This window comes from Clostridium sp. Marseille-Q7071, assembly GCF_965112025.1.
The window spans coordinates 2,400,616-2,458,286 of the sequence record NZ_CBCOPR010000001.1; the positions used below are offsets into that span (position 1 = coordinate 2,400,616).

The window sequence follows — 57,671 nt, forward strand, 5'->3', positions numbered from 1 at the left end:
ACATATATATTAGCCTTAATTTATATAAGGCATCTTCAAAAAATAAAAAGCCAGTATGTTAGATTATTTTATTTCAGATACCTAAACAAAAATAAGAGGTGATTATTTTGAATAATAAATTACAAAATGCCACAGAGCGCTTAGCTAATAAGTTAGATATTCCTAGAGAAGTAATAATGGACATCCCTAAAATAACAGTAGTATCAAATAATGAAATTACTATAGAAAATCATAAAGGTATTATTTTATTTGAAAAAGAAATGGTTAAGGTAAAATCTTCAATAGCTGTAATTACAATTTTAGGCGGAAACTTTGAAATTATATTTGTAGGAGGAAGTACAATAGTTTTAACTGGAAAGTTTAAATCTATTGAATATGGAGAAAATGAATAATATAAAAAAATATGGTAATGGAATATTAGTTATAGAAGTTCAAAGTTTAAAGCCAGAGAAGTTCATAAATTTTTTGTGGAGAAATGATGTTGTAATTAAAAATGTTAAAAGAAGAAGTTTAACAAACTACACTATGGAAATAAGTTTAAAAGATTATAATGCTGTTTTAGAAGGAGCAGCAAAGACTAATAGTAGAATTAAAGTTTTAAATAGAAAGGGAGTTACTTTTAAACTTTTAAAACTTAAAAGAAGAAAAACTTTAGTAATAACGTTAATATTATTTATAGGTATTTTATATTATCTAAGTAGTTTTATATGGAAGGTAGAGATAATTACAGATAAGTATTTATCACCTTTTGAAATAAGAATGTTACTTAAATCTTATGGAATAGATAAGGGAACATTTAAAAAAGATTTTGATGTATATAAATTAGAAGAAAAAATTATAGAAGACAATGATGAAGTAATGTGGGTTAAAGCCAGGATAGAGGGCTCTAAATTAATGGTACAAGTGGCAGAACGACAAGCCCCACCTAAAATTAGAGAACATAAAACCACAGGAAATATTATAGCTTCTAAAGACGGTGAAGTGGATAGAATATTCTCAACAGCAGGCACGACTATGGTTGAACCAGGTAAAATTGTAAAACAAGGAGATTTATTAATAAAATCGGAGCAAGGCAAAGAAGGAAAAGAATACAATGTTAAAGCGGAAGGTACCGTATATGCTAAGACTTTTTATGAAGAAAGTAAAGAAGTACCTGAATATACATTAAAAAGAGAAAGAACTGGAAAGGTATCGAAAAGTTATTATATAAAATTTAAGGATAAAAAATTTTATATAAGAAATGGCTTAAAGGACTTTGAAAATTATGATAAAATAGACAATAACAAGGGAATTATAAAAACTGAAACTTATTATGAAATAGTGGAAGAGAAAGTACCAACTGATGTAGATGAAGTGGTAAAAGAACTAAATAGAAATATAATTTTAAATCTTGATAAATCCGTAAGTATATTAGAAGTAATACCTGAGATTAAAAAAATGGAAGATAATTATGTAGTGAACTTATTGGTAATAGCAGAAGAAAATATTGCTATTGAAGAAATTGCTGATAAAGAAGAAGTTTTAGAGTAGAATTTTAGAAACTAGAGAAAAGAAAGTTGGGATGTAATGAAATATTCTAAGAAGAATAAAAGAGTTAAGCTACCTAAATTGTCTCAGAGAGGTATCTTTGTTGTTACTACTTTAATAATTTATTTTATACTTAGCACTTCAATGATTACAGAAACTTATGACTTAGAAGTGGGAGATATAGCTAAGAGTGATATAAAAGCACCTAAAGATATTCAAGATCAGATCTCCACGGAAAGGCTTATTGAAGACTCTGTAAAACATATTCAAGATGTATATACCTATGATGTAAACATAAGCAAAGTAGCAGTGAAAAATATTGAAGATTTATTTGAAACTGTAGTTAAAATTAACAAGCAATATTCTCTGAGTACAGTATCGGAAGCTAATAAGGCCAATATGGAAGAAAAAAGGCTTCAAGAGCTAAAAAAATCATCAAAAATTTCTAATTTATCTGACGAAAATTACGCCGCTTTACTTTCTTTAGATGAAAAACAACTGGATGAATTAAAAACTTTTTTAATAAGTACAACTAATAAAATTTTTGATGAAGTAACTATACATGAAAATAGGCCCGAGGATATAGTTTTGGCACAAGGAGTAATAACTACAAAATTTAACAATTCAAGATTTCCTAAGAATGTTAAGGAATTAGGAATGGCCATAGGATATTCGCAAGTCAAGCCAAATTTTTTTATTGACTATGATAAAACAGAAGATTTAAAAGAGGAAGCTAAAAAGGCAGTAAAGCCTGTTATAATAAAAAAAGACCAAATCATTGTAAAAGAGGGTGAACCGGTAACAGGGGCTCAAATTGAAGTGCTAAAAGAATTAGGGTTATTAAATAAAGACAAGTCTTTAAGATTAAATTTTCATATAAGTTTACTTATATTATTGCTTTCTGTAACATTAATACAGTGGTATTATCTAAAATGGAATTGTAAAGAAATTTATAAAAAGTCTAATAAAGTAATGCTTATAAATATTCTTACTTGTATTTCTTTAATACTTGCAAGGACTTTATATATTATATCACCTTATTTAATTCCATTTGCATGTGTACCTATATTATTGTCTATATTAATTGATGATAAGGTATCTATGACAATTAATGTTTTAAATGCAATATTAATAAGTATCATTGTACGATTCAATGTAGAAATAACTATTATTGCGGTTATAAACTCTGTAGCCGCTCCTATTATATTAAAAAAAGTGCAGCAGAGAAATGATATTTTATATTCATGTATTTATATAGCGGCATTAAATTTTATATTTACATTAACTATAGGATATGCGCTAAGCAATCATATATCAGAGATAATAGTAAAAGCAACAATAACTGCAATGTCTAGTATTATTTCAGGAATATTAGCTATAGGAATGTTACCATTTTTAGAAAATATTTTTGACATAGTAACTAACATTAAATTATTAGAACTTGCAAATCCAAATCATCCGCTTCTAAAGAGATTACTTATGGAGGCACCAGGAACATATCACCACAGTGTACTTGTGGCAAATTTAGCTGAAATGGCAGCAGAAGCAGTTGGAGCGAATGCAGTACTAGCTAGGGTATCTGCTTACTATCATGATGTAGGTAAAATTGAAAGACCATACTATTTTAAGGAAAATCAATTTAGTGGAGATAATCCTCATGACAAAATTTCTCCAAGACTCAGTGCTTTAATTATAACTTCTCATGTTAATGATGGAATAAAGTTAGCTAAGAGTTATAAACTACCTACTGCTATACAAGATGTTATAGCGCAACATCATGGGAATTCACTAGTTAAATATTTTTATATAACTATGAAAAATCAAAGTTCAAATACTGATGAGGTACATGAGGAAGATTATAAATATAAAGGACCAGTACCAATAAGTAAGGAAGCTGCTATTGTGATGTTAGCAGATGGAGTTGAAGCTTCTGTAAGATCAATACCAAATCCTACAAAAGAAAAAATAGAACAAATGGTGGATAATATATTTAAAGGAAGGTTAGCAGAAAATCAATTAAATGATTGTGATCTAACCTTTAAGGAACTTCAAAAAATTAAAGAATCATTTTTAAAGGTATTAAAAGGGATTTATCATGAAAGAATTGAATATCCACTAGAGAAATTAAAGTTAGAAGAAAAGAAGGAGTAATAAATGATATTTTTAGATAATAGACAAGATAAAATTGAAATGACAGAAGAACTAGAGAATAAAATAGAAGACATAATTGAATATACATTAAAGGAAGAGGAAGTTAGCATTCCTTTTGAAATAAGTATTATTTTTATAGATAATGAAGAAATTAGAAAAATTAATAAGGAGCAAAGAGACATAGATAAAGCTACGGATGTATTATCTTTTCCAATGCTTGATTACGAAGATGGAAAAATCTTTAAGGAAATGTATTTAAACTACGAATTTGATTTTTGTGATTTAAATGAAGGCAACTTAGTATTAGGAGATATGGCACTATCTCTTGAAAAGGCTGCAGAACAGGCAGATGAATATGGCCATTCCTTTATAAGAGAAGTTATGTATCTAGTAGTACATTCTATATTGCATTTATTAGGATATGACCATATGGAGGAAAAAGATAAAGTTTTAATGCGTAAAAGAGAAGAGGAAATACTGAATAAGTTTAATATTAATCGTCTGAAATAAAATAATGACAAATAGGTTAATATACTGAATAGTCACTTTAGAAAATTTAACTTATACATTATTTTAATTTTCATACAAAAATTTTTCTTCAAAAATGTAAATAATTATTGTCAATTGAATAAAGCAATTTATTGACATGTGGGTTTATCTACATGTCATAATTTTTAAGGTGGTATTGAAAATGAGAGTCAAGAAATTAGTAGATAGCTTTAATTATGCAATTGAGGGAATAATACATACTATAAGGACTCAAAGAAATATGAGAATACATATGATAGTAGCTATTTTAGTACTATGCTTATGTTTCTTTTATGACCTAACTAAAATTGAACTTTTAATAACTACGATAACAATAACCATGGTTATTGTTGCAGAAATGATTAATACTGCAGTAGAATGTGCTATAGACGCTACTACTAACTATTATCATCCATTAGCTAAAATAGCTAAAAATGTTGCGGCTGGTGCAGTTTTAATTACTGCATTTAACTCTGTATTAGTGGGGTATATAATATTTTGGGATAGATTAATGCCTTTTACTATAAATATTCTTTTTAAAATAAGAAATTCTGATCCGCATATGATATTTTTAATGTTAGTAATTGTAAGTATTGCAACTTTGGTTGTTAAAGCTATTTATGATGAAGGTACACCGTTAAAAGGAGGGATGCCTAGTGGACATAGTGCTATAGCCTTTTCTATAGCAACAACCATAACTCTACTAACAAATGAACCATTAATTATGATATTGTCGTACTTATTAGCAATTATTGTAGCACAAAGTAGAGTAGATTCTCAGATACACTCCATATTGGAAGTATTATTTGGAGCTGCCTTTGGATGTTTTTTGACATTGCTTTTATATCAATTTTTAGGATAAGTTTATTAAAAAGTTGAAATTATATCATATAGTGGTATAATTTATGTACATTTATTTGGAGATTAATATTTTTATTTATTTTGGAGGTAGTCCATGGAATATAAAGAATTAGTAAAAACAGCGATTAAAGCAAGAGAAAAAGCGTATGTGCCATATTCAAAATTTAAGGTAGGAGCAGCAGTTATAACAGAAGATGGTTCAGTTTATGAAGGATGTAATATAGAAAATGCATCTTATGGTGCAACTAATTGTGCAGAAAGAACAGCTATATTTAAGGCTGTATCTGAAGGTCACAGAGAAATAAAGGTCATAGCAGTTGTAGGTGATATGTCCACCTTTACAACTCCTTGTGGCATATGTAGACAGGTAATAGCTGAATTTGCTTCTAAAGATTTAAAAATAATTATAATTAAAAATGAAGATGAATATGTGGTGAAAAACTTAGAGGATATATTACCAGGAGCATTTACTAAAGAGGATTTGCTTAAATAGAGGAGGAAATAATGTTTAGATCAGGATTTGTAACAATTATAGGAAGACCCAATGTAGGAAAATCAACATTACTAAATTATATAATGGGAGAGAAACTTTCCATAGTTTCAAGTAGACCACAAACTACAAGAAACAATATACAAACCATATTGACAAAAGAAGATTCACAAATTGTATTCGTAGATACACCAGGAATGCATAAGCCAAGACACAAATTGGGAGAATATATGGTTAATGTAGCTAAAGATGCCTTAGGTGAAGTAGATGTTGTTTTATTTATAACCACACCAGGTGAAGAAATGAATAAAGGAGATATCCACATATTAGAGCAGCTTAAAGAATGTGATGTACCTGTATTCTTATTAGTAAATAAAATAGACGAAAATCCAAATGAAAGAGTAGCAAAAACTATAGCAGGATATGCTGAGTATTTTAAATTTGAAGAAGTAGTACCTATCTCTGCAATTAATGGCAAGAATGTCGATAAGGTTAATGAGCTTGTAGTTAATTATCTTCCAGAGGGGCCTAAATATTATCCAGAAGATATGATAACAGATCAACAAGAAAGATTCATTGTAACAGAAATTATAAGAGAAAAAGCATTAAGGCTATTATCTCAAGAAGTACCACATGGTATAGCTGTAGAAATTATTTCTATGAAGAAGGATGAGAAAGATAGATACCATATTGACGCTAATATGTTATGTGAAAAAGATTCTCATAAGGGAATTATCATAGGTAAAAATGGCAGTATGTTAAAAAAGATTTCTACTTATTCAAGACAGGATATAGAAAAGTTCTTTGATAATCAGGTAGTACTAAAGCTATGGGTTAAGGTTAAAAAAGATTGGAGAGATAGCCCAATGATGCTTAAGGAGCTAGGATATAAAAAGTAGAGCTTGGAGTTGATTAATTGAGCATAATTAAGACTAGAGCAGTAGTAATAAAAACGCAAGATTATAAAGAAAATGATAAACTAGTTTGGCTTTTTAGTGAAGAACTAGGGAAAATATCTGTTATAGCAAAAGGGGCAAAAAAAAGTAAAAGTAAACTTATGTCTTCTACTTTACCTTTTTGTTATGGAGAATATGTAGTATTTAAAGGAAGAAATCTATATACCTTAAATGAAGCAAAGATAATAGACTCATTTCAACAGATGCTAACAGATTTTGAAATATTAATTTATGGATCTTATTTTAATGAACTTATTGATATTGCCTGTGAAGAAGAAAATTACGGTACGCTATTTAAAGACTTCGTAACTTCTTTTTATCTTATTAAAAATAGTGTAGCAGATTTGGAAATACTAACTAGAACTTTTGAACTAAAATTACTAAGAGCCACAGGATACGGATTAAATTTGGAACAATGTAGTATTTGTGATAGAAAACTTAAAAGTTCCAATTATTTATCCTTTCAATATTATGGTATGGTTTGTAATGAATGCGAAAAAGCTTATGGTATTCACATTACTGCATTGGCTTATAATATATTAAAATTTTTAAATTCTATAGAACTTGAAAAAGTTCCGAGAGTTACTATAAATGAAGAGGCGAAAAAGGAGCTAAATAAAATTTTAAGCTCTATTATAAACGCTAATTATACAAGAAAGCCAAAAAGCCTTTTAATGTTAAAGCATTTTGATTACATTGAAGAAAAAATCCAAAAATAATAAAGAAGGCAGGTATAAAAAATGAGTGAAATAACTTTAGAAAAAATAGATATGCTAAGAGAACGTGTTAACATTACTTATAGCGAAGCAAAAAGAGTACTAGAATTATGTAATGGAGATGTTTTAGAGGCTTTAGTTTATATTGAAGAAGAAAAAAAGAAAAAGAAAAGTGAAAGCTATACTTTTTTAGATAAAGATGAAATTATTGAGTATATTAAATCTTTAATAGAAAAAGGAAATGCTACAAGAATTACTATTAAGAAAAATAATAAAACAGTTTTTGATATTCCTTTAAATGGGGCATTAGCTGTAGGTGCAGTTTCAGTGATCTATCCTAAATTATTAGCAGTTTTGGCTGCAACAGCATTAATTAGTAGAGTAACTATTGAAGTAACAAAAACTGACGGAACAGTAGAGGTTATAAATAAAATGATGAAAAATGTGGTGGATGATGCAAGGGATATAGCGACAGATGTTACTTCGGATTTAAAAGAAAAAATAAATAAATCCTTTGGCAAAGACAATAATATTCATGAAACAAACTTTTCTTATAGAGTAAAATTTGATGATTAATGAAGATAGACTTCCTATCTTCTTTTTTTTGTGCTATACTTAATATGAAAAGTGTAGCACAAAAGAATTTCGTTCAATTAAAATGCTGAAACAAATAATAAAACAAATGATAAAATGAAATAGGGACTATTTCAGAAAATTTGCACATTTCCGAAAAATATGGTAAAATATATTAACTAACAATTGACAAATTATTAGTTAATTAGAGCAATTTATTGAAATGCAAAAATATTTTATTAAGTATATTACTATGATAAAATATTTATAAAATCTTAATTCATCTTACCTTATGTTTAATTTAAAGATAGCATTAAGTTTTTAGAATTTTAAAGCGAAAGAGGGCGAAAACAATAGAATTTTCACCAAGACAAGAAGAAATAATAAAATTAGTAAAAGAAAATGAACCAATTACCAGTGAAGCACTAGCAGGAAAATTAGGATTAACTCGTTCAGCGTTAAGACCAGACTTATCTATTCTTACTATGATTGGTATATTAGAAGCAAGACCTAAAGTTGGATATATATACTCAAAAAAGACCTCACAAGGCTTTAGTAGTGACTATATAAGAAGTATCAAGGTAAAAGACGTCATGTCAAAACCAGTAGTTGTAACAGAGGACACTACAACTTATAATGCTATTTTAGATTTATTCTTAAATGATGTAGGCACATTGTTTGTAGTGAATGATGGAAATTTAGTTGGTGCAGCATCTAGAAAGGATTTCATAAAAACAGCAATGGGGACAGCGGATATACATAAGGTACCTGTTGGTATTATTATGACTAGAATGCCAAATATAATTATAGTTGAAGAAGAAGATACAGCATATCAAGCTGCTAAAAAAATTATAGAACATGAAGTTGATTGCTTACCGGTGGTAAGAAAGGAATTTATGAATGGAAAAGAAATTCATAAAATTGTTGGGAAAATTTCAAAAACAAATATAACTATGCTTTTTGTAAAAATGGGTGAAGGTAGGTAGAGGAAATTAAAAAATATTTGAAATATAATTAATTTTCCGCCTATTTAGCTATATATTTTGTTTTAAGGGGTTGTTAAGATGGAAACTAAAAAGTATGTATACCTTTTTAAAGAAGGGAATGCAGCAATGAAAAATCTTCTTGGAGGAAAGGGTGCTAACCTTGCAGACATGACTAGTATAGGCATTCCAGTACCTCAAGGATTCACTGTTACAACAGAAGCTTGTAATAAGTATTATGAAGATAATGAAGTAATCTCAGAAGAAGTTGTTGAACAAATACATAGCAGGATGGGAGAGCTGGAAAAACTTACAGGAAAACAATTTGGTAGCTTAGAAAATCCACTATTAGTATCAGTTAGATCCGGTGCAAGAGCTTCAATGCCAGGCATGATGGATACAATATTAAACTTAGGTTTAAATGATGAAACAGTGGAAATTATGGCTAAAAAAACTGAAAATCCTAGATTTGCATATGATTCATATAGAAGATTCATTCAAATGTTTTCAGATGTTGTTATGGAAATTGAAAAGAAACATTTTGAAGATATTATGGATGAAATCAAAGAAGCAAAAGGTGTTAAACTTGACACTGAGTTAGATGCAGAGGACCTAAAAGAATTAGTTAAGAGATTTAAAGAATTCTATAAAAAGGAAAAAGGAGAAGATTTTCCTTCCAATCCGAAAGTTCAACTAATAGAATCTATTACTGCAGTATTTAGATCTTGGAATAACCCAAGAGCTATAGTTTATAGAAGACTTAATGATATTCCATCAAATTGGGGAACAGCTGTTAACGTACAAGAAATGGTATTTGGAAATAAAGGTGAAACATCAGGAACAGGAGTTGGATTTACTAGAAATCCTGCAACAGGAGAAAAGAAAATATTTGCTGAGTATTTAATGAATGCTCAAGGAGAAGATGTTGTTGCTGGTATTAGAACTCCTCATCCTATATCAAAATTGCATGAAGACATGCCAGAAATATATAATCAATTTTTAGAGATTGCAAACAAATTAGAAAACCATTATAGAGACATGCAAGATTTAGAATTTACTATAGAAGAAGGAAAACTTTATTTCTTACAAACAAGAAATGGTAAGAGAACAGCTCAAGCTGCTTTAAAAATAGCTGTTGATTTAGAAGAAGAAGGAATGCTTACTAAAGAAGAAGCTGTTTTAAAAGTTGAGCCAAAACAACTAGACACACTATTACACCCAAATTTTGATAGTGTAGAACTTAAAAAAGCTAATGTTATAGCTAAAGGATTACCAGCATCTCCAGGAGCAGCTTGTGGTAAAGTTTATTTTACTGCTGAAGATGCAAAAGAAGCTCATGAAGATAGAGGAGAAAAAGTTGTCCTTGTAAGACTTGAAACTTCACCAGAGGATATAGAAGGTATGATTGCTGCTGAAGGTATATTAACAGTAAGAGGAGGAATGACTTCTCATGCTGCAGTTGTTGCTAGGGGCATGGGAACTTGCTGTGTTGCTGGATGTGGAGATTTAAAGGTTAATGAAGAAGCAAAAACTTTTGAAGCTTCAGGAGTTGTTTATCATGAAGGTGATTACATTTCAATAGATGGTAGCACTGGTAATGTTTATGCTGGAGCAATAAAAACTGTTGAGCCAGAAATTAGTGGATATTTTGGAATATTAATGGGATGGGCTGATGAAATTAGAGCGTTAAAAGTTAGAACTAATGCAGATACACCAAGAGATACAGCTCAAGCTATTAAGTTTGGAGCGCAAGGTGTAGGATTGTGTAGAACAGAGCATATGTTCTTCGATGCTGATAGAATAATGGCAGTTAGAGAGATGATAGTTGCAAAAACTGAAGAGCAAAGAAGAAAAGCTCTAACTAAATTATTGCCAATGCAAAGACAAGATTTTATTGGAATTTATGAAGAATTAGAAGATAGACCAGCTACTATAAGATTCTTAGATCCACCTCTACATGAGTTTTTACCATCAGACCGTGAGGATATAGAAGAACTAGCAAAAGACTTAGGAATAACTTATGAAGAATTAAAGAGTACAATTGATTCATTACATGAGTTTAATCCAATGATGGGACATAGGGGATGTAGACTTGCTGTATCTTATCCAGAAATTGCAGAAATGCAAACTAGAGCTGTAATAGAAGCGGCTATAGATGTTAAGAAGAGAAAAGGTCATAATATAATACCAGAAATAATGATTCCACTTGTTGGAGAAGTTAAAGAATTAAAATATATTAAAGACATAGTTGTTAAAACAGCAGATGAAATAATAGAAGAAAGTGGAATAGAGCTTAAGTACTTAGTAGGTACAATGATAGAAATTCCAAGAGCTACACTTACAGCAGATGAAATTGCAAAAGAAGCTGAATTCTTCTCATTTGGAACAAATGATTTAACTCAAATGACATTTGGATTCTCAAGAGATGACGCTGGAAATTTCTTAAAACATTACTACGATAAGAAAATATATGAATTTGATCCATTCCAAAAACTAGATCAAACTGGTGTAGGTAAGCTTGTTAAAATGGCTACTGAACTTGGAAGAAAAACAAGAAATGATTTAAAAGTTGGTATATGTGGAGAACACGGTGGAGATCCATCTTCAGTAGAATTCTGCCATGATATAGGATTAAATTATGTATCTTGTTCACCATTTAGAGTACCAGTAGCAAGACTTGCAGCAGCTCAAGCACAAATTAAAAATCCAAGAAAATAATATTAAAAAGCGTGGTAAAAACCACGCTTTTTAAATTGAATAAAACTAAGTCTCAATTAATGTTTTCACAAATAAGGTATAATATATATGTATATCATACTAAAAGTAGAAGTATATTAATTTATTGTATTAAAAAGCTGAAGGTGTTTTAATAAATTGACTATTGACAGTTGACAAAAGAGAATTATTGATATTTCTCTTTTGTAAGAAAAGCTTTCAATTGATTTCTTTTTTTGAAGTGACGTAGCAATTTCTTATAAAGGATTAGCAATTATGTTCCTAACAAAAAAATCTATTAAAGAAATTAGTTTTAATCAAACTAATTTCCACCATAATTGTCAATTGTCCGTTTTCAATTCTTTATTGATTAAAGTTTTGTATTGAATTTTTTTTCAATATAACATTTAAAACCAAAGGAAAAATTTAATTGGTCTTCCATATATATATTAGATTTTTTTAGCATGGATACAAAAGCTTTTCTATTACATTTTGAAATGTTAGCATAGTAATCTCTAGATATTTTCCAATATTTTTGTGGAAAGCTTAAATAAGCTAAAATATATTTATAGTCCTCAAGATTTAAAGGATTATGTTTTTCATAAGTATTTAAAAAACTTATGGTTAAATCTAAACCCCATCTATTTTTTTCTTTTCTTAAAAGTCTTCTTAGGCAATAGGAGATATCTAGAGCACAGTAATCAATTTTGCATTTGTCAAAATCTATAAGCCATAAATTATCATCTTCATCAACTATAAGATTTTTACTAACATAATCGTTATGGCAAAGTGAAGTTGTTAAATCCTCTTCTTTAATTGTAATTGCTATGCTATGAGATATTTTAGCAAGTTTTATGTTAGTATCGAAGTTCTTAAGATAAATCTTAGAGTAGTTATCATGATATTTATATGCTAGGTTAGAATACATAAGCAAATTATTAAAGTGTTTATTTATAGAATTATAAAGACTGCTACATCCAATCTTATTCTTACTACCTAATATAGGTTCAAAATTTTTACTAATGTCATGAACTTTACCAAGATTTGAAGAAGCTAATAATATTTCATAAACTGAGTCAAAGTCGCATTTATCACCATTTACCCAAGGAGTTAATATAAATAACATATTTTCGTAAACAACATATCTGCCGTGATTTATAGTTGATAATATTCTAGGAACATTTATGTTATGACGATATAACCATTCTATAGCTGAATACACAAAAAGGAGTTCTTCAACAGGATAGTAAACTTTTTTTAGACAATATCTATCTTCACCATTCTCTATCATATAAACAGCTCTTTGCTTGTCAGTATTCTTTAATTTTACCTGTTCCACTATAGCATTATTCAAATTATAATGAGGCAAAACATGTTTCTTTACATTATTTTCAGACAATAATTCTATATTATTTTTATAAATTGTTGCAGTAGTCATCATAACACTCTCCTTTAAACATTACATTATAAGGATATTAAGGAAAAAACATTAATATACATCAATATTAAAAATACTTATAAAAAAGTTTAAATACATAAATAAAGGGTTTTACATTTAAAGAGGCGAATATTCTATAGACACTTACAGTTTAAAAATTCGTTAAATTTAAACTGTTATAATATAAAAGTTATGTTATGAAGTCTAAAATTATATAAAGTTTTCATGGTAGTTTATAATTAGGTTTCTAAATATGAGTGTGTAAAATAGTCAAGTTTAGAAACCTAAAAAGATTATAATTTAAAATGAGTAAACAGATTTTCACCTTTTGAATATCATTGGTATTTAAAGGAGAATATATATATATAATACATTAAAATTTAATGTATAGCTCAATATAACTGCTTAATTTGATAGTTTGATTTATAACTTTAATCAATAAACAATCTGAAATAGAAAGCTCACAATTATTCATTAACAATCATTAATTATAAATTTTATAAGGATAAATACTTTACGGATTGCGAATGTTGAACTGTGAATTGAATAGGTGCAATTAGAAAACTAAATAGCTATATATTAAATTATTAGGAGGAGTGATGGATGAACATAAGAGAAAGAATAGAAAAAAATGAAGAGCTTATTCTAAATCCTTATGCAGCATTATCAATTAACTCTAAAGGAAGAGTAATTAAGGAAAATAAAGATGAAATGAGAACCGATTATATGGTGGATAGAGACAGAATAATACATTGCAAATCTTTTAGAAGATTAAAATTAAAGACTCAGGTGTATATTAAAACTTGGAATGATCACTATAGAACTAGGCTTACTCATACTTTAGAAGTTAGTCAAATCGCTAGAACTATAGGAAAAGGTATAGGACTTAATGAAGATTTAATAGAAGCTATTGCACTAGGACATGATATAGGCCATGTTGCTTTTGCGCATAATGGCGAGGAGGTTTTAAATGAATTATTACCTCAAGGGTTTAAACATAATGAAAATAGTGTTAGAGTTTTAACAAAAATTGAAAAGTTAGGGAAAGGGCTAAATTTAACTTATGAGGTTATAGATGGAATATTGAATCATAGTGGATTTTCTTCCCAATCAAAAGGGGCTTGTACTTTGGAAGGACAAGTAGTAAAATATAGTGACAAAATTGCCTATGTGAATCATGATATAGATGATTCTATAAGAGCAGGAATTCTCCGTGAAAGTGACTTGCCAAGAGAAGTTATAGAAGTTTTAGGAAAAAATCATAGCAATAGAATTGAAAGCTTGGTCAATGACTGTATTTATAATACTTTGGAAAACATTAAAAATAATAATATTCAAGTTGCATTGTCAAATAAAGTACAAGAATCTTTAAGTGAACTTAGGAATTTTATGTTTAAAAATATATATAAAGGAAATATTTTAAAAGTAGAGAGAGAAAAAGCAAAATTTGTTTTAAAGCATGTATATTCATATTTTTACAAACATCCAGAAAAACTGCCATATTTTTATAAGACCATTGCGGATAATGAAGGACTTGAACAGGGTGTTGCAGATTATATTTCAGGCATGAGCGATGAGTATTGTTTACAGCTTTTTAATGATTTATATGTGCCCAAACAAAGCATTTATATATAATTTATAATTTTACTAAGACATTATAAAACTACAAAAATTTGCATTTTTGAAGGAAAAATCTAATTTACAAAGAATATATAAAAAGTAAAAAAGTTTATTTTATAAAAACTTATAAGAAAAAAGAAGGATTTTATACTTTTTTGTCGAAAATGACAAAAGTGTAAAATTAAAAGGTGGGATATAATTTAGTGATTTCAGAAGAAGTCATACAAAAAGTAAAAGAACAAACAGATATTATTGATGTAATATCAGAAAAAGTAAGACTCAAAAAATCAGGACGAAATTTCATAGGAAATTGTCCTTTTCATAGTGAAAAAACTCCATCATTCACTGTTTCTCAGGATAAACAAATATATAAATGTTTTGGTTGCGGAGAAGCAGGAAATGTATTTAGTTTTATTATGAAAGTTGAAAATAAGAGTTTTCCTGAAGCAGTTAAAGCTCTGGCTGAAAAGGTTGGTATTGAGGTAGAGGAAAAAAGCAATTTAAATAAAGCTAAAAAAGATAAGTTTGAAAAAATGAAAAAGTTAAATGTAGATGCAGCTAAATACTTCTATGCAAATTTAAGAAAAAATAAAAAAGCTTTCCAGTACCTAAAGAATAGGTCTATGGATGAAAGAACTATGACAAAATTTGGACTTGGATTTGCATTAGATGAATGGCACGCACTCGGAGACTATTTAAGGGGAAAAGGTTATAGTGATAAGGAGATGTCAGATCTAGGACTAATTATTAAAAGTAAAAAGAGCAACTACTATGACCGTTTTAGGAATAGAGTTATTTTTCCAGTTTTTGATTATAAGGGTGCAGTTATTGGTTTTGGAGGCAGAGTTTTAGATGACTCAAAGCCTAAATATTTAAATTCACCAGAAACACCTTTATTTTTAAAAGGAACCAACTTGTATGGTTTAAATTTTGCTATAAAACAAAATATGAATAGAACAGTTGTTATTGTTGAAGGATATATGGACTGTATTGCACTTCATCAACAAGGTATAACTAACGTTGTGGCAACTTTGGGGACTGCTTTAACGGAGCAACAAGCAAAGTTATTAAAAAGATATGCAGACAAGGCAATAATTTCCTATGATGCGGATTTAGCAGGTCAAAAGGCTACTTTAAGAGGACTAGACATACTAAAAAAATCTGGATTTGATGTTAGGGTTTTATCAGTTCCAAGTGGAAAGGATCCAGATGAGTTCATAAAGACTTACGGCAAAGAAGCCTTTCAGGCATTAATAAATGAAGCTATGCCACTTGTTGATTACAAAATCAAAAAAGTAGAAGAAGGCATAAATTTTACAGATAATGAAATGATAATAAGGTATAAAAATAAAGTATTAGAAATAATAAAAGACTTAAGTGATTTTGAAAAAAATATATATATAAAACAAGTTGCAGAGAAACTTAAAGTAAAAGAAGAGTTATTAAGTGACGAATTTAACCAAAAAATCAAACAAAATGAAAAAAATGATAATATACAGCATAATTATGGGCAAAATCTATATATAGAGCCAGCTCATATTAAGGCTGAAAGAATATTACTTAAGTTTATGTTAACGGATACTGATAAATTTAATTTTATATCTTATGAATTAAAGGATTGCGGTTTTGTATCTTACAGTCATAAAACACTTTATGATTTAATTTTAAAATTTAATGATTTATCCTATGAAGATAAATTAAAACATATCGAGAATAACTGTAATGATAGTGAAACTACAAAACAATTTATTAACTTGATGGAATATGAAATAAGTGGAGATAAGTATGACCTTGATAAAATGATTCATGATTGTATCAAGATGATTAAAAAATATAGGTTAGAGGAGTCGGAAAAAGAAGTTATGAATAAAATTAAACAGTATGAATCTAAAGGCCTTGTAGAGAAGTCTTTAAAGTGTACACAAGAGTTAATTGATATACAAAAGGCATTAAAAAACATATAAGTTGATGAAGGGAGGTAATGTAATGAAAGATAAAAATACAAAAATAACTGTAGTTAAAAAACTGATTGAAAAAGGTAAAAAGAAGGGTTCATTAACGTATAAAGAAATAATAGATGAACTTGATGAAATAGATTTAAGCCCAGAGCAAATTGAAAAAATATATGAAGTATTAGAATCAATGGAAATAGATGTTGTGGGAGATCTTCAAGAAGAGGAAGAAGAAATAGATATATCTATACCAGAAGGTATTACTATAGATGACCCAGTAAGAATGTATTTAAAAGAAATAGGTAAAGTACCGCTATTATCATCAGAAGAAGAAATAGAACTTGCAAAGAGAATTGAAGAAGGCGATGCTTATGCGAAAAAGAAATTAGCAGAAGCTAACTTAAGACTGGTTGTAAGTATTGCTAAAAGATATGTGGGAAGAGGAATGTTATTTCTTGATTTGATTCAAGAGGGTAATTTAGGTCTTATTAAAGCTGTTGAAAAGTTTGATTATAGAAAAGGTTATAAGTTCAGTACTTATGCTACATGGTGGATTAGACAGGCAATAACTAGAGCTATTGCTGATCAGGCTAGAACTATAAGAATACCAGTACACATGGTTGAAACTATTAATAAACTTATAAGAGTTTCTAGACAATTACTACAGGAATTAGGTAGAGAACCATTACCGGAAGAAATTGCAAAGCAAATGGATATGTCAGTAGATAAAGTTCGTGAGATTATGAAAATTGCTCAAGAACCAGTATCACTTGAAACTCCGATAGGGGAAGAGGAAGATAGTCATTTAGGAGATTTTATTCCAGATGATGATGCTCCAGCGCCAGCAGAAGCAGCTGCCTTTACTATGCTCAAAGAACAACTAATAAGTCAATTACGTACATTAACTCCAAGGGAAGAAAAGGTTTTAAGATTAAGGTTTGGATTGGATGATGGAAGAGCTAGAACCTTAGAAGAGGTTGGTAAAGAATTTAATGTAACAAGAGAAAGAATAAGACAAATAGAAGCTAAAGCTTTAAGAAAGTTAAGGCATCCAAGTAGAAGTAAGAAATTAAAAGATTATCTAGATTAGAGCACCATCTTGGTGTTCTTTTTTTAACACTATTATACATAAAGTTAAAATATAATTAAATTTACCATCTATGGATTTTATGGTATAATTTGAGCAAAGAAGGTGATAAAATGACGGTATTTACTTCTAAAAAAGATAAAGAAGTAATCTCAATATTGCTACTAGCATTGTTGTACAATGTTTTGCTTGTAATTTTGATAAATAATATGCACTCTTATGTAGTTATAAATTTACTAAGATTAATGATTGTAGCTTGTAATTTATATTACTTTTATTATATATTTTTATGGCTATCATTAAAATATGAACTATATGAAGACAAATTAATAATTAATGGTCTAAATGGATTAAAGAAGATAGAAATCCCATTAAAAGATATAGAAGGATATACAAAATTAAGTGGTAAAATTAAAGGTGTAAAATTATCAGGGATTGCAACAAATACTTTTGCATTAGGTAGAACTGTAGTTAAAAAAGTTGGTACTACAAGAATGTTTGTGACTAATAATAAAAATGTTATATATTTAAAAACGCAGGATTGTAACATTGCAATTTCTCCAGAAGATGTGTCTGCAGTAGAAGGTTTATTAAATAAGAATGGTATTTACTTAATGGATTGGGAAACAAAGTTTAATAAGGTAAATAAGTTATATAAAAATATAAAGTATAAATTACCATTATTTTTAACCAGCATTGTTATTATAATACTTACTATAAATCCATTATTTTTATATGTAACTCAAAGATTGCCGGATGTAATGCCAATAACTTTTGATGCCAAGCTGAGACCAGTAGTCATGGGCACACCTAAGCAATTTACTTTTACACAAATGACTTATGGAGGATTAAATATGGGATTGCTGTTTTGTATGTATTATGCCTCTTATTTTTGTGCTAAATATGATAAAAAAACAGCCTATAGATATTTATATATAGCCTTAGCGGTAGCATCAGTATTTTTATATATGCAAATAAGAATGTTATTAATAGCAGTGTAAAGGGTGACGGAAATGAACTTAAGTGATAGATTAAAAACCGTAGGTGAAATGATAAAAGATGTTAACACCATTGTAGATGTGGGAACAGACCATGCCTATATACCAATTTATCTTATTAAGAATAATATTATAGAAAAAGCTATAGCTTCTGACATTAATAGTGGTCCTGTAGAAAAGGCAAAAAAAAATGTCAGTGATTATAATTTGCAGGATAAGATAAGTTGTAGATTAGGTGGAGGGCTCACTACTGTAAAAACTAAGGAAGTGGATGCAGCCATAATAGCAGGTATGGGAGGAAACTTAATTAGAGATATAATTGAAGAAAGCAAAGAAGTTTTTAAAAATCTTGATTATGCTATACTTCAGCCTGTTCAAAATCCAGAGGTGTTAAGGGAATATATTTATAAAAGTGGATACAAAATAATAGATGAAGAACTAGTAAAAGAAGAAGATAAATTTTATGAAATTTTTAAGGTTAAATATGATAATAAAATTAAAGAAGCACAACCTATACACTATGAAGTTAGTGAAACTCTTATAAAGAAGAAACATCCTGTGATGAAGGAATATTTAGTATTTAAGTTAGATAAATATACTAAGATTTACAGTGGCTTAAATCAAGAAACTGAAAGTGCTATAAAAAGAAAAGAACAATTAGAGAAAATAATTATAAAGCTAAAGGAGTTTTTACAATGTCTTTAAAAGTAAAAGATGTTATAAGAATAATGGAAGGCTATGCTCCAAGCAAATTGAAGGAAGACTATGATAATGTAGGACTAATGCTAGGAGATAGTAATGCAGAAGTAACTTCTATATTAGTTGCACTAGATGCTACATTAGAGGTAATCGAAGAAGCAATACAGAAAAATTGTAATTTTATATTAACTCATCATCCAATATTATTTTTAAAGCCTAAAACAATAACTACAGATAATCTTTTAGGTAAGAAAATAATTAAATTAATTAAAAATGATATAAATGTATATTCAAGCCACACAAATTTAGACTCTGTTGAAGATGGAATTAGTGATATAGCTACAAGGATGCTGGGATATGATAAGTTTGCTATTATAGAAAATACGTTAGTGCCAGAGTATAACAATGGGAAAAATGGAATAGGAAGATTAATAAAATTAGAAACACCAGTTAAGTTAAAAGATTTATGTGAAAAAGTTAAAATTAGCTTCAATACGCCTTTTATAAGATATGTAGGTGAAGAGGATAAAGAAGTCAGTACTATTGCAGTAGTAAATGGTAGTGGAGAAGATTTCTTTGCTATAAGTAAAGCTAAAGGTGCAGATTGTATTATAACAGGGGATACTACATATCATTATGTAAGTGATATAAAAGAGGAAGATGTAGCTATCATAGATGCTGGGCATTTTGCTACAGAATGGCCACCAATGATAGATTTTGGAAAAATTTTCGAAAAATTACTTAGAGAAAATAACTTTAATAACAAAGTATACATATCAGAAAAAATGCAAGATCCCTATAAATTTATATAAGTTTTAATTATAGGAAAAAAAATATTTGCATTTATGAGTAAACTATGATAACATATATTTTGCGAGTAAGCCAGACAATCGCTGCTGATTTATTCAGGAGAGGAAAGTCCGAGCTCCATAGGGCAGGGTGCTGGGTAACCCCCAGTGGAGGCAACTCTAAGGAAAGTGCAACAGAGAGATACCGCCTAAGTTTACTTAGGTAAGGGTGGAAAGGCGAGGTAAGAGCTCACCAGCGTACTGGCGACTGTACGGCTATGTAAACCCCACCTGGAGCAAGACCGAATAGGAAGGTAAATGGGATTGCCCGTCCCGCCTTCGGGTGTGTCGCTTGAGTCCATTGGTAACAATGGGCCTAGATAGATGATTGTCAAATACAGAACTCGGCTTATAGGTTTACTCGTACCATTGAAAACACTAGGTTTATGACTTAGTGTTTTTTATTTTGCCACCGTTTTGCCACCCAAAATATTTTTTATTTTTTCAGTTGCCTTTTTTTGCATTTCCTTATTAACATGACTATATACATTTAAAGTAGTATTTATATCTTTGTGACCAAGTCTATTTTGAACTGTTTTAAAATCTACACCTTCTGAAATTAAAATGGTAGCGTTTGTATGTCTTAAATCATGGAATCTAATTTTTTTATTTATATTAGCTTTTTTTAAAGTTTTAGTTATCTTATTAGTGTAGTACATCGGATGTGAATACTTAATCTTAATTTGCCTTCACTTTGATTTATATGCATACATGTAAATGCTGGTGGAGGACAAGGTACAGAAATATATACCTATAATAAAGATGTTTTCTCAGAAGCGCAGAAAACTTTAAATAACATAGCAGCCTTGGGATTTAATAATAGAGGAATTAAGGATGGCAGTAATTTATATGTAATAAGAAATACAAAGGCTAAAGCAATGTTAATAGAGCTATTCTTTATAGATAGTGTAGATGTAGAGCTATATAAAAAAGTAGGTGCAGACATAATAGGTAAAGCTATAGCTGAGGGAATTATGGGACAGGTTATATCTAGCCCACAACCTAAACCACCTACAAGTGATTGGATTGATTTAGATGGTAAAATTGGCATAGTAACTGCCAAAGACGGTTTAAATGTAAGACAGAGTAAATCCACTAATAGTAAAATACTAGGTGTTTTAAATCATGGAGAAAAAGTAAGATTATATAGAAAAGAGAATGATTGGATACACATTTATTATGGATCACATGGTGGTTATGTGTGCGCAGATTATATAGAAGTGTTGTAGTGGAAGGTAGTTTCTAGGGTAAAACTTAGGAGCTACCTTATTTTTTATTTTATAAATAAAATTAATATCATTATTGGTGCTATTCCTATGTAAACATTAATTCTTATATAAGACTTTTTTAAGTTTATAACTCATTATGACCTTGCCCATAAATTTAAGATAATAATCCTAAACTTTACAAATTGTAACATAAGTTGCTATAATTAGGTTGTACTATATTATAAAGGAGTGTTTTATATGAAAAGAAAGTATTTAATTATGATTCCCATCTTAATATTAGCAATTAATTTAATAGGTTGCAGTAAAGGTGAAGTTAAAAATGCTGATCCTTCTAAAGCTACTGGGGCTGAAATTAAGAAAGAAGAGAAAGAAGAAATTCAGAAGAAGTCTAATACTCAAACGATAGATGGATTGACGTTAACTGCTAATGCAAAAATTGAACCCGTAATTGGAGATAGAACTGCTGATAATTATGCAGAGGAAAAAGGAGAATATTTCGCTATAGGAAGTGACATAGTTAAAGCAAGTGACTATAAAAATATAGCTGTCAATTTAAATGTGGAAAATAACACAGATAAATCTGTAAAGATAGACCCTTATTTTATAGCTGCAAGTTTACAAGATGGTTATGAATTAAATAAAAATATTAAATTTAGTGAAGATGATGACCAATTTCAATCAAAAAGTAGTGGTGAGTATAAATTTGGTATTATTATAAAGAAAGATATAAAAGCTGATAAAATAAACATCGCTTATACTTGGATAAAAGATGAGGAAGAATTTAAAAAACTTATGCAGGATCCTAAGGTTAGTAAAATGAGTGAGGAGCAAGTTGCCAAAAAATACAAAGATATATTCTCGCAATTTAATTTGGAAGTAGATATGCAGTAATATAATTTAAAGCAATTTATATATCTGGTTGATTCCAGGACTTTTTAAAGGAATTTTAAACACTTTAAAGAATATTTACATATACTGTAATTATGGGGCGTGATAGAATGGGGTGAAGAATAGACTGTTAGAAATACGACTTTCTAAAGGATACAAAAAGCAGAAGGACTTTGCGGAGTTCTTAAATATAAATAAGTCTAAATACAATAGGTATGAAAATAATATGGAACAACCTAGTTTAAATACATTGTTTCAAATAGCGAATAAATTAAATATAGATATTAGTGAGATAGTTTATTATGAAAAAGGCGAGCCTACAGAAATGTAGGCTTATTTTTTATGTGCTTTATATACTAAACAGTAAATTTTATATATAAAATATAAAACTTTATTTACTAATTAGGAAACTTTTTATAAAACCTTGCATAAGATGTAATAAAGAATTGATTAAAGAGGGTGTAAGGATTGCCAACAATCGGTATAAGCTTTAAGCAAACAACACGCGATATGCGATTATTTACAACCGTAAAGAGTTTTGAAGAAAGGTCGGACTTCGTGAAAGATGCAATTGAATTTTATTTAAAGCATTTAGAAAAGGAGAAGGAGAATGTTTTGGTTAGATAATATAGTTCTTAATTATTTTAAAGCCGTATTTGATGCTACAACAATAGAAGGAATACCAGTAGGCGGGTTTGTATTTCTATCTGTCTTAGGTGCTAAAATAGCAGAGTTCTATACCGTAAAAAACCGCAAAAGAGGTGGTAAATAGTGTTTGTTGAGCTAGGAGCATTAAGTCTAATAAGTTATGCAGGATACAGAATCAAAAACAAAGATTTCTATAAATATAAAAACTTACTAAATGCTATGTACGCAAAAGAAAGTGGGTTTACAAATAAATTAAATCATACATCTATATTAAAACAGTATTTAAGGTTATCCTACGGAGATAGACTTATTTTAGATGTAAGTGGCGTTATGAGCTTTGAGGAACTAGAAAAGAAAAAGGATTATATAACCACATATTTTAAAGCTAAAGATGTAGTCTTAAAGCGACTAAACAATGGATTAATACAATTAGACCTAATACGTAACGAATACCCTAATAAACATTATGAAGTGGTTAAAACAAAGGAATACGAGATATTTTGCGGATATAATCGACAAGGACAGGAGATTAAGGTTAACTTAAATAGATTCCCGCACACTTTAGTTGGCGGAGATACTGGAACGGGCAAGTCAAGGCTAATGCTTTTAATTCTAACTAACCTAATAACCCAGCATAGTAATATAGACATATATCTTATGCAGATTAGAAAGGGAGATTTAACAGTATTTAAAGATTGTAAACAGGTAAGAAGAGTATCCAAAACTTTAGAAGAAGTAAGAGAAACACTATTATACTTAGATAAAATTTGTAAAGAAAGAGATACGAAAATAGAAGATTATATCGGAAAAGGTATATACAATATAGAAGATTGGAATAAAACATTTAAATACAGACAATTAAAATATGTGTATGCAGTATTAGAGGAATTTGCCTTTTATAACCCTAGTGGTGCTGACAGTAAAGAAGAAAAAGCTATAAAAAAAGAAATATTAGGCTTAATTAGAAATATAGTCTTAGTTGGACGGAGTGTAGGAGTGTTTATATTAACAAGTTTGCAGAAACCTACATCATCCTCAATACCTCCTGAGATAAAAGGACAATTATGTACTAGGATAAGTTTTAAACTACAAGATAAGGAAACAAGTATTATTATCTTAGGTAATGCGGCTGCTACTAAGCTGAAAGAAAGGGAAGTTATAATAAGAACACTAGGAGAAGAAATTGTTAAGATACCTTATATAGATCACAAGTTGATTATGGGAGCTATACAAAATTCTATTATCTATAAATCAGAGAAAAAGCCTAAACCTACTAAAGTTATTCCTAAGAAAGAAATTAAGAATGATGGAGTAATTGACTTGAGTGTACTCCTAAAATGAAGCCTAGACATGATAGTGACATATTAGAGTTTATTGACGAGTTTGGAGGAATAACTATAGAACAGGCAAATAAAATATTCTTTAGAACTAAGTACGGCTATGATACAGCCAAAAGAAGATTAAAAAAACTAAAAGAAGAAGGTCTTTTAAAGGTAGATAAAGACTTCCTGACCCAAAAGAATGTCTATTATACCCATAAAAAACCTTCCTCACACACTGTATTGCTACTAAATATATATGCAGAATTTCGCTCTTTAGAAGTAGAAATCGTACATTTCGAAAAAGAATTTAAAATACTAAATAAAAGAGCTGACGCGATGATGGTAGTTAAACATAAGAGTGTAGCTAAGATATTATTAGTTGAGATAGATATAAACAATAAGACTAAAGATAACAAATACCAAAAGCTGTTTGAAACTGGAGAAGTGCAAAAGGCATATGGCACATTTCCTATTGTACTTGTAGTAGAGAAGGAAAGAATAAGAAAAGCAAAGAGAGAAAAAGTAGGATATAAGATAGAAAGAATAGATTATAGTTTAGAAGGTTTAAAGAAAGTAATATAGTATATATTATCGTCAGCAATAAATTTACTCGGACAATAGTTGTTTAAAGGCTTTGGAGGTATTTTATTAGTCCTATGCCAAAGGACTAATTATAGGATTAATAAAAGGACTAATTAAAGGACAAATAAAAAGGACTATTAGGAATTGTACCTAATAGTTCCCTTTTGACATTATTAGCTTACTAGTATAAATTAAATATGTATTTTAAACCGTTGATAGTACTTATTTTTGCTTTTAAAGTTTATTTATAATAATGAACTAAAATGTTTAATTATACTTACGGTGGCAGAGATATAGTTTGCCACCATTTTGCCACCGTATGCAATAAAATACGTTTTTATAAATATAGATACAGTGTTATATGAATTTGATTCAAAAAAGCTATAAAATATTGATATAGATATGTTTATAATATATTTATTTTCATTTATTTATACAATAAAATATAGGTATGGTCAAATACAGAACTCGGCTTATAGACTTACTCGTACCATTGAAAACACTAGGTTTTATGCTTAGTGTTTTTTATTTTGCCAGTCTTTTGCCATTCTAAAAGTTAAATACGAAGAAAAGGTAAAATTATATAGAAAAAATGACAATTGAGTACATATTTATTATAAGTCACATGGTTGTTATGTATTGCAGAATATATAGATATATTATAGTAAAAAGATAGCCTCTAGTATAAAAACTGGAGGTCACTTTTTTAGGATATGTTTTAAAATAACTTTGATAACATATCAATTTTTTGGGAGCCAATTCTTACTTTCCCGAATTAATATTTTAAGAATATAATTCAATAAGCGTTCAAATAGATTATTCTTTTAACCTCGATATAAAATTCCCTTCATAAATTCTGAATTATTATGAAATCTATATATTATTTCTTTTTCGTTATTATTACAACCAATTAATATTTTAATTCCAGAATCTTTCTTTACCAAATCTACAATACATATAATTGAATCAATCTCCTATTTTTGATCTCTTCCTTGCCATATGTCAATTCAACCACCATCCATAGACTTTGTATTTTTTAAATATCCATAATCAACTTCATATAACATATCAGGATATTTAGGATGTCTTGAACCTGTTGGTCTGTCTATCACTATTTTAGAACTATTTACTAATCCATCTAACATTATCCAAAATTCTTTGTTATTGTAATCCATAGTATATTCTCCTCTCATTCTTGAAATGATTTTTAATTTTAGCTGTGTTTTAGGATAGCGTTGATTTAAGGAAAGCTATTTTATACCCCCATTTATTCATACGTTGTAAATTATGTTAAATTGGCGAGATACAGAGAGTGTATATTGTGCAAATATTCTTTACATTTAAATAATTCATAATTTGCACCAGATAAAAGGTTGTTTTAATTGTAAGATGTAATTAATATCATAAATGTTATCATATCTAAATAAACTCCACTAAAGATAAGATGGCATTTTAAGCTTTAATTTTCTTTTTAGCAATAATAAGAACTGAAAAGGAATTATCACTAGTAAAATTACTGCTTAAAACAGTCCATTGATTTCGTTTAAAAAACGTAATCAATTTCTCATACTTCCATGGATGAAAACCTAATATTTTCAAAATTGGCGTAATAATCAGTTTCAAAAAACGACCTCTGCGTGCAAAAGTAGGAGCAATTTAAATTCCATCATCTTTTAATACACGATATATATTTTCTAATGCTTTTTCTGGATTTGGAATAACATGAAGGGCATGAGTTATTAGTACAACATCAGAAGATTTATCTGAGTAAGTTAAATTAGTTGCATCCTGAACTGAGAAAGATACATTATTAGGTATTTCCTTTTCATTTGCGATTTTTATCATATCTTCAGAAAAATCAGTTGCTTCAATATGTTTAGAAAAGGGTGCTAATTTTAGTGCGTATATTCCAGTTCCAGCAGCAAGCTCTAACATAATAGTATCTGGGTGTAGAAAATCTTTAATACGTTCTATAATAATATTGTTTTTTTCTTCGTTTTTACCAGAATTATATTCATAATTCTTAGCAAGACGATTCCAAAACTTTTTATGATTTTTCAAAATCACCATTATGCCTCCATTTCTAATTTACTTATCCAATCTATTGTACCTTAATAGTCTTTAGTAAGTGACTAAATCTAAGTATATATTATAAGAATATATGGAGAAAGCATTTTTCGCTTACTACGCTTAGGAGTTTTTTGACACTCTGAGAGGGCTGTGAGTAATTGTTTTCTTAAAAGTAAAAGAAAATTATTTTATGTTTGATGATATAGATATATACGGTGGCAAAAAATATAATTGCCATCCAAAATATTATTCAACTTAGTAGACTCCTAAATACTATATTGTTATAATATAGTAAATAAGGGGGGAATTATAATGAAAGTAAAAATGAGAAAAATATTGGTTTTTTTAGTCATCACTATTCTTATTATTACACCAGTTTCTGCATTTGCAAGTACAAATAAAAAAGATATAAAGGTAACATTTAATAAAACCAATATTAAAGTCAATGGGGTTAGTTTTAATGGCAACAGAATGTTATATAACAATAAAATATATCTGCCAATAAACAGTATCGCTAAACTATTTAATATGAATGTTTACTATTATGGAAAAACTAAGACAACATATATAGGACAGGTACCTGCTGGAGAAGTTCCTAAAAATGTTATTGATTCTTGGAAAAATATCAAGCAGACAGATAAAACTACAAAGGAATCACTTATTTCGAAAGATTTAGCCAATATTAATGCTACTTTCAATAGTGGTAGCGTTAAAATTCATGGGAAGAAAATGAATACTAATAATATTCTTTACAATAATAATACTTTTATATCATTACAAGAGGTATGTGAAATACTGGGAACTAATTGCAACTATTATGAACCAACTTCAACAACATATGTAGGAATGATTCCTCAAAATGAAGTTCCATATGATGTATATAAAAAATGGTTTCCATATAAAAAGGAAAAATTACAATCAAAACCTGCAACGGGAGAAATGGCAGGGTGGAAAAAACTTATAGGACATGAATATGAAAGTATCGCTGATATTTACTATAAGTTGGACGGAAGTATTTTAAACGTAGATTTAAAAGATATAAGAAAAGCTGATTTAACTAAAATTGTAGAATGGACAAATGATGATGGTATAAAAATACGTAATAGAGTAGGAGATATATACTCACTATTTAAATATTCTAATCAATATACAACAAAGTGGTTTAGAAATAAGTTTGGTAAGCTTTATGAGGATTGGATACTTGTGAGCACTATAAAAGCTGAAAACATAGTATCAGATTACTTACAAGAGACAGGACAAATTCCAAAACAAGATAATATAACATTAACTCCAGATGCTGAATATGAAACTATAGAGCCTGAGGAAGAGAAAATCAGTGCTGAAGAAATAATAAGGAATATAGAAAATCATACGAAAACTCAATCAGAATATAAAGTAAAAAATTAAGTTAGAAATGTATTTTAATAATAAAAGCACTTACATTAGTAAGTGTTTTTATTATATGTAAAAGTAAGGTAACAGTGAGGCGAGTTATGCTAACTAAGTTCCCATAGATTTTAAATTCTACCTAACGTTCTTAGAGATATACTTAGAAATGAAACAGCTTTTATATATGCTTCAATAGATTTGCATGAAGAAAAAGAGAAAACTATTTGAAATAAAGCAAAAAGATAAAGGAAATGCTTGTCTAATAAGTTATGCTTTGCTATTATAGAAATGAAATATTGGCAATAAAGGAGAGACATATGAAAAAAATAGCAAGTATATTACTTATCATTACATTACTTTTTACAGTTAGTGCTTGTAAGCAAAAAACAGATTTAGAACCTCAAAAAAATAATGAGGTAGTAGAAGATAATAATGATGGCAAAAAAGAAGAAGATACTAAAAAAGAAGATGTTAAAAAAGAAAAGAGTTCAGAAATAAAAGAAATCAAAAAAGATGAAGTAGTTAGTGTAGATGATTATTGTGAATTAACAATTGAGGATACTAAGTTTGATAAAATAATAAGTCCACCGAATGCAGAAGGTGTTTATTCTTACTATGAGTCTAAAGATGAAGGGAAAACACTTTTTGAATCTGTTATAAATATAAAGAATCTCCTACCAGATGGGAAAATGGCAGATGAATTTTTATCAGTTAAAATTCTTTATAATAAATATGAATATGGTACATTTTCAACAATAGAATATGATGATGGATCAGATTTTACTTATACTAATATAACATCAATAGAACCATTAGCAAATGGAATACTTCACTTTCTAGCAACAGTGCCTGAAAGTATGGAGAGCGATAATAAACCTTTAGCAATTATCATAAAAGCTAATAATCAAGAGTTTAAATATAATATTAGATAAAAGTAATACATAATAAAAACACTTACATTGGTAAGTGTTTTTATTATATGTAAAGGTAAGGTGGTAGGGAGGCGATATATGCTCACCATACCACCTATAGACTTAAAAACTTTCCTAGTACACTTGCTAAAATGTCTAAAGAAGAAAGAGCTTTCATATATGCTAGCATTGATTTACATATGGAGAGTGAAAAAAGCTGCTAAAAAAGGGAGAAAGAGAAGATAATATTGAATAATATGTCACCTTCTGCTAAAATTAAAATGATAAAGAAAAAATTGGTATATATGGGGGATTTATATTAATGACTAAATATTGTTCAAACTGTGGAGAGAAAATAAAGGACAACGCTAAATTTTGTGAGAAATGTGGTAATGATTTTAGTAAAGATAACATTGCACAAAAAAGTAGAAAGCCTAGAAAAAAACGAGGATGCTTAATGTCTATCTTAATTTTTATTATACTAGGGATAGGAACAGTATTCTTTGCTGCTATGCAGAATGATTCAATACAAAAATCCGTTTCTGGTGTTTCTGATAATAGTGAATATATAACATTAGAGGAATATAATAAGATAGAAACAGGAATGACATATGAAGAAGTAGCAGAAATTGTAGGAAGCAAAGGTACTGTTTCATCACAAGTTGAAATGAATGGTATAAATAACACAATAATTACATGGTATGGAAATGGAGTAGCTGGATCAAATGCTAATGTAACATTCATTAATAACGAAGTACAAGGGAAAGCACAAGTTGGATTAAAATAATTTTAAAGCACTTACATTTGTAAGTGCTTTTATTATGTCTTGAAAGTGAGATGATTATATGGTAACTGCATCTGCAAATCTAAGAATATTTGATTAAATGACTAGATTATTATAGTAAGTTACACAAGCCTTAAATTCAACTATAAGCGCTATGGATGACACAAATAATAGTCAAATAGAGTATACGAACGACTAATACTTTAAATACAGGTATAGATAGTATTAGTCGCATCTTTTACATATTAAGAATGGAAGAAAAAATAGGTTTGAAGCAAGAGAAGCTAGAAAAGGATTATCAAGATATAATTTGTAAATTAAATATAATTGAAAATGCAAAAAAGATGTAGAAGAAATCAAAAATTACGTATTTAAGAAATAAGCTTAATTTAACACTTAACTTTTTTAGATATTTATTAAGGCAAGATAACGGACTAAAGGTCTTATAAAAATAAATATTAATTTTAAATTTAATTATTAATAAAATAAATTGTTAAATTGTATTGACAGCATATGAAAAATAATATAACATTTAAGTAGGTGGTACGTACCAGTAATAAAAATAATTGTAGGTGGAAACTATGAAGAACATAAATAAAGAAAGCAGAATACCATTATATTACCAGTTGATAGATATCCTTATAGAAATGATGGACCATGGATATCTGAATGAAAACGATCAACTACCTTCAGAAAGAGAATTGTGTGAAACTTACAATGTTAGTAGATCTACTGTAAGACAAGCGATGCAAGAATTAGAAAGAGAAGGGTATGTATATAGAGAACATGGAAAAGGAACCTTTGTTTCACCAAAAAAATTGAAACAGGATCTTTTAGAGTTTTATAGCTTTACTGATGAAATGAAAAAAATAGGAAAGAAACCATCATCACAAGTATTGGATTTTAAAATAATAGAATGTAATGATGAATTAGCAAAAAAGATGAACTTATTGTCAGGAGAAAAAGTTTATGTATTTACAAGATTAAGACTAGCTGATAATGAGCCAATGATGTTAGAAACAAGTTATGTGCCTTGTAGTAGATTTCCAGGGCTTACAAAAGACCAGCTAGAAAAAGACGCAATGTATAATATATTTACGGAGAAATACAAAACGACCTTTACATGTGCTGAGGAAACATTCCAGCCAGTGCTAGCTAGTGAAGAAGAAGCAGCAATACTAAAATATAATTCTGGATTGCCTGCAATGATGATAAAGAGAATAACATATGAAAATGATATGATTATTGAATATACAAAAGGTATTGCAAGAGGAGATAAATTTAAATACCATGTTTTATTAAAAAAATAAATTTTTTTTAAACTAACTGGTAATTACAACATGATGACATAACGACATCATGTTATTATGACGTGATAAGGGTGATGAAATGTTTGGATTTAATGAAGATAAATGGAAAGAACTGAATGGACTTAACACAGCTAAAGAAATATACCAACAACCGGAGCTTTGGCTTAAAACATTAGAAATAATTGAAACTAATAAAGATAGTATTAACAAGTTTATAGATGAAAGACTTAAAAAGGAAAAGATTAGGGTGGTATTTACAGGAGCTGGTACCTCTGCCTATGTAGGAGAAGTAGTGATTCCCTATTTAAACAAAAGAAAGGAATGTATTTTTGAAGCTATACCTACAACAGACATAGTTTCTAATCCTGAGTCATATTTTAAAAACCATATTCCTACAATATTAGTATCCTTTGCTCGTTCAGGGGATAGTCCTGAAAGTGTTGCAGCTTATGATTTAGCTAATAAGTTAGTCGATGATATAAGTCATATATTTATTACATGCAATTCAAAAGGAAAACTAGCAAAAATATCTGAGGAAAATGAAAATGCTTTTTTACTGCTTATGCCAGATAAATCTAATGATTTAGGATTTGCGATGACTAGTAGTTTTACCTGTATGACCCTTGCGGCATCATTAATTTTTGATATGGAAAACTTTGAAGAGAATAAAAGACAGGTATTTGAAATGTCAGCCCTTGGCGAACACCTATTAGATGTTGGATATAAGGAGCAGAAAAAATTATTAGATTATGATTATAATAGGGTTGTATATTTAGGATCTAGCAGTTTCTTTGGAATTTCAAAAGAAAGCTCGTTAAAACTATTAGAACTAACTAGGGGGAACATTATATCTTATAATGAGACGGTACTAGGGTTTAGACATGGTCCTAAGTCGATTGTTGATGATGAAACTTTAATATTTTTATATGTTTCCATAGATGATTATGCAAAAAAATATGATAAAGATATGTTAAATGAAATTTATAACAATATTGGAGAACATAAGATAGTTTCAATCACAAAGGAATATGATGAAGAGGTTGAAAAGAATTCAAATCATCAATTTTATTTAAGTAAATATCCAATTAAAATAGATAATGAAATTTATATATCATTACTTTATCTACTTTACGCTCAAGTATTCGCAATATTATGCTCAGTAAAAGCACATGTGGAGCCTGATAATCCTAATCCAAGTGGACTTGTTAATAGGGTAGTTAAGGGAGTATCAATTTATAGTTATGAGTAGTATCTATAAAAATATATTTAAATAGTGTAAGTCGATATATAGTAGTAAATTATAAGATGAAATTAGAAAGTCATTATTTTTTATTTAAAAAACTGTGTAACCTTTCATATATATTAAAAATTTAAAAAGTAGTGTGAAAAACTTTACACTATCATATATTTTAAGGGGGAAAATATTATGAAATTTAAAAGGATGGTTGGCACTATTCTCTCCGTAATTATAGTGACTACAATGCTTGCTGGATGCAGCGGAGAAACTAATGACAAAACTACTAGTAATGACGACAATGTAACTTTGACCTTTGGATTGTGGGACAAGTATCAAGAACCAATACTGCGAGAGATAGCTAACAAATTTGAAGAACAGAACTCAAATATTAAAATTGACATTCAATTAACGCCTTTTGGTCAATATTGGACAAAACTAGAAGCTGCTGCTACTGGTGAAGTTCTTCCAGATATATTCTGGATTAATGGTCCAAATATAGTTAAATATGCATCGAATGGAATACTGTTACCTATTGATGATAAGGTGAAGGAAGATAATATGGACTTAAGTTTATATCCAGAAAGCTTAGTGAAGTTATATACCGTTGATGATAAATTATATGGTATTCCAAAAGATTGGGATTTAACAGCGTTATGGTATAACAAAAAATTGTTTGATGAGAAAGGTGTAGAATATCCAAATGAAAATTGGACGTGGAATGATATGGTTGAAGCGGCTAGAAAATTAACAGATAAAGAAAAAGGCGTTTACGGAATAGCTGCAAGACCTGATACACAAGAAGGTCTTTATAACTCAATACCTCAAAGTGGTGGATTTATAATTTCAGAGGATAGAAAAAAATCAGGATATAGCTCTCCAGAAGCTATAGAAGGAACACAAATATGGATAGATCTTATAAAAGAGGGAATATCACCTACTATAGAAGAAATGTCAGATACGTCTGAAATAGACATGTTTAAGGCTGAGAGATTAGCTATGGTTAACGCAGCTTCATGGGATGTGCCTGTATTTATGGAAAATGAATTAATAAAAGATCATATTGATTTGACTGTAATGCCATTGATTAAAGAGCGCGCAGCAGTAATACATGGATTGAGCAATGTTATTTCTGCTAATACAAAGCATCCTAAAGAAGCTTGGGAGTTTGTGAAATTCCTTGGAGGTAAAGAAGCAAATGAAATTTGGGCAAAATCAGGAGTAGTTATCCCTGCACGTATGGATGTATTAGATATATGGAAAAAGACTTATCCTAATCTAAACCTTCAAGCATATATTGACGAATTAGACTATTCAATAATGTATCCAACATCAAAAAACACGCCAAAATGGAATGATATTGAAATTAATTACATTAAGCAAATGTGGGCTGGAAAAATATCCGTTGAAGAAGGATTGAAAAAAATCGGTGAGGAAATGGACAAAGTACTTCAACAAGAAAAGTAAGGTGAAAACTAATATTGGTGTAGCTATAGGGTTCATTAATGAAAATTTAACTTATACATGATTTTAATTTTCATAACAAAAAAATCTTTTTTATGAATGAAAAATTAAGAATGAAAGATGAAGAATTATGGTTAAAACTCCATGGCCAAAGCCTTTCGAGTTTTTGGAAAATAGATTTTATTTTAAGAAATTCACCTTTAGTGAATTTTTTCCTAAATTCTTCATTCTTCATTATTAATCCTTAATTTTTAAGGATTTAAGCTATTTTTATAGAAAACTTATTTTCCAGAGTATATATTAAGTTTTCATATTGTAACCCTATAGTTGGACTTTTTTAAAATAGCTCATCTAGTTTGTACTATTCATTAGATTTAAAGAAGGGGGATCAAAATGGATACATTAATTGTTGAAGAAAGAGAAATTAAAAAGAAAAAACCTCCTAAGAGAAAAAGTAGACTTAAAAGTAAAAAATTGAATGATTGTCTTTGGGGGTATTTATTAATACTACCATTATTATTAGGACTGGGTATATTTTATATAATACCTTTTTTTCAGAATCTGTATTATAGCTTTACTGACCTAGGTTCTTTTGGAAAATACTCATGGATTGGACTTGAAAATTATAAGAAACTTATTTCAGATCCTACTATTCCACGAGCATTACTTAATACCTTCAAATTTACCATAGTATCTGTTCCTATTAGTATTTGTTTAGCAATTGTCATATCTACGTTATTAAATTTAAAAATAAAAGGAATCTCATTTTATAGATTATTGTTTTTCTTGCCAGCTGTCACTATGCCAGCTGCTATTGCTACCATGTGGAAATGGCTTTACAATGGACAATATGGTTTGATAAACCATGTTTTAGCTAAACTTGGTTTAGAGGGACATGCTTGGATAGCAGAGCCTAAATACGCAATGACAGCTTTAATAATTGTAGGCATATGGAGTTCGCTTGGAATGAAAATAATTTACTTTCTTGCAGGGCTTCAGGGAATTCCAAAATCTTATTATGAAGCAGCAACTATAGATGGTGCTGGTCCAATAAGACAATTTTTCTCAATAACCTTACCACTATTAGCACCAACAATATTCTTTGTCTCAATTACATCATTAATTGGTGCTCTTCAAATGTTTGACATCATATTTATGATGATTAGTAAGACTAGTATGGCAATAGATAGTACTATGTCCATTGTATATCTATTCTACAAAAATGCATTCGAATATCTTGATAAAGGATATGCATCAGCAATTTCTATAGTATTATTTGTAATAATACTTATCATTACAGCATTTCAACTTAAACTACAAAAGAGATTTGTTGATTAGTAAGAATAGGTTAGGAGAGTTGAAAATGAATGGATTAAATTTAAGTAAGAATAAAAAAATTCTTATACATTTTATTTTAATAATAGGAGTAATTACTACAGCAATACCATTTATATGGATGATACTAACATCACTTAAAACATTAGGAGAAACAACACAAATACCTCCTAAAATCTTTCCATCTTCACCACAGTGGAGCAATTATAAAAAAGCTATAGATACGTTGCCTTATGGAACATTTTATTACAATACTATTGTGTACACTGTAGTAACAACTATAGGACAATTGGTTTTTTGCTCTATGGCAGGATATGCCTTTGCGAGAATTGATTTTCCAGGGAAAAATTTTATATTTATTCTTATACTATCTGTACTTATGGTACCAGGACAAATATTTATAATCCCTCAGTTTATGATTATTAAAAAGCTAGGATTATTAAATTCAATACCTGCCCTTATTCTTCCTGGTTTGTTTAGCGCTTTTGGCACTTATTTAATGAAACAGTTTTTTATGAATATTCCAAAGGAATTGGAAGAAGCTGCAGTATTGGATGGTTATAATCGTTTTCAAATATTGACAAAGATAATGCTTCCACTAGTTAAACCTGCATTAACTGCACTTGCAATAAGTACAATGTTATATTGCTGGAACTCATTAATGTGGCCTTTAATTGCAAATACATCTATAGATAAGATGACATTGTCAGCAGGTCTTGCTTCCATGCAAGGACAGCATTCAACTAACTATCCAGTAATGATGGCTGGAACGGTACTTGCTATATGGCCTATGATAATTGTATTCTTAATATTCCAAAAACAATTCGTTGAAGGAATGGCTTTTACTGGAACAAAAGGTTAATATGATTGAAATTTATTTTATAATATTTTAGAAATCTTAATTAGTTGAGGGGGATTAAAAATGTCAAAAATTAGAGTTGGATTAATAGGAGCAGGACAACGAGGTAAGGATATTTACGGGAATTACGCACTTATAAATCCTGAGCATATAGAATTTGTAGCAGTAGCAGAACCAAATGAAATAAAAAGAAAAGAGTTTTCAGAAAAACATAATGTAAAGCCAGAATATCAATTTGAATCATGGGAACAACTTTTAGAAAAAGATAAATTCTGCGATGCAGTGGTTATTGCTACTCCAGATAGAACACATTTTGAACCTGCAAAACTTGCATTAAAAAAAGGTTATCATATACTTTTAGAAAAACCTATGTCAAGTATCCCAGAGGAAGTAATGAAATTAGGAATACTTGCAAAGAAAAATAACAAAGTATTTATGATATGCCATGTGCTTAGATATACACCTTTTTTTAATACTATCAAAAAAATAATAGACAGCGGTGAAATAGGGGATATAATGTCCATTCAACATAATGAAAATATTGGATATTTCCATTTTGGCCATAGTTTTGTAAGAGGAAACTGGAGAAATTCAAATTTATCAAGTTCTCTAATGTTACAAAAGTCTTGTCATGACATGGACATCTTATTATGGTTAGTGGGAAGTCCTTGCAGAAAAATAGCTTCCTTTGGTGAGTTAAGCTATTTTAAAAAGGAAAGAAAACCTGAAGGTGCAGGAGATAGGTGTGTTGAGTGTAAAATAGAAAGTAAGTGTCCTTATTCAGCAGTTAAATTATATTACAATAACGTTGGAAGATGGCCAACTACTGCAATAGTTGAAATTCAAACAATAGATGAGGTTAAAAAGGCAGTTGAGCAAGGACCTTATGGAAGATGTGTATACAATTGTGACAATAATGTAGTTGATCATCAAAGTACTATATTAGAATTTGAAAATAATGTTACAGCGACTTTTAACTTATCAGCATTTACCAATCAAGTGAATAGGACTCTTAAAATAATGGGAACTAAAGGAGAAATTCGTGCAATAGACAGTAAAAATGAGATAGAAGTTCAATTATTTGATACAAATGAAAGAAAAGTACTAAATCCTAAGCAAATCACCGGAGGGCATGGCGGTGGAGATACAGGGATAATGGAAGATTTTATATCTTTAATCTTATCTAACAAAGGTAAAGCTTTGACATCTGCTAATGTTTCCGTACAAAGTCATATGATGGCATTTGCAGCAGAAGAGTCAAGATTAACAGACAGAGTAGTGACTATGAAGGACTATTACAATAATTTTTAATTTTCATACATTTTAGTGATAGGGGGAGTTTGTTTGAACTTTTTAGGGGTAGATGGAGGTGGAACTAAAACAGAATTCATCATAATAAATGAAAATGGACAGGTGCTTGGTCATCACATTAAGCCTACCTGCCATTACAAACAAACATCTTTAAAAACATTCGAAAAAGTTATGTTGGAAGGTATAGAAGAGGTTTGTAAACAAGCAAATATATGTATATCGGAGATAGATTTTTCTGTAATTGGAATTGCAGGATATGGAGAAATATCAGCAGATATTGATATTATTGAAAAAGTGGTTGAAAGTATCCTAATGGAGGATACATATAAATGCGTAAATGATGCTGTAGTAGCGTGGGCGGGTTCTCTAGGATGTAACCCTGGAATAAACATTGTGGCTGGAACAGGTGCAATAGGATACGGTGTGGACTATAGAGGTAAGGTTGCTCGATCTAGTGGTTGGGGTTCGTTCTGTGGAGATGAAGGCTCAGCATTTTGGCTTGGCAAAAAGGTCATAGAGATATTTACTAAAGAAGTTGATGGGAGAGTAGAGAAAACACCTTTATATCATATTGTTCGAAGTGAATTTGGTATTGAAAATGACTTTGATCTACTTGATATTGTTGTGAATAAGATGGAAATGAAAAGAGAGGAAGTTGCAAAACTAGCGAAATTATTATACAAAGCGGCTAAAGAAAATGACAAAATTTCAATAGAAACTTATTCACAAGCGGCATTTGAACTTTACTTAACTATTAAATCTATAATAGATAAATTAGATTTTTTACCTGAGGAAAAGTTATTGGTTTCTTACTCAGGAGGAGTATTTAATGCAGGTGAGTATATTTTATCTCCTCTAAGAAAACACTTTCAAGATGAAAATAAATGTATTGAGCTAATTACTCCTATATTAAAGCCAGTATATGGTGCTGCACTATACGCTTTAACTATAAAAATGAGGAAAAGCAATATTAATATTGTTGAAAATATAAAAGCAGAGCAATTAAAATGGGAAATCCACGATCATTGAATGAGTTAAATACTACTCAAGTATGAAGGGAGAGCTTTTATGGCTGGTTTATTATTTAAAAATTTATATAAGATATATGACGGTGATGTAACTGCTGTAAGTAATTTCAATTTAGAAATAGAAGACAAAGAATTTATAGTACTAGTAGGGCCTTCAGGATGTGGAAAATCTACTACACTTAGAATGGTTGCAGGACTAGAAGATATATCTAAAGGTGAACTATATATTGATGATGAACTTGTCAATGATGTTCATCCTAAGGATAGAGATATAGCAATGGTTTTTCAGAATTATGCTTTATATCCTCATATGACTGTATATGATAATATGGCTTTTGGTCTTAAATCTAAAAAATATCCAAAACAAGAAATAGATGAGAAAATTAAAGAGGCTGCAAAAATACTAGGAATAGAAACCCTGCTTCATAGAAAACCTAAAGCTCTTTCAGGTGGTCAAAAGCAAAGAGTTGCCCTTGGAAGAGCTATTGTTAGAAATCCAAAGGTTTTCTTAATGGATGAACCACTATCCAATTTAGATGCAAAATTAAGGATTCAGACTAGAGCAGAAATAACAAAGTTACACAATAAATTGAAAACTACATTTATTTATGTTACTCATGACCAAACTGAAGCGATGACAATGGGAGATAGGATTGTAATAATGAAGGATGGTTTAATTCAACAAGTAGATACACCAGAAAATGTATATTCCAATCCTGTAAATGTTTTTGTAGCTGGATTTATAGGAAGTCCTAAGATGAACTTCATAGATGCTACAGTTATTAAAGAGGGCGGAGATGTTTTCATAAAACTCCTTAATTCGATGATTAAGCTAGATAGTGATAGAGTTAAGAGAATAATAGATAAGGGATATGTAGGTAGAGATATTGTAATGGGAATTAGACCAGAACATATGTATTATAACGACAAGAAAACTGATGTTTTCTTAGAGGGCGTATTAGACTTTATAGAAATGCTAGGTTCAGAAAAATATCTCTATCTTACAATGGAAGGTAGTTCATTTACAGCTCGAGTAGATTCGGATAATATTGTGAAAAAAGGAGATAAGGTAAGGCTACATCTAGATGATAAAAAAATTCACATATTTGATAAAGATAGTGGCATATTAGTATAGTATTCTTATTAGAATTTTATAAATCAAATGAAGTAATCATTATACTATAGAGGAATTTTAATCATATAAATAAATTGATATTAGAGAGGTGAATAAGATGGACATTGTTTCAACAAAAGAAATGTTATTAGATTGTAAAAAAAATAGATATGCTGTTCCAGCTTTTAATATTCATAATTTAGAAACAATGCAGGGTGTATTAGAAGTTGCTAATGAGCTAAACTCACCAGTAATCATTGCTACTACACCAGGAACTATTGATTATGCAGGAATGGATTATTTAGTTTCAATGGTCAAAGTTGGAGCTAGAAGATATAATATTCCTATTTCATTACATTTAGACCATTGTTCAGATATTGAAATCATAAAAAAATGCATAAAAGAAGGATATAAATCTGTAATGATAGATGCCTCATTAAAGGGATATGAGGAAAATATTAAAATAACAAAAGAAGTGGTAGCCTTTGCACATAAGTATAATGTAACTGTAGAAGCTGAACTAGGTTTAGTTGGTGGACAAGAAGATGAAAGAGAAATTGAAGAAAAAGATAGTATGCTTACAGACCCCCATATGGCTTTGGATTTTGTTGAAAAAACAAAAGTTGATTTACTGGCAGTTGCAATAGGTACTGCCCATGGAGCTTATAAGTGTGAACCAAAGTTGGATTTCGAAAGACTACATGAAATTAACAACTTAGTCAGCATTCCTTTAGTATTACATGGAGCTTCAGGAGTGCCAGCCGAAAGTCTTATAAGGGCAATAGAATATGGTATTTGTAAAGTTAATATTGCAACGGAGTTAAAAATGCCTTTTGCTGATGCAATAAAGAAATTCTTTAATGAAAATCCTAGTGCAAATGACCCTAGGCATTATCTAGTACCTGCTAAAGAGGCATTGAAAAAGGTGGTAGTAGAGAAAATACAAATTTGTGGTAGTGCAAATAGGGGGTAAATTATGATTACTATTACCTTAAATCCTTCAATTGATAGAAGATATAACATTGAAAGATTTGAGAAGGGAAAAGTTTTTAGAACTAATGATCTTCAGTATACTCCTGGAGGAAAAGGATTAAATGTGGCAAAAATAATAAAAACTCTTAACGAACCGGTTATAGCTACAGGATTTTTAGGAGGAAGATCTGGAAGATATATAGAGGAAAAGCTAGATGAGATGAATATTAGGCATAATTTTGTTTCCATTGATGGTGAGACCAGAAGTTGTTTGGCAATAATTTCAGATGATGGTAGCCAAACGGAGATATTAGAGTCTGGACCTTCGATATCACAAACAGATATGAAGAGGTTTTATAAGCTATATGAAGAGTTAATTAGACAGGATGAAATCATATGTATTTCAGGAAGTATGCCAAAAGATGTGGGCATAGAGACTTATAAGAATTTAATAGAGACGGCTAATAAAGAAGGAAAGAAAATTTTGTTAGATACCAGTGGAGAAGCGTTAAAAAAGGGTATGGAAGCTAGACCATATTTAATAAAGCCAAATAAGGAAGAATTAGAAAATCTCATTGGAAATGTTATTTCTACAGAAGAGGATATAATTAAAGCAGTAAGTCCTATTCTTAAAGAAGGTATTAATATAGTTGCTGTATCTCTTGGAAGAGAGGGATGTTTAGTGTTTAATGATAATTATATGTATAGAGTAAGAACACCTAAAGTAAAGGCTGTAAATCCAGTAGGTTCAGGAGATGCGATGATAGCAGGATTTGCTGTATCTTTAAAAAGAAATTATGAATTTGAAAATATGTTAAAATTAGCAGCAGCTTGTGGAACATCTAACGCTTTAGAAGAGGAAACAGGAAGGGTAGACATTAATAATATTAATAGGCTTATAGATGATATAGTTATTGAAAAGATTAAATTATAAAAAGGAGATTTAATGAGTACTTTAATTAAAAATATTAGATTAATTACACCTAATAGTGTGGTAAAAGGATATGGGGTTGTATTTAATGAAGGTAAAATAATAGATATAGATTTAGAAGAAAATATAAATCTAGAATTAATAAGTGAAGTAATCAATGGAAATGGAAGATTCTTATCACCTGGTTTTATCGATATTCATAATCATGGCAATACAGGTCATGATATTATGGATAGTACAGAAGAAACTCTTGATAAAATTGGAGAATTTCATATAAAAAATGGAGTTACTTCCTATTTAGGAACTATAATAACCTCCTCATATGATAATATTATTACTTCTATAAAAAATATAGTAAATTATAAAAACGAGAAAACACTTTCTAAGATTCTAGGTATTCATCTTGAAGGGCCTTTTTTCTCCATTCTTAGAAAAGGAGCGCAACCAGAAAAATATATTAAAGAGCCAGACTTTGAGATTGTTAAGGAGTTTGTAGAACTAGCTAAAGATAAATTAAAGATGGTTTCTATAGCACCGGAAATTCATGGAGCTATAGAGATTATCTCTTATTTGAAAGAAAAGGATATTACTGTTTCTATGGCTCATAGCAATGCTACATTTAATGAAGCTAAAAGGGGAATAAATCATGGTGTAACAGTAGCTACTCATTTATTTAATGGTATGAGAGAATTTAACCATAGAGAGCCCGGTATAATAGGAGCAGCTCTTACAGATGACAGAGTATATTGTGAACTTATCTATGACAGAATACATTTGCATGATGAAACAGTAAAAATTGCTCTAAAAACAAAAGGAATAGATAAAATAGTGTTGGTTTCCGATGCTATGAGGGCAGCAGGTCTTGAAGATGGAGAATATGAATTAGGTGGACAAAAGGTCATAGTTAATAATGGGGCAGCACGTTTAGAGAATGGAGGTTTAGCTGGGTCAACATTAAATTTAAAAGATGCGGTATACAATATGGTAACTATGTTAAACATACCAATTCAAGATGCTGTAAGGATGGCTAGCTTATCTCCCGCTGAAGCAATTGGTGTAAGTAATTTTAAAGGAAGTATTGAAATTAGTAAAGACGCGGACATGTTATTATTTGATGACGATATAAATATATCCTCTGTATTTATTTCTGGAAATTGTGTTAACTTCTAATTTTTTAACGTTGAATTGTCAAGTTAAACTCAAAACTTTATTAACAGCTTTGCAATCGAATAGTTTTTAAATCTATTATTTATTAGATGTATTTAACACCCCTGCGGGAAGATTCCCCTGGGGTGCAGTAATTTTATTAACATAATTTCTGAATCAGATACTTTTTAAAAATATTAATATTAAAACTACATAAAATTTTACCAACATCATTTAAAAGAAAACATATCTTATTCCATTGAAATATCAAGGTTTATGAGAGATTTTTTATTGACTTTTTTGAAAATACAAAACGGTTGGTAAAATTTTAAGAAAACTCTTTAATTTCAATAACTTTAATGATAACATGAAAATAAAGAATGGCTTAAATTCAGTGGTTAAACCTTATACAATTGAAAATTGAGAATAGATAATTTACAATTAAGGTTAAAATTAGTTTTAATCGAACTAATTTTTTAAAAAATAAATGAATCTTGAATTTCTCTTATAAGAGAGAAATATCAATAATTGTCCATTGTCAATAGTCAATTCTCAATTGATGAAGTTGAACCTTAATATGATAAATATATTTTAGAAATTTTTTATAGGGGGGATGAAAGTGAAGAAACTCATAAAACAATTATCGACAGATAATTTAGAAGATTTTTTCACATTGTTTAGCAATGATAAATGTGAAAGTTGTCAGTGCACTTTCTATTTTTCTGCTAATAATATAGATAATTGGATTAAAATGACTATTGAAGAGGTTAAAAGATTAAGAATAAATATTACTAGTAAATGTCATGATGGATATATTTATTATATGGATGATGAACCAGTAGCATGGTGCCAATGTGTTCATCCAAAAGATGTACCCTATCTGCAAAATTTACTAAGTCTTAGAAGTAACGAAAATGTAAGAATTATATCATGCTTTTTTATAAAAAAGGAGTATAGGGGAAAAGGCATACAAAAAGAGTTATTACAGAAGGTATTGTTTCAATGTAAAGATGAAGGAGTTGAAGTAATTTATTCAATCCCAGTTCATGATAATTTCCTTAAGAGTATCCCTGAAAAACAAAAAAATGAAAAATTGCATACAGGATACAAGGCACTATTTGAGCAGTTAGATTTTATTTGTATAGGAGATAATGGAAGATACTACTTTATGGAAAAGAATTTAAAAGAAAATAGGTAAGGGATAGATTTGATTTATTGAAGCTTATAAAGGATTATTAGGAATTTTAACTAGTAACCTTTTTTTATTTATTAAGCTATTAATGAAAGAATTTAAATCTATAAGATATCAGCATAGAATAAGATAAGAATTACAATAGTAAATTTTATTTTATAATTCTAGAATTCATATTAATTAGATATGGAAAAAAATTTTATTTTAAACTTTATAAAGATTAAAGTAATACTTTATATATTTATTAATACATTAGTGAGAGCTTACATAAAAATGATACTTGTAGTAATATGAAGAGCCCTACTGCTATGTATAAAGCAGATGCAATATCTAAAAAATATAAGCCTTGCAGCAAATGTAATCCTTAGAATAACAAGAGAATTGGTTAATATTATCTAAGTAAATCGTTGTCTTTTATATTTTCTCATGAATTTTTAATGAATATAATTTGAATATAGTTTGAAAAAATTAATAAACTTTGGTAATATATAATATGTAATACGTATTAATTAAAATTTTAGGAGGAATATTCATGAAAGGCAAAAGAATAAAAACATTACTTTTAACAGGAGTGGTACTTATAACAGCTACTGGATTTATGGCTTGTGGAAAGAAGACAGAAGAAACTCCAGGTACTAAAGTAGAAGATAAAAAAGTTGATGAAAATAAAGATTCTTCAAAAGAAGAAAATAAAGACGATAAAAAAGAAGAGAATAAAGAAGAAAGTAAAGAAGAGAAAAAAGAAGATAATAAACAAGATAACAAAGAAGAAAACAAAGATCAAAGCGCAGATCAAAGCAAAGAAGAGAAAAAATAGTATATTTAAAACTATAAATCAAAAAAGAGGATTATTAGGAATTATACCTAGTAATTCTCTTTTTTATTATTTAATTTATTATTCAAAAATTAACATGAGAAGTTACTTATTAAAAAATAAAAGTTTTTTCTTTTAGTTATAATTGTATTTCTTAATTAATCTTTATATTGGGTAGTTGCAAAAGACCTTGTTTTAACTTAAATTTAGAAGTTAACTTTTTGTTTATAAAAGGTAAATATATTTGATTGTAGAATAATATATTGATAGATAAGATAAGGTCAGTAGAGAGAGCAAAGAAAATTAATAGTAGGTAGATAGTGATATGAATTAGATTAATATTTAAGTTATAGACATTTTTACAATATCAAAGGAACTGAAAATTTGATTAAATACATCATGAAAGATTAAATATAAAAGTGAGGATTTTAATATGAATAATATAAATGTTGTATTTTTTGATTTGTTCTTTACACTGGTGACACCAAAATATAATGATTTAAGAAATGAAAATGATGTATTAAGAATAACAAAAGCAGAATGGGAAAAATATGCAGAAGACAATGAACTATATATAAAAAGAGCAACTGGACATGAAAAAAGTCCTCAGAAGATAATTGAAGGTATTGTTGAAAAAATGCAAATAGATGTTAAAGAATGTGATAAGATAGAAATTTTAAAACTAAGGGAAGAGAGATTTAAAAAATCGTTAATTGATGTAGATACTGTAATACTTGAAGTTCTTTCAGATATAAAGAAAAATGGAAAGAAGATATGTTTGCTCAGTAATGCAGATATAATTGATGTGATGCATTGGGAGAAGTCTCCTCTAAATAATTTATTTGATGATACAATATTCTCATATGAAGTAGGATATTTAAAGCCTCAAACTGAAATATACGATATTGCATTAAAAAAAATGAATGTTAATCCAAAAGAATGTATTTTTATTGGAGATGGTGGTTCTGATGAATTAAAAGGTGCAAAAGAATTAGGAATAAAGACTATATTAACAGAACACTTACTAAAAAGAGACGAAAAACAACATAATGTAATAAAGAAATTTGCAGATTATTATGTCAAAGATTTTAAAGAAATTAAAAATATATTATTTTGATGAAATAATGAAAACTAAATTTTATTATTAACTTTAACATAGAATTCTAAAAAGGATTATTGGGATTATATCTAATAATCCTCTTAATATTTAAAGTGTAGCAGATTTTATTTTTCATATTACAAAAGATCATACCGTTACTACAGTAAATTAAAAAGATTTTAATTTTATAAATAATAGATGAATCTATATAAATACATAAACAGAAGAATTTATAAATAAATTTTAAATTATATATAAAAAACAATTAATTTTTTAGCAGGTATTTTTACATTCATATAGAAAATCTTATACTGATAAGGAGGGATAAAATGAATAGCTGGAAAGATGAGTATATTACTGGAATGGAACTTATAGATGAACAACATAAAAAATTAATTGAAATAGCCGATGATTTATACAAACTTTTAAAAAATCAATTTATTACAGATAAATACGATAGAATCGTTCAAATATTAAATGATTTAAAAGATTATGCTGTATTTCATTTTAAATCAGAAGAAGAGTACATGCTTAGTATAGGTTATAAAAAATATTTATCACATAAAGTTGAACATGATGATTTTATTGCAAAGATTAATAGCTTTGATTTAAAAGAAATCGATGAAAGTCAGCAACGATATCTAATAGAGATATTAGAGTTCGTAATAAAATGGATAGATGGACATATTTTAAAGAGAGATAAATTAATAGCATTAGAAGAAAATCGAGAATAACATTTAAATTTATTGAAATAAAAAAGAGCTAAAAGCTCTTTTTTATTTTATCAAAAATTTTAAATTTTAAATTGTATATTGTATATTGTATATTGTGAACTAAATAGATGTAATTAAAATACTAAAAAAATAACGTTCATTTCAATATATACATATTAACTTTTACTACTTATTTAATAATATCTCTAAATTTGAGTAAACTAAATTAAGAAATTGATTTGAAAATTTATAAAAAATAAAAAAATATGTGAGATTAAATTTTAAATGATGATGGTGATATAAAGTGGAAAGTATAAATTATAGATCATGGTTTCTTAAAGCTTTATTAATAATAGTTTCTATATTATATTTTTCTTTTTTGTATATAGAACTTTTCAATATAGAAATATTTATTTCATCATATATGATTAAGTATATATGTATAATGCTTTGCTTTCTAATATGTTTATTTGCGGAAAAAAATCCTCTTAATAAATTAGATATTTCTTTACTTAAAGTAGGACTTTTTATAACCATGTTTGCAGATTTATTTCTTACTGTTTTCAATTATTATACTTTAGGTGTAGCTTTATTTTGTGTGGTTCAAATACTTTATTCTATTAGATATGAAGCTCTTAAAATTAGTGAAACATCTTCAAAATTTATAATTATATTTCTTTCTCTAATGTTTGTCTACTTGATAATTAATTTGTTTATTATAAAAATTGATGTATTATTTGCAGTAGTATTATTTTATGGAATTTGTCTAATAATTAGTTTAGGAAAAGCTATAAAAGTTTATAAAAATAATTTATATCCTTACCCTAATAAATATATGATAACTTATGGTATGATACTTTTTATTTTATGTGATATAAATGTAGCACTATATAATGTAACGGAAGTTACAGGAATTTCATGGAATCTTATTGACATAGTACATAATATCTCCGGATTATCAATATGGCTTTTTTATGTGCCTTCTCAGTTATTATTATCTTTAAGTGGATACAATTTTTTATTAAAGAAGAAATATTAGATAAAGATTTTAAAATGAATACTAGTAAATAATTTACTAGCAGTAGATAGAAAAATTAATAAGAGGATTCTAAATAACTATGCAAAGTTTTATAATAAATTAAAGCAATTATAGATATTAGTACTTTAATGATGCAAAATTCTAATTATGGTATAATATTCTACAAAATATAATACTTTAAGGGGGCAAAAATATGGGAGATATAAGATTAAACAAGTTAGCAAAACTTTTAGTTAACTATTCCACTAAAGTTAAAAAAGGAGACTTTGTTTTTATTAGTTGTAATGATGTAGCTAAACCATGGGTTGTAGAGGTAGCAAAGGAAGCTATAAAGGCTGGTGCTCATGTAGAGTATTCTTTAGATAGTGAAGATGTAAATGAGACTATTTTGAAAAATAGCAATGAAGAACAGCTCTTAGAAGGGAGTCACTTAAATAAGCATATGCTTTCAAAAGCCGACGTGTGGCTAACTGCCTGGGGAACTAGAAATACTAAGACGAATTCTAACGTAGATCCAAAGAAATTACAATTAAAATCAAGAGGTGCAACAAGTTGGAGAAAGATTTACTCTGAAAGAATGGGAGATGGCTCATTAAGATGGTGTGGAACACAGTTTCCTACATATGCTGATGCACAAGAAGCATCTATGAGTTTAAGTGAGTATGAAGACTTCGTTTATGGAGCAGGTCTTTTAGATATGGAAGACCCTGTATCAGAATGGAAGAAAATAAGTGTTTACCAAGATCGATGGGTTAAATACCTCAATACTAAAAAAGAATTACATTTCCTTTCAGAAGGTACTGATATAAAAGTAAAAGTAGAGGGAAGAAAATGGATAAATTGTGATGGGAAAGCTAATTTCCCAGATGGACAGATATTTACATCTCCAATAGAGAATGGTATAGATGGATATATTACCTTTAGTTTCCCTGGCATATACATGGGAAAAGAAATAGAAGGAATAAGGCTTGAAGTTGCAGAGGGTAAAGTAGTTAAAGCAACAGCACAAAAGGGTGAAGAGCTTTTAAAAATGCTAATTGAAACTGATGAAGGAGCTTCTTATTTTGGAGAAGTTGCTATTGGTACAAACTATGGTATAAAGAAATTTACTAAAAATATGTTATTTGATGAAAAGATAGGTGGAACAATTCACATGGCAATAGGAGATTCTGATCCTGAAGCAGGAGGATTAAATCGTTCTTCAATTCACTGGGATATGCTTTGCGATATGAGAAATGGTGGGAAAATATATGCTGATGGTGAATTATTCTATGAAAATGGGCAATTTAAAGAAGAAATATTAAAAAAGTATAATTTATAATATTTAATGAGGATAGTACATATCCTCATTATTTTTTTTAAAATATTTTTCTATTAAATAATCAAGATGACTATTGGAAATAATAAAAATTATAGATAAACTATCCTGAGAATACAGTTCATAACTTTAGAATAAAGCCTATTTTTTAGTATTTATTTTAATATATGCATTAAATGTACGATTATAGAGTTTCGTAATGAAGATTTAACTTATGCATAATTTTAACTTCCATAATTAAAATTCTTATTCATGAATGCAAATTAAGAATGAAGGATACGAATTATGGTTAGAACTCCACCGCCAAAGCCTTTGAAGTTTTTTAAAATAAATTTTATTTCAAAAAATTCACATTTAGTGAATTTCATCCTTAATTCTTCATTCTTAACTATTAATCCTTAATTTCTAAGGATTTAAGCTATTTTTATAGAAATTTTATTTTCCATAGTATATTTCAAATTTTAACATTATATGGATATGTATCTATAAAAATGTAATCTTAATTTAAAGACTAATACATATTATATTAGCCTAAGGGAGAGGATATGAATATATAAATTCTTAAAGGTGGTATTAAAATGAAAAAAATATGTTCTTTTATTATAGTATTTACCTTATTAATAAGTAAATTCTATAATATAAATACTTATGCTCAAAATATAGATTATGATACTACTATGAAGCAGGACTTATTATCTTTATTTATGGCATATCCAGAGGATATTATTGATATAGAAAAGCAGGATAGTGGGCTTGTTTATTTAGTTATGAAATCAGGAAATAAAATAGTTTATGATGATAAAAAAGAAAAAACTCAGCAAGAAAAGTTGGTTAATGGGGATTTACAAGATATGATGGAGCAAGTGTATCCACTGGAAAAAATTGATGATTTAATGGAGGAGAACTTTGATCCTGGTCGTATAAGAGTATATTCGTTATTAAATGAAGTATATGGAGCATCTAGAGAACAAATAGAAAAAAATCTTACAAATGTAAATTTTGCATATCAAAATTATAGATTTAATAAAAATAATAAGGCAGCTGAAAATTTAGATAATGTTTCAAAAAAGCTTTTAACACTTGCAAAAACTAATACTAAGATTGGACCATTCGTAAACCCATCTAATGGAACTTTTAACTATAGAATAATATCTGGAACAGGAAGATTAAGCCCACATGCTTACGGCATTGCTATAGATATTGCTAGTGATAAAAGAGATTATTGGAAATGGGCATCAAGAGAACAAGGAAAAGCTAGATTACTTCAATACCCCGATGAATTGGTGAAAACCTTTGAAGAGAACAATTTTGTGTGGGGAGGAAAATGGGGACATTTTGATATATTACACTTTGAATATCGTCCAGAAATTATATTAAAAGCAAGATACTTTGGAGATAATAAGGGAGAAAAAGTTAATTGGTATGAAGGTGTACCATGTGATGAAACAATAAAAACCTATATTGAAAAAATTGATAAAGCTTTAAGTTAGAAAAGAGGTGTACATATGAGATTCTCTTCCTATAAAAAAGTTATTATCTTGCTATTACTCATTCTCTTTAGTCCTTTCAATAGATTTTATACGGTGAAGGCAGAGGAAGAGGATATTGATATCAATCAGGTTGTAGAAAGAATTTTTAAGGATAGAAGTTTAGCAATATTAAATCAGGACTTAGAACTGATAGAGCAGTTTTATGATACAGATAGTAAATATGGAAGATGGGCATATGAGTATCAAGAAAAGAAAACTAAATACATAATAAATTGGGCTGAGAAACAAGGAGTTAAATTTACAGAAATAAATCCTCATATAGTAATTAGAAAAGTAAAGGGTAAGGATGATGTTTATTCATTTAATATACTTTGTTCAATGGAATATAAGTATTCTTATGAAGATGAGCCAAAAGTTGCAAATAAATCAAGGATAGGAAGTTATCATACTATGACTTTAGCTAAGAAGGATGGTAATTGGCTTATCACAAAAGAATGGTATAATGACCCTTTTGCAGATTCCTTAGACTTAGAAAATATAAAATCTAGTGATATAAAACAGCATATAATTTCACAGCCTCCAAGAGATATGTCCGACTTAAACGAAAGAAGGGTAGGAGCTGTAGAGTATGCTAAAATGTATTGCGGCTCAGCTACAGAACCAGAATTTGAATTTAAATACAATAAAAAATATAGAAACTTTAACCCTGAGGGAGGAGATTGTGCAAATTTTGCATCTCAAATACTCCATGAAGGAGGAAAGTTTAAAAAAAATTATACATGGAATTATGATAAAGGAAGTGCTACAGGACCTTGGGTAAACGCAGATAAATTTACTCACTACATGTTAAATAGTGGCAGAGCATCAGTTATAGCAAAAGGTTCTTATGAAAATGTATATAAAGCATCATATAAATTGTTGCCTGGAGATTTCATAGCCTATGAGAAAAAAGGTGATATTACTCATATCTCCGTAGTAACAGGAGCAGACTCCAGAGGCTATTCATTAGTAAGCTGCCATAATGTAGATAGAAATGATGTACCATGGGATTTAGGCTGGAGTGATAAAAAAATAAGATTTTGGTTAGTTAGAGTACATTATTAATGAAAATTATCCTAATTATAGATAAAATTTTCTTTAAAACACCACAGTGAAACGTATTTTAACTGTGGTGCAGTAATTTTCAATTAACATAAGTTATAATTTTTTTATTTTAATTTAATGTAATAGTAAATATTCAATTATCCTATTAGTAAATCTATATAAATTTTCCCAACCTCCCTAAAAATAAAGCTCCTCACAACCTATTGAAAATTCAAGGGTTATGAGGAGTTTTTTATCAGTTTTTTTAAAAACACAAAACGGTTGGTAAAATTTTTAATAAATCCTTTATTTTCAATAGGTTAAAGGATATAATAAAAATAGTGAATGGCTTGATTGCAGTGGTTGAACCTTAACATAGGATGTATTTAAATTTGCTAGTAAGTAAACCGCACTTTCCGGAATTAAATGTTGAACCTTAACATAGGATGTATTTAAATCGACTTAATCCACCATTCATGATGATATGATGATGTAGTTGAACCTTAACATAGGATGTATTTAAATCAACAAAATAAATATTTTAAAGGCAAGATAATTGACCGTTGAACCTTAACATAGGATGTATTTAAATATTAATGCTGCATTAAACTCTTCGTCATCTAATTCGTTGAACCTTAACATAGGATGTATTTAAATTTAGAAATATACATAGATGAAGAACAGATGATCCTAAGTTGAACCTTAACATAGGATGTATTTAAATTATGGTACAAATTCTACTACCTGTATATTCTTAGGTTGAACCTTAACATAGGATGTATTTAAATTCGATAAAGTTCACCTTAACTACGTTAACTAATGTTGTTGAACCTTAACATAGGATGTATTTAAATCTAGGTTCATTTTTAAAACCATAGGGAAAAATCGAGTTGAACCTTAACATAGGATGTATTTAAATTCCTGTATCCTTATTTGTTTTCGCTCTTTTTGCTCGCGTTGAACCTTAACATAGGATGTATTTAAATCTAAATAACTGTACATCATGTACGCTTGGTTGCTTGTTGAACCTTAACATAGGATGTATTTAAATTATAAATTACCTTCTTTCTAATATTCTTTATGTTCTGTTGAACCTTAACATAGGATGTATTTAAATATGTTTAAACATTAAGGTAGAGATCCGCTACTCTACCGTTGAACCTTAACATAGGATGTATTTAAATAAAATGAAGTTCTGTTGATTGATAATAGCAGCAGGTTGAACCTTAACATAGGATGTATTTAAATTAGAAAAATTGAGGGCTAAAATCTTGATTATCTAGTTGAACCTTAACATAGGATGTATTTAAATATAGTTCTTCTCTTGTGTTTAGCTTGTCCTAGTTTTCCACCTCTGGGGAACAGTAGTGAAGCCCTTTAGGGTTCCCCTGAGGTGCAGTATAGTTTGGAACAATACTAATAAGTTTAACTAATACTATGGAAAGACTAGAGATAATACTCTTTTTACTAAGAAGCTACTGTATAACTTCAAGAAGAAATGAATTCAAAATTTCTCTTATAAAAGAGAAATATCCATAATTGTCCATTGTCAATAGTCAATTCTCAATTGGTAAGGTTGAACCTTAACATAGGATGTATTTAAATCCACTCTTAGGTGTGGTTGTAAATGCAACTTTCTGTTGAAACATAACATAAGATGTATTTAACACATCTGCTGGAAGCATTTCCTCTAGTAGTAGTAATTTGATTAATGTAATTTTAAATTTTCAGTTTTTTGTTTATGGTATAGTTTTAAGAAAATTAAAATTTACATATAATATTAAAGAAAATAAAGGGATTTTTCATACATTTGTAGAATATATTTAAAAAAATTATAGAAATTATTTTATTTAAGTATAAAATATAATAGAAAAAGCCTATATTAATATTAAAAAACTTTGGAGGATAATTTATGATAGTTACAACAACAAATGCAATTGAAGGAAAAAGAATATTAGAATACAAAGGAATAGTTTTTGGCGAGGTAATCTCAGGAGTTAACTTTATTAAAGATTTCAAAGCAGGATTAACTAACTTCTTTGGAGGACGTTCAGGATCTTATGAAAATGAATTAATTGAAGCAAGAGAAGCTGCATTAAGAGAACTAGAAGAAAGAGCTATGGCAATAGGTGGTAATGCAGTTGTTGGAGTAGATGTAGATTATGAAGTGCTAGGTCAAGGTGGTAGTATGCTTATGGTAACAGTTTCAGGCACTGCAGTTTTAGTTGATTAAAAATAATTTTTACATAATAAATAATAAAAGGACTTTGCATTGCAAAGTCCTTTTATATTAGGGGGGGATATATTATGACATGGCCAACACATATAGTAGCTGTTGGAGCTATGGTACAAGATGGAAAGGGAAATGTTTTACTGGTTAAATCAAACCATAGAAAATCATGGGAGTTTCCAGGTGGTCAAGTGGAATTAGGGGAAAATCTTGAACAAGCCTTAATAAGAGAAATTAAAGAAGAAAGTGGAGTAAATGTTACAGTGAGATCTTTAGCAGCATTATATTCAAGCCTTCAGCAAACCATTTGGTATGATGGAGTTACTAAAGTGCCGCCTAAATTAAATCTTGACTTTATTTGCGACTATATAGGTGGAGAACTAACAACATCAGATGAGACAAGTGAAGTAATTTGGTGTCCTCGTGAAAAGGCCTTAGATATGATATCTCATCCTATATTTAAAATGAGGCTGGAAAATTTACTTAATTTTTCAGGTGAAATATGCTATAGTGCATATTCATCAAAACCATATCAACAACACTATAATAGATACTTATAAAATATAAATATATCCATTTAGAAACGGAAAGTCTCAATTGCTAATAGTCAACTCTCAATTGATGAAATTGAGCCTTAAGATGAGATGCATTTAAATATTTTTGAACAAAAAGATGGAATCCACGAAAAATATTTTAGAAAAGGATTATAATTATCTATATAAAAAAGAAAACAGGATGAAGTTAGATTTACAAAACACAATATGGATGTGTCAAAAGAAGTACTTAATAATGAAAATAAATCTTTAGCAGAATCTAGAGAAGCTTTATTATCAATTCAAAATATATCATCTATATCACAAGAGTCAGCAGCAACAGAAGGACTATCAACATCTATGGAGATAATTTCTAATAATACAGATAAACTGGCAGAAGTAATAGAAGTTTTAAATGAACTAGTTAATAGATTTAATGTATAGATTATATAAAAAATGTCTACAGAATTCATATGTAGACATTTTTTACTTTGCTTTAATATTGAGTAGATAAGAATAAAGAAGCTTGATATAATATATTTTTTAGAATATTTATGAAGGAGTTATTAAATGAAATATTATTTAGCACCGATGGAAGGAATTACAGGGTACATATATAGAAATTCTTATGAGAAATTTTTTCATAATATTGATAAGTATTTTACACCTTTTATTATTCCAAATAAAAGTACAAATCTTAAAACTAAAGAACTAAGGGATATTTTGCTGGAAAATAATAAAGGAATGAACATAGTTCCACAAATACTTACTAACGATTCAGAAGGTTTTATTATCACTGCTAGAAAGTTACAGCAATTAGGCTATAATGAGATTAATTTGAATTTAGGCTGCCCTTCTGGAACTGTTGTTTCAAAAAATAGGGGGTCAGGGTTTTTAGCTAAAAGAGAAGAACTTGATATGTTTTTAGATGAAATATTTAAAATAAATGATATGAAAATTTCCATAAAAACTAGAATAGGAAAGGACAGCCCAGAAGAATTTTATGAGTTAATAAAAATTTATAATAAATATCCTATAGAAGAGTTGATTATACATCCTAGAACACAAAAAGATTTTTATGGAAATAAACCTAATTTAGAGGTATTTAAGGATGCTCTATCTTTAAGTATTAATCCTATATGTTATAATGGTGATATTTTTACTAATAGTGATTATAATAGATTAATAAAAGCTTTTCCAGAAATAAAAACCGTAATGATAGGAAGAGGAATACTAGCCAATCCAGGATTAATTGATGAGATAAAAAATAATATTAATATAGATAAAGAAGTATTAAAAGAATTTCATGATGAAATTTTAAATAAATATATAGAATTATATAATGAAGAGAGAAATACACTATTTAGAATGAAAGAACTCTGGGGGTACATGATCTACATATTTTCAGATAATAAAAAATATGCTAAGAAAATAAAGAAGGCACAAAGAGTAGACCATTATAATGAAGCTGTTTTAAGTTTGTTTAGAGAGCAGGAAATTATAAAAGGGACTGGACTATTTAGTAACTAATATTAAAATTTAACAGGGCACAACTTAAGGTTTTGATACCGAAGTTATGACCTAGCATATTATAATATCTCATTGGCATTTTGCTATATATTATGCAATATTAGCACAACATATCTTAGGAGGTTTATATGTAAATGAAAAATATATTAACACAAGAAAATATGGATAAATTAAAAGAAGAATTAGAATATAGAATGACTAAAAAAAGAGCTGAAATAGCAAAAGAAAAATTAGAAGCAGCTGCTCATGGTGATAGATCGGAAAATGCAGAATACAAAGAAGCCTGCGCAAACTATAGAGAAAATGATAATAGAATTCAATATTTGTTAACTATGATTTCAACTGCAAGTGTAATAGATGACCAAAATCAAGACAAGTCAGTATTAGGAGTTAATAGTAAAGCTAAAATTAAGTTTATGGAAGACGAATTTGAAACAAATATATCACTAGTAACTACTATGGATGCGGACCCAGAAAAGATGCTTATAAGCGTAGAATCAGATTTAGGAAAAGCATTAATGGGCAAAAAAGTTGGAGATGTAGCTGAAATTGATGCTCCAGGCGAAAAATATACAGTAGAAGTATTAGAAATTATATAATTATTTTTTAACTTATCAGTTTTATATTCTTTCTGATTTAGATAATAGACAATAATAACTAATAATGTAAAACAGAGGGATTGTTCTTAGATTTAAATAAAATTAAGAACAGTCCCTCTATTTTAGAATAATATATAAAGTAGAAGTATTTTTTAGAGGAGACAGTTATGTTTTATTGTCCTTATTATTTTTTTAGAAAAAATGTGGATAACAATAAAGTGTATATAATAGATAGAAAAAAAGGTGATGTAAATGGAGATAAAGTAGAAGATACTATACTTTTGATAGGAAATAAACCTTCAGGTACAGACAGTCCTTTTGTAAGTAACATAAGGCTTGTAATAAAGGATGGAAAAACAGGTAAAGAAATTACGGTGCCTATTAAAGAAAATTCAGGTTATAATCCAACTATATTTTTGGGAGACTTTACAGGAGATAAAATTAAGGATATATTGGTAAGCATAGACTCTGGAGGAAGTGGGGGATTTGCATTCTACTATATTTACTCTTTTGCAAATAATCAATTAAAATTAATTTTTGATTTTGAGAAATTTGGAGAGCAGTATACTTATGAGGTTAATTACAAAGATAATTATAGGGTTGAAGTTATAAGTAAAAATTTGAAAATAAAATATATAATTGATATTACTTATAAAGGTGAGGAATACTTAAATGAAATATATGATTTAAATGGAAAACTTAAAGAACCTATTTCAGGATTTGTTATTCCCTTGAGTAATTTGTATCCTATTGATTTTGAAAGAGATGGAACTTATGAACTATATGTATTTCAGAGAATAGCAGGCAGGTATAATGCAGATGGGTTAGGATATGTTCAAACTGCCCTTAATTGGGAAAAAGATAAATTCACTACATTATTCCAGAATGTTGGCATTCAAGGAAAATATATAGGAGGATAATCCAGTGACGTAAACAAATTGCAATTTTAATTTGTTTTTTATTTATGGTAGTAAGAAAAATTTAGTAATATAAAAAAAGAACCTATATAAATTGATGATAATTAGGGAATTCAAGCTTTGTGAAAAATTGTAGAAAACATAAAAAAATAAGGTTATAAAATAATTGCGCTGGCATAAACTAATGCAATTATTTTTTACGTATAAATTAAGAAAAAATTATTAAAATAAAAAACGAGATTATATTATAACAATATAACTAAAATTGGAGGCAACATAATGAGTTGAACCTTAACATAAGACGTATTTAGCACCCCAGCAGGAAAAATTCCCCTGGGATGCAGTAAATTTATTAACGTAATTTCTAAACTCTTTACTTTCTAAATATCTTAATGTTAAAACTATATAAAGTTTTACCAACCTCAAAGTAAACAAAACTCCTCAT

Annotated in this window: 57 protein-coding genes, 1 other RNA gene and 1 CRISPR repeat array; of the genes, 53 read left to right on the plus strand and 5 right to left on the minus strand. The window is 28.6% G+C overall.

Translation table 11 applies throughout. The features are described from left to right. The first annotated feature begins 107 nt into the window (after positions 1–107). The 11 genes from yqfC to ppdK all read left to right on the plus strand — a co-directional run bounded on the left by yqfC (position 108) and on the right by ppdK (position 11,503). A complete protein-coding gene (yqfC, locus tag ACWPW7_RS11230; RefSeq protein WP_291560472.1) occupies positions 108–392 on the plus strand; it encodes a sporulation protein YqfC in 285 nt (94 codons plus the stop codon). Beyond that, positions 385–1,530 (plus strand): sporulation protein YqfD, encoded by a 1,146-nt coding sequence (yqfD, locus tag ACWPW7_RS11235; protein ID WP_454053566.1) that lies wholly within the window; start codon positions 385–387, stop codon positions 1,528–1,530. The genes yqfC and yqfD overlap by 8 nt, the downstream gene beginning before the upstream one ends. A 36-nt stretch (positions 1,531–1,566) precedes the next feature. Continuing rightward, the gene (locus ACWPW7_RS11240; RefSeq protein WP_454053567.1) at positions 1,567–3,678 is read left to right on the plus strand and encodes an HD family phosphohydrolase; all 2,112 of its coding nucleotides are present in this window, start codon (positions 1,567–1,569) and stop codon (positions 3,676–3,678) included. Between the two features lie 3 nt (positions 3,679–3,681). Beyond that, on the plus strand, positions 3,682–4,188 hold the full coding sequence (ybeY, locus tag ACWPW7_RS11245) for an rRNA maturation RNase YbeY (RefSeq protein ID WP_291560478.1): 507 nt from the start codon (positions 3,682–3,684) through the stop codon (positions 4,186–4,188). 181 nt (positions 4,189–4,369) lie between these two features. Further along, entirely contained in the window at positions 4,370–5,068 is a 699-nt protein-coding gene (locus ACWPW7_RS11250) for a diacylglycerol kinase (protein WP_454053568.1), read from the plus strand. Positions 5,069–5,161: 93 nt separating this feature from the next. Next, positions 5,162–5,560, plus strand: coding sequence for a cytidine deaminase (locus ACWPW7_RS11255; RefSeq protein WP_039632124.1), 399 nt, complete (start codon positions 5,162–5,164; stop codon positions 5,558–5,560). An 11-nt stretch (positions 5,561–5,571) separates the two neighbouring features. Continuing rightward, positions 5,572–6,456, plus strand: coding sequence for a GTPase Era (gene era, locus ACWPW7_RS11260; RefSeq protein WP_454053569.1), 885 nt, complete (start codon positions 5,572–5,574; stop codon positions 6,454–6,456). A 17-nt stretch (positions 6,457–6,473) separates the two neighbouring features. Next, the gene (gene recO, locus ACWPW7_RS11265; protein ID WP_454053570.1) at positions 6,474–7,232 is read left to right on the plus strand and encodes a DNA repair protein RecO; all 759 of its coding nucleotides are present in this window, start codon (positions 6,474–6,476) and stop codon (positions 7,230–7,232) included. 21 nt (positions 7,233–7,253) lie between these two features. Beyond that, positions 7,254–7,805 (plus strand): DUF4342 domain-containing protein, encoded by a 552-nt coding sequence (locus tag ACWPW7_RS11270; protein ID WP_454053571.1) that lies wholly within the window; start codon positions 7,254–7,256, stop codon positions 7,803–7,805. 350 nt (positions 7,806–8,155) lie between these two features. Beyond that, positions 8,156–8,788: a helix-turn-helix transcriptional regulator gene (locus tag ACWPW7_RS11275; RefSeq protein ID WP_291560604.1), complete on the plus strand. Its 633-nt coding sequence runs from the start codon at positions 8,156–8,158 to the stop codon at positions 8,786–8,788. Positions 8,789–8,866: 78 nt separating this feature from the next. Beyond that, positions 8,867–11,503, plus strand: coding sequence for a pyruvate, phosphate dikinase (ppdK, locus tag ACWPW7_RS11280; protein ID WP_454053572.1), 2,637 nt, complete (start codon positions 8,867–8,869; stop codon positions 11,501–11,503). 367 nt (positions 11,504–11,870) lie between these two features. Here ppdK and ACWPW7_RS11285 read toward each other — a convergent pair whose 3' ends face one another. Continuing rightward, entirely contained in the window at positions 11,871–12,941 is a 1,071-nt protein-coding gene (locus ACWPW7_RS11285; protein WP_454053573.1) for a CotS family spore coat protein, read from the minus strand. Between the two features lie 600 nt (positions 12,942–13,541). Between ACWPW7_RS11285 and ACWPW7_RS11290 the strand changes: the two genes are divergently transcribed. The 7 genes from ACWPW7_RS11290 (at position 13,542) to rnpB (ending at position 20,510) form a co-directional block, all read left to right on the plus strand. Further along, positions 13,542–14,573: a deoxyguanosinetriphosphate triphosphohydrolase gene (locus tag ACWPW7_RS11290; protein WP_454053574.1), complete on the plus strand. Its 1,032-nt coding sequence runs from the start codon at positions 13,542–13,544 to the stop codon at positions 14,571–14,573. A gap of 188 nt (positions 14,574–14,761) precedes the next feature. Then, positions 14,762–16,522 (plus strand): DNA primase, encoded by a 1,761-nt coding sequence (dnaG, locus tag ACWPW7_RS11295; protein ID WP_454053575.1) that lies wholly within the window; start codon positions 14,762–14,764, stop codon positions 16,520–16,522. A gap of 4 nt (positions 16,523–16,526) precedes the next feature. Continuing rightward, positions 16,527–17,600, plus strand: a complete 1,074-nt coding sequence (rpoD, locus tag ACWPW7_RS11300) for an RNA polymerase sigma factor RpoD (protein WP_414632362.1) — start codon at positions 16,527–16,529, stop codon at positions 17,598–17,600. A 110-nt stretch (positions 17,601–17,710) separates the two neighbouring features. Further along, a complete protein-coding gene (locus tag ACWPW7_RS11305) occupies positions 17,711–18,598 on the plus strand; it encodes a PH domain-containing protein (protein WP_291560498.1) in 888 nt (295 codons plus the stop codon). A 12-nt stretch (positions 18,599–18,610) separates the two neighbouring features. Next, complete coding sequence (locus ACWPW7_RS11310) at positions 18,611–19,300, plus strand: tRNA (adenine(22)-N(1))-methyltransferase (RefSeq protein WP_454053576.1); 690 nt, start codon at positions 18,611–18,613, stop codon at positions 19,298–19,300. Further along, a complete protein-coding gene (locus ACWPW7_RS11315) occupies positions 19,291–20,106 on the plus strand; it encodes a Nif3-like dinuclear metal center hexameric protein (RefSeq protein WP_454053577.1) in 816 nt (271 codons plus the stop codon). The genes ACWPW7_RS11310 and ACWPW7_RS11315 overlap by 10 nt, the downstream gene beginning before the upstream one ends. Before the next feature lie 62 nt (positions 20,107–20,168). Next, an RNA gene (gene rnpB, locus ACWPW7_RS11320) (RNase P RNA component class A) lies at positions 20,169–20,510 on the plus strand. A 33-nt stretch (positions 20,511–20,543) separates the two neighbouring features. On the opposite strand, the gene ACWPW7_RS11325 is transcribed toward rnpB, so the two are convergent. Further along, entirely contained in the window at positions 20,544–20,801 is a 258-nt protein-coding gene (locus tag ACWPW7_RS11325; protein ID WP_454053578.1) for a tyrosine-type recombinase/integrase, read from the minus strand. Between the two features lie 48 nt (positions 20,802–20,849). Here ACWPW7_RS11325 and ACWPW7_RS11330 point away from each other — a divergent pair, with 48 nt between their 5' ends. The 6 genes from ACWPW7_RS11330 to ACWPW7_RS11355 all read left to right on the plus strand — a co-directional run bounded on the left by ACWPW7_RS11330 (position 20,850) and on the right by ACWPW7_RS11355 (position 24,811). Beyond that, complete coding sequence (locus ACWPW7_RS11330) at positions 20,850–21,371, plus strand: SH3 domain-containing protein (protein WP_454055501.1); 522 nt, start codon at positions 20,850–20,852, stop codon at positions 21,369–21,371. 237 nt (positions 21,372–21,608) lie between these two features. Then, complete coding sequence (locus ACWPW7_RS11335) at positions 21,609–22,262, plus strand: hypothetical protein (RefSeq protein WP_454053579.1); 654 nt, start codon at positions 21,609–21,611, stop codon at positions 22,260–22,262. Positions 22,263–22,374: 112 nt separating this feature from the next. Beyond that, on the plus strand, positions 22,375–22,590 hold the full coding sequence (locus ACWPW7_RS11340; RefSeq protein WP_454053580.1) for a helix-turn-helix transcriptional regulator: 216 nt from the start codon (positions 22,375–22,377) through the stop codon (positions 22,588–22,590). Between the two features lie 279 nt (positions 22,591–22,869). After that, positions 22,870–23,031, plus strand: coding sequence for a hypothetical protein (locus tag ACWPW7_RS11345; RefSeq protein WP_454053581.1), 162 nt, complete (start codon positions 22,870–22,872; stop codon positions 23,029–23,031). Continuing rightward, complete coding sequence (locus ACWPW7_RS11350; protein ID WP_454053582.1) at positions 23,031–24,248, plus strand: FtsK/SpoIIIE domain-containing protein; 1,218 nt, start codon at positions 23,031–23,033, stop codon at positions 24,246–24,248. Before ACWPW7_RS11345 ends, ACWPW7_RS11350 begins: the two co-directional genes overlap by 1 nt. Then, positions 24,245–24,811, plus strand: coding sequence for a hypothetical protein (locus ACWPW7_RS11355; protein ID WP_454053583.1), 567 nt, complete (start codon positions 24,245–24,247; stop codon positions 24,809–24,811). Before ACWPW7_RS11350 ends, ACWPW7_RS11355 begins: the two co-directional genes overlap by 4 nt. A 1,007-nt stretch (positions 24,812–25,818) precedes the next feature. Here the strand turns inward: ACWPW7_RS11355 and ACWPW7_RS11360 are convergent. The 3 genes from ACWPW7_RS11360 to ACWPW7_RS11370 form a co-directional block, all read right to left on the minus strand. After that, on the minus strand, positions 25,819–25,986 hold the full coding sequence (locus ACWPW7_RS11360) for a hypothetical protein (RefSeq protein WP_454053584.1): 168 nt from the start codon (positions 25,984–25,986) through the stop codon (positions 25,819–25,821). Positions 25,987–26,263: 277 nt separating this feature from the next. Next, positions 26,264–26,434 (minus strand): hypothetical protein, encoded by a 171-nt coding sequence (locus ACWPW7_RS11365; RefSeq protein WP_454053585.1) that lies wholly within the window; start codon positions 26,432–26,434, stop codon positions 26,264–26,266. 33 nt (positions 26,435–26,467) lie between these two features. After that, positions 26,468–26,881 (minus strand): class I SAM-dependent methyltransferase, encoded by a 414-nt coding sequence (locus ACWPW7_RS11370; RefSeq protein ID WP_454053586.1) that lies wholly within the window; start codon positions 26,879–26,881, stop codon positions 26,468–26,470. 312 nt (positions 26,882–27,193) lie between these two features. On the opposite strand from ACWPW7_RS11370, the gene ACWPW7_RS11375 reads away from it, so the two are divergent. From ACWPW7_RS11375 to ACWPW7_RS11515, 29 genes are all read left to right on the plus strand, one after another. Continuing rightward, on the plus strand, positions 27,194–28,288 hold the full coding sequence (locus ACWPW7_RS11375) for a hypothetical protein (RefSeq protein WP_454053587.1): 1,095 nt from the start codon (positions 27,194–27,196) through the stop codon (positions 28,286–28,288). Between the two features lie 299 nt (positions 28,289–28,587). Further along, positions 28,588–29,202 carry an LptM family lipoprotein gene (locus ACWPW7_RS11380; RefSeq protein ID WP_454053588.1) on the plus strand — a complete coding sequence of 205 codons (615 nt, stop codon included), beginning with the start codon at positions 28,588–28,590 and terminating at the stop codon, positions 29,200–29,202. A 301-nt stretch (positions 29,203–29,503) separates the two neighbouring features. Continuing rightward, positions 29,504–29,968, plus strand: coding sequence for a zinc-ribbon domain-containing protein (locus ACWPW7_RS11385; protein WP_454053589.1), 465 nt, complete (start codon positions 29,504–29,506; stop codon positions 29,966–29,968). 230 nt (positions 29,969–30,198) lie between these two features. Beyond that, on the plus strand, positions 30,199–30,315 hold the full coding sequence (locus ACWPW7_RS11390; protein WP_454055502.1) for a BhlA/UviB family holin-like peptide: 117 nt from the start codon (positions 30,199–30,201) through the stop codon (positions 30,313–30,315). Between the two features lie 231 nt (positions 30,316–30,546). Further along, positions 30,547–31,275 (plus strand): GntR family transcriptional regulator, encoded by a 729-nt coding sequence (locus ACWPW7_RS11395; RefSeq protein ID WP_454053590.1) that lies wholly within the window; start codon positions 30,547–30,549, stop codon positions 31,273–31,275. A 79-nt stretch (positions 31,276–31,354) separates the two neighbouring features. Continuing rightward, complete coding sequence (locus tag ACWPW7_RS11400) at positions 31,355–32,524, plus strand: SIS domain-containing protein (protein ID WP_454053591.1); 1,170 nt, start codon at positions 31,355–31,357, stop codon at positions 32,522–32,524. 177 nt (positions 32,525–32,701) lie between these two features. Then, a complete protein-coding gene (locus tag ACWPW7_RS11405; protein ID WP_454053592.1) occupies positions 32,702–33,976 on the plus strand; it encodes an ABC transporter substrate-binding protein in 1,275 nt (424 codons plus the stop codon). Positions 33,977–34,366: 390 nt separating this feature from the next. Further along, a complete protein-coding gene (locus tag ACWPW7_RS11410; protein ID WP_454053593.1) occupies positions 34,367–35,311 on the plus strand; it encodes a carbohydrate ABC transporter permease in 945 nt (314 codons plus the stop codon). 25 nt (positions 35,312–35,336) lie between these two features. Beyond that, a complete protein-coding gene (locus ACWPW7_RS11415) occupies positions 35,337–36,170 on the plus strand; it encodes a carbohydrate ABC transporter permease (RefSeq protein WP_454053594.1) in 834 nt (277 codons plus the stop codon). Positions 36,171–36,230: 60 nt separating this feature from the next. After that, complete coding sequence (locus tag ACWPW7_RS11420) at positions 36,231–37,478, plus strand: Gfo/Idh/MocA family protein (protein ID WP_454053595.1); 1,248 nt, start codon at positions 36,231–36,233, stop codon at positions 37,476–37,478. 33 nt (positions 37,479–37,511) lie between these two features. Continuing rightward, entirely contained in the window at positions 37,512–38,507 is a 996-nt protein-coding gene (locus ACWPW7_RS11425; RefSeq protein ID WP_454053596.1) for an N-acetylglucosamine kinase, read from the plus strand. A gap of 39 nt (positions 38,508–38,546) precedes the next feature. Continuing rightward, positions 38,547–39,641: an ABC transporter ATP-binding protein gene (locus tag ACWPW7_RS11430; RefSeq protein WP_454053597.1), complete on the plus strand. Its 1,095-nt coding sequence runs from the start codon at positions 38,547–38,549 to the stop codon at positions 39,639–39,641. Between the two features lie 97 nt (positions 39,642–39,738). Further along, positions 39,739–40,593, plus strand: coding sequence for a class II fructose-1,6-bisphosphate aldolase (gene fba / locus ACWPW7_RS11435; RefSeq protein WP_454053598.1), 855 nt, complete (start codon positions 39,739–39,741; stop codon positions 40,591–40,593). 3 nt (positions 40,594–40,596) lie between these two features. Then, entirely contained in the window at positions 40,597–41,526 is a 930-nt protein-coding gene (gene pfkB, locus ACWPW7_RS11440; RefSeq protein ID WP_454053599.1) for a 1-phosphofructokinase, read from the plus strand. A 12-nt stretch (positions 41,527–41,538) separates the two neighbouring features. Further along, on the plus strand, positions 41,539–42,693 hold the full coding sequence (nagA, locus tag ACWPW7_RS11445; RefSeq protein ID WP_454053600.1) for an N-acetylglucosamine-6-phosphate deacetylase: 1,155 nt from the start codon (positions 41,539–41,541) through the stop codon (positions 42,691–42,693). 595 nt (positions 42,694–43,288) lie between these two features. Then, positions 43,289–43,867 carry a GNAT family N-acetyltransferase gene (locus ACWPW7_RS11450; RefSeq protein ID WP_454053601.1) on the plus strand — a complete coding sequence of 193 codons (579 nt, stop codon included), beginning with the start codon at positions 43,289–43,291 and terminating at the stop codon, positions 43,865–43,867. A gap of 526 nt (positions 43,868–44,393) precedes the next feature. After that, positions 44,394–44,678, plus strand: a complete 285-nt coding sequence (locus tag ACWPW7_RS11455) for a hypothetical protein (RefSeq protein ID WP_454053602.1) — start codon at positions 44,394–44,396, stop codon at positions 44,676–44,678. A 430-nt stretch (positions 44,679–45,108) separates the two neighbouring features. Continuing rightward, a complete protein-coding gene (locus tag ACWPW7_RS11460; RefSeq protein WP_454053603.1) occupies positions 45,109–45,792 on the plus strand; it encodes an HAD family hydrolase in 684 nt (227 codons plus the stop codon). A 311-nt stretch (positions 45,793–46,103) separates the two neighbouring features. Then, entirely contained in the window at positions 46,104–46,508 is a 405-nt protein-coding gene (locus ACWPW7_RS11465; RefSeq protein ID WP_454053604.1) for a bacteriohemerythrin, read from the plus strand. A gap of 283 nt (positions 46,509–46,791) precedes the next feature. Beyond that, positions 46,792–47,526 (plus strand): hypothetical protein, encoded by a 735-nt coding sequence (locus ACWPW7_RS11470; protein ID WP_454053605.1) that lies wholly within the window; start codon positions 46,792–46,794, stop codon positions 47,524–47,526. Between the two features lie 193 nt (positions 47,527–47,719). Further along, on the plus strand, positions 47,720–48,847 hold the full coding sequence (locus ACWPW7_RS11475; protein WP_454053606.1) for an aminopeptidase: 1,128 nt from the start codon (positions 47,720–47,722) through the stop codon (positions 48,845–48,847). 575 nt (positions 48,848–49,422) lie between these two features. Further along, positions 49,423–50,334: a M15 family metallopeptidase gene (locus ACWPW7_RS11480; protein ID WP_454053607.1), complete on the plus strand. Its 912-nt coding sequence runs from the start codon at positions 49,423–49,425 to the stop codon at positions 50,332–50,334. Between the two features lie 15 nt (positions 50,335–50,349). After that, complete coding sequence (locus ACWPW7_RS11485; protein ID WP_454053608.1) at positions 50,350–51,438, plus strand: amidase domain-containing protein; 1,089 nt, start codon at positions 50,350–50,352, stop codon at positions 51,436–51,438. 341 nt (positions 51,439–51,779) lie between these two features. Further along, positions 51,780–52,730: direct repeats of the CRISPR family, unit length 30 nt; unit sequence GTTGAACCTTAACATAGGATGTATTTAAAT. Positions 52,731–53,329: 599 nt separating this feature from the next. Next, the gene (locus ACWPW7_RS11490) at positions 53,330–53,650 is read left to right on the plus strand and encodes a putative heavy metal-binding protein (RefSeq protein ID WP_039632198.1); all 321 of its coding nucleotides are present in this window, start codon (positions 53,330–53,332) and stop codon (positions 53,648–53,650) included. Between the two features lie 74 nt (positions 53,651–53,724). Next, on the plus strand, positions 53,725–54,207 hold the full coding sequence (locus ACWPW7_RS11495) for an NUDIX hydrolase (RefSeq protein ID WP_454053609.1): 483 nt from the start codon (positions 53,725–53,727) through the stop codon (positions 54,205–54,207). Positions 54,208–54,414: 207 nt separating this feature from the next. Next, a complete protein-coding gene (locus ACWPW7_RS11500; RefSeq protein WP_454053610.1) occupies positions 54,415–54,624 on the plus strand; it encodes a hypothetical protein in 210 nt (69 codons plus the stop codon). A gap of 126 nt (positions 54,625–54,750) precedes the next feature. Further along, the gene (locus tag ACWPW7_RS11505; RefSeq protein WP_454053611.1) at positions 54,751–55,710 is read left to right on the plus strand and encodes a tRNA dihydrouridine synthase; all 960 of its coding nucleotides are present in this window, start codon (positions 54,751–54,753) and stop codon (positions 55,708–55,710) included. A gap of 134 nt (positions 55,711–55,844) precedes the next feature. Next, complete coding sequence (locus ACWPW7_RS11510) at positions 55,845–56,309, plus strand: GreA/GreB family elongation factor (protein WP_454053612.1); 465 nt, start codon at positions 55,845–55,847, stop codon at positions 56,307–56,309. A 167-nt stretch (positions 56,310–56,476) separates the two neighbouring features. Beyond that, positions 56,477–57,229, plus strand: coding sequence for a hypothetical protein (locus ACWPW7_RS11515; protein ID WP_039632203.1), 753 nt, complete (start codon positions 56,477–56,479; stop codon positions 57,227–57,229). Positions 57,230–57,671 lie beyond the last annotated feature (442 nt).

Excerpts from the sequence above, each read along its gene's own strand:
- yqfD (WP_454053566.1), top strand. The coding sequence starts at position 385 with ATGAATAATATAAAAAAATATGGTAATGGAATATTAGTTATAGAAGTT.
- ACWPW7_RS11240 (WP_454053567.1), top strand. The coding sequence starts at position 1,567 with ATGAAATATTCTAAGAAGAATAAAAGAGTTAAGCTACCTAAATTGTCT.
- ybeY (WP_291560478.1), top strand. The coding sequence starts at position 3,682 with ATGATATTTTTAGATAATAGACAAGATAAAATTGAAATGACAGAAGAA.
- ACWPW7_RS11250 (WP_454053568.1), top strand. The coding sequence starts at position 4,370 with ATGAGAGTCAAGAAATTAGTAGATAGCTTTAATTATGCAATTGAGGGA.
- ACWPW7_RS11255 (WP_039632124.1), top strand. The coding sequence starts at position 5,162 with ATGGAATATAAAGAATTAGTAAAAACAGCGATTAAAGCAAGAGAAAAA.
- era (WP_454053569.1), top strand. The coding sequence starts at position 5,572 with ATGTTTAGATCAGGATTTGTAACAATTATAGGAAGACCCAATGTAGGA.
- ACWPW7_RS11270 (WP_454053571.1), top strand. The coding sequence starts at position 7,254 with ATGAGTGAAATAACTTTAGAAAAAATAGATATGCTAAGAGAACGTGTT.
- ppdK (WP_454053572.1), top strand. The coding sequence starts at position 8,867 with ATGGAAACTAAAAAGTATGTATACCTTTTTAAAGAAGGGAATGCAGCA.
- ACWPW7_RS11285 (WP_454053573.1), bottom strand. The coding sequence starts at position 12,941 with ATGATGACTACTGCAACAATTTATAAAAATAATATAGAATTATTGTCT.
- ACWPW7_RS11290 (WP_454053574.1), top strand. The coding sequence starts at position 13,542 with ATGAACATAAGAGAAAGAATAGAAAAAAATGAAGAGCTTATTCTAAAT.
- rpoD (WP_414632362.1), top strand. The coding sequence starts at position 16,527 with ATGAAGGGAGGTAATGTAATGAAAGATAAAAATACAAAAATAACTGTA.
- ACWPW7_RS11305 (WP_291560498.1), top strand. The coding sequence starts at position 17,711 with ATGACGGTATTTACTTCTAAAAAAGATAAAGAAGTAATCTCAATATTG.
- ACWPW7_RS11310 (WP_454053576.1), top strand. The coding sequence starts at position 18,611 with ATGAACTTAAGTGATAGATTAAAAACCGTAGGTGAAATGATAAAAGAT.
- ACWPW7_RS11315 (WP_454053577.1), top strand. The coding sequence starts at position 19,291 with ATGTCTTTAAAAGTAAAAGATGTTATAAGAATAATGGAAGGCTATGCT.
- ACWPW7_RS11325 (WP_454053578.1), bottom strand. The coding sequence starts at position 20,801 with ATGTACTACACTAATAAGATAACTAAAACTTTAAAAAAAGCTAATATA.
- ACWPW7_RS11335 (WP_454053579.1), top strand. The coding sequence starts at position 21,609 with ATGAAAAGAAAGTATTTAATTATGATTCCCATCTTAATATTAGCAATT.
- ACWPW7_RS11345 (WP_454053581.1), top strand. The coding sequence starts at position 22,870 with ATGTTTTGGTTAGATAATATAGTTCTTAATTATTTTAAAGCCGTATTT.
- ACWPW7_RS11355 (WP_454053583.1), top strand. The coding sequence starts at position 24,245 with ATGAAGCCTAGACATGATAGTGACATATTAGAGTTTATTGACGAGTTT.
- ACWPW7_RS11360 (WP_454053584.1), bottom strand. The coding sequence starts at position 25,986 with ATGGATTACAATAACAAAGAATTTTGGATAATGTTAGATGGATTAGTA.
- ACWPW7_RS11370 (WP_454053586.1), bottom strand. The coding sequence starts at position 26,881 with ATGGTGATTTTGAAAAATCATAAAAAGTTTTGGAATCGTCTTGCTAAG.
- ACWPW7_RS11375 (WP_454053587.1), top strand. The coding sequence starts at position 27,194 with ATGAAAGTAAAAATGAGAAAAATATTGGTTTTTTTAGTCATCACTATT.
- ACWPW7_RS11380 (WP_454053588.1), top strand. The coding sequence starts at position 28,588 with ATGAAAAAAATAGCAAGTATATTACTTATCATTACATTACTTTTTACA.
- ACWPW7_RS11385 (WP_454053589.1), top strand. The coding sequence starts at position 29,504 with ATGACTAAATATTGTTCAAACTGTGGAGAGAAAATAAAGGACAACGCT.
- ACWPW7_RS11395 (WP_454053590.1), top strand. The coding sequence starts at position 30,547 with ATGAAGAACATAAATAAAGAAAGCAGAATACCATTATATTACCAGTTG.
- ACWPW7_RS11400 (WP_454053591.1), top strand. The coding sequence starts at position 31,355 with ATGTTTGGATTTAATGAAGATAAATGGAAAGAACTGAATGGACTTAAC.
- ACWPW7_RS11405 (WP_454053592.1), top strand. The coding sequence starts at position 32,702 with ATGAAATTTAAAAGGATGGTTGGCACTATTCTCTCCGTAATTATAGTG.
- ACWPW7_RS11410 (WP_454053593.1), top strand. The coding sequence starts at position 34,367 with ATGGATACATTAATTGTTGAAGAAAGAGAAATTAAAAAGAAAAAACCT.
- ACWPW7_RS11415 (WP_454053594.1), top strand. The coding sequence starts at position 35,337 with ATGAATGGATTAAATTTAAGTAAGAATAAAAAAATTCTTATACATTTT.
- ACWPW7_RS11420 (WP_454053595.1), top strand. The coding sequence starts at position 36,231 with ATGTCAAAAATTAGAGTTGGATTAATAGGAGCAGGACAACGAGGTAAG.
- ACWPW7_RS11430 (WP_454053597.1), top strand. The coding sequence starts at position 38,547 with ATGGCTGGTTTATTATTTAAAAATTTATATAAGATATATGACGGTGAT.
- fba (WP_454053598.1), top strand. The coding sequence starts at position 39,739 with ATGGACATTGTTTCAACAAAAGAAATGTTATTAGATTGTAAAAAAAAT.
- pfkB (WP_454053599.1), top strand. The coding sequence starts at position 40,597 with ATGATTACTATTACCTTAAATCCTTCAATTGATAGAAGATATAACATT.
- nagA (WP_454053600.1), top strand. The coding sequence starts at position 41,539 with ATGAGTACTTTAATTAAAAATATTAGATTAATTACACCTAATAGTGTG.
- ACWPW7_RS11455 (WP_454053602.1), top strand. The coding sequence starts at position 44,394 with ATGAAAGGCAAAAGAATAAAAACATTACTTTTAACAGGAGTGGTACTT.
- ACWPW7_RS11460 (WP_454053603.1), top strand. The coding sequence starts at position 45,109 with ATGAATAATATAAATGTTGTATTTTTTGATTTGTTCTTTACACTGGTG.
- ACWPW7_RS11465 (WP_454053604.1), top strand. The coding sequence starts at position 46,104 with ATGAATAGCTGGAAAGATGAGTATATTACTGGAATGGAACTTATAGAT.
- ACWPW7_RS11475 (WP_454053606.1), top strand. The coding sequence starts at position 47,720 with ATGGGAGATATAAGATTAAACAAGTTAGCAAAACTTTTAGTTAACTAT.
- ACWPW7_RS11480 (WP_454053607.1), top strand. The coding sequence starts at position 49,423 with ATGAAAAAAATATGTTCTTTTATTATAGTATTTACCTTATTAATAAGT.
- ACWPW7_RS11485 (WP_454053608.1), top strand. The coding sequence starts at position 50,350 with ATGAGATTCTCTTCCTATAAAAAAGTTATTATCTTGCTATTACTCATT.
- ACWPW7_RS11490 (WP_039632198.1), top strand. The coding sequence starts at position 53,330 with ATGATAGTTACAACAACAAATGCAATTGAAGGAAAAAGAATATTAGAA.
- ACWPW7_RS11495 (WP_454053609.1), top strand. The coding sequence starts at position 53,725 with ATGACATGGCCAACACATATAGTAGCTGTTGGAGCTATGGTACAAGAT.
- ACWPW7_RS11505 (WP_454053611.1), top strand. The coding sequence starts at position 54,751 with ATGAAATATTATTTAGCACCGATGGAAGGAATTACAGGGTACATATAT.
- ACWPW7_RS11510 (WP_454053612.1), top strand. The coding sequence starts at position 55,845 with ATGAAAAATATATTAACACAAGAAAATATGGATAAATTAAAAGAAGAA.
- ACWPW7_RS11515 (WP_039632203.1), top strand. The coding sequence starts at position 56,477 with ATGTTTTATTGTCCTTATTATTTTTTTAGAAAAAATGTGGATAACAAT.